The following is a 55,333-nucleotide window of genomic DNA, read 5'->3' on the forward strand; positions in this document are numbered from 1 at the left end:
CGGGAAAAATGATGCCTGCCTGAGCCAGCCGTTCCTGCAGCGCCGGCGAAGGTATGAACGCGTCCGGCAGGTTCGTCACCCCGGTGCCCAGCCAGCTGAGAAAGTCCGGGATCTTTGCGCCCGAGGCGATGACAGTGCGCTGGTAGACCTGCAGGAAGCCGGTGCCGATCAGGCTGGTGCCGAGCGTCATGATCAGCGGGTGGACGCGGAAGACGCCGACGCCGATGCCGTTGACGAGGCCGATCAGCACCGCCGGCAGCATGGCGAGGACAAAAGCCACCGCCGGATCCTGGTTGACGATCTGGGTGGCCATGATGAAGGCGCTCATCGTCGCCACCGTGCCGACGGAAAGGTCGATGCCGCCGGTCAGCATCGTCATGGTCTGGCAGCCGGCGAGGATCGCCAGCGGAATGGCAAATTTCGCCGTGTTGGCGATCCAGCGCTCGTTGACGATGCCGGGGCGCAGGATCTGCAGGATCACCACCAGGATGACCAGCAGGATGATCAGCGGAATGAGCGGCCTGTCGGCCATGAAGCGTTTTGTGCGGCGGCCGAAGGAGACCGGCTGGGGCATGGTCGCGCTGCTACTCATGGTGTTGCTCCCACCGGGCGGCCGCGGATGGTGATGAAGGCGCCGAACATGACCACGGCGACCATGATCGCGCCCTCGATGATGGCGGTGACATTGGGGTCGATGGCGAGCAGCGTCAGGTCGGTGCGCACCAGCCGCAGCACGAAGACGGCGACGATCGGTCCAAGCAGGCCGCCCTTGCCGCCGCCAAGCGCAACGCCGCCGAGCACCACCGCGGCGACGCTGGCGAGCAGATAAGGCCCGGGGATCGGCGCGCCGATACCGGTGCTCATGGTCAGCGCCAGCCCGCCCATGGCGGCGAACAGGCCGGACAGCGCGTAGGCGATGACGCGGGTACGCCCCACCGGCACGCCGCTGCGGAATGCCGCCAGCTCGCTCGAGCCGATAGCGTAGATGGAGAGGCCGAGGCGCGAGCGCCTGAGCGGCAGCCAGATGACGCAGAGGCAGACGATCAGCACCAGCAGCGCCTTGGGCAGCCAGGCGTCGATATTTTCAGGCAGGCCCGGTATCGGCACCGTGCCCGAAATCATGGCTTTCAGCCATTCGGCGGCAGCACCCCCCGGCGCGCCGAGCACCAGAAGGGCGGCGCCCTGCAGCACGAACAGCATGGCAAGCGTCACCACGATGTCGGGCACGCGGGTGATGACGATCAGCAGGCCGTTGACCGCACCCAGCACCAACCCCATGGTCAGCACGAACGGCACCACGAACAGCGCATAGTCCTCCGAGGCGCCATTCATCATCGAGGCCGCGGTGACGCTGGTCAGCGCCATCATGGCGGCGACAGAGAGGTCGATGCCGCCGGCGATGACGACGACCGTCTGGGCGGCCACCGCGAAGGCATAGGGCAAAACGGCCCGCGCCAGCGAACCGAAATCGCCGCTGCCGTAGCCCGGCTGGATCAGCTTGGTGAGGATGAACAAAAGGATGAGCAGGGCGAAAAGCCCAGCGACCCAGCCCTGGCGGCGGAAGAAGCGGCTCACGACGCGGCCTCCACGTCGGAAGCCGGCCTGACATCGGCGAGGATGCCAATATCCGCCTTGATGCCGCGCGGCAGGCCGTAGGCGGCGCGCATCAGCGTCGGCTCGTCGGCAAGCTCGACCGGGAAGGTGTCGACGACGCGGCCGCCGAAGATGACGATGACGCGGTCGCAGACACGCTGCACCTCCTCCAGCTCGGATGTGTAGAACAGCACCGACTTGCCAAGGCCGGCGAGCTCGCGCAGCAATTTGTAGATCTCCTGCTTGGTGCCGACATCGATGCCGCGCGTCGGGTCGAAGCACAGGATGGTGCGGGCATCCGCGGCGATCCAGCGGGCGATCGTCACCTTCTGCTGGTTGCCGCCGGACAGGCGCTGCACCTCGCCCTGCGCGCGGGTGTCGATCTGCAGCCGGGCGATGGCGCTGGAAACCACCATGCTTTCCCGCTGCACCCGGATCGGTCCCCATTTGCGCGGTGCCGCGCTGAAGGGCAGCGCGATGTTCTCGCGCACCGAGCGCTGCATGGCGAGCGCCTCGGTACGGTCGCCCGGCACATAGGCGATGCCAGCCTGAATCGCGTCGCCAGGGTGCGAGAACTTCACCGGCGCGCCGTCGACTTCGATCGTGCCGCCAGCCGGCCGGATCGAGCCGGCAAGCGCGGCGAAGAGCTCGTCCTGGCCCTGTCCCTCGAGCGCCACGACGCCGGCCACCTCGCCATTGGCGAGATCGAACGAGACATCGTTGAGCTTGGTGCCGAGCTGCAGGTTGCGCACGACAAGCCGCGGGCGGCCATCCTCGACGGCTGACGCCTCGCTTGCCGAGCGTGCCGCGACGACGCTGCTCTTCTCGACGCGGGCGCCAAGCATCATCTCGACGATCTTTTCCTCGACGCCGGGCTCGATGTCGACGACGCCGACGGTGGAGCCGTCGCGCAGCACCGTGGCGCGGTCGCAAAGCGCCGAGATCTCAACGAAACGATGCGAGATGAAGATCACCGAGCGGCCGCTGTCGCCTTGCCGGCGCACGACTTCCAGCACCTTTTCGGCAAGGTTGGCGGGCAGCGCCGCCGTTATTTCGTCGAGCAACAGCACGTCGGGCTCGACGGCGAGCGCACGCGCCAGATCGAGCACGCGCAGCACGGCGAGCGGAATGTCGCGCGCGGTCTCGCGGATGTCGAGATCGGGAATGCCGAGCTCGCGCACCCAGGCGCGGAACGGCTCGACCGGGGTGCCGGTCAGCCGCAAATTGGACAGCACGTCGAGATCGGGGATCAGCGCCGGCTCCTGGTAGACCGGCAGCAGGCCGGCGCGGCGCGCGGCGGCGGGCGTGCGCACGTCGCGCGGCTCGCCGCGGATCAGGATGCGGCCGGCGTCCGCCCGGATGGCGCCGGTCAGGATCTTCACCAATGTCGACTTGCCGGCGCCGTTGGCGCCCATCAGCGCATGCACCTCGCCCGGCAGCACCGACAACGACGCATTGCGCAGCGCCGCCACCGCGCCGTAATTTTTCGCCACGCCGGTGGCGTCGAGGAGAGGGTTGGTCTTCAAAGCGTTCTCGGTCCAACGGCTCAAATTATGCAGCCCAAATCAAATGGCAAGGACGCCGGACTTTAGTCCGGCGTCCTCTTCTTCCGTTTCGGATCAGGGGCTTATTCGCCCGGGCCCTTGCAGGCGACGATCTGGTCCTTGCTGTAGGTGGTCCAGTTCGGGATCGAGATCGAGACCGGCCATTCGGGGCTGAGCGACGGGTCGGCCGCAGCCTTGAGCTTGGCCTTGCCTTCGTCGGTGGCGTTCTCCCAGAGCTGCGGCTCTACGAGAACGGTCTGCTGCGCCGGCTTCTTGCCGTCAAGGATCTGCAGGGCGAGCGTCACACCGGCGCCGCCGATCGAGCCGGGGTTGGTGACGGCAGCGCCGACCAGTCCCTTGACCGAGTTCAGCTGGCCGACGAAGCCGGCGTTGTCGGCGCCGACGACCGGCACCATCGGGGCCTGCTGCTCGACCAGCGCGTCGACGATGACGTTGTCGATGCCGGAGGTCCAGATGCCGTTGATCGGCGTGCCGGTGGCCAGGAAGGACAGGATCTGCTGCTTGGCCTGGTCCTGCTGCCAGCCGGTGAAGACTTCCTGCGCGACTTTCACGTTGGGGAATTCCGCAAGCGCCTTCTTGAAGCCCTTGTCGCGATCGGAGTCGGCCGAAGCGCCGGCGGCGCCGCGCATATAAAGCACCTCGCCCTTGCCGCCGATCTGCTGGAACAGCCACTTGGCGCCGAGATAGGCGTATTGCTCCTGGTTGTTGGAGATGATGTAGGCCGACGGCTCGGTTACCGCCTGGTCGACGGCGACGACGACGATGCCGGCCTTGGTGGCTTCCTCGAGGCCGGCCTTGATGCCGGCCGGATCGGCGGGGTTGACGACGATGGCGTTGACCTTGGCGCTGATCAGGTTGCGGATGTCCTCGAGCTGGCCGGCGGCGTCGGTGTTGCGGTGGGCGATGTTGAGCTTGGCCACCTCGCCGGAAGCGAGCGCCTGCGCCTTCATGGCGCAGATCATTTCCTCGCGCCAGCCATTGCCCTGCACGGTGTTGGAAATGCCGATCGTGTACTTGCCCTCGGCGGACGCGAAGCCCACCGAGGCGAGCAGGGCGGCACCGGCAAGTAGCGGCGCCATGGTCAGGTATTTTTTCATTTCAGTACTCCTCCACATTGATTCTCAGTTTCAATTCCGGGCCCCCGACGAGATCGGAGCCGCTTTCGTTATTTGATGAAGGGGCGCAGCACGTCGCGGGCCAGCAGGAAACCGCGCTTGACCTTTTCGTCGCTCCCCTCGAACTGCCGGTCCTCATGCTCGATGATGACCGGCCCGTCATATCCGGCCCGATAAAGGCCCGAAAAGATACTGCCCCAGTTGATGTCGCCCAGCCCCGGCATGCGCGGCACCTGCCAGCCTATTCCGGCCGAAAGGATTCCGCGCTCGTAGAGTCCATCATGATCAATCATCAGGTCCTTGGCATGGACATGCAGCATGTAGGGGCCGAACTCGCGGATGAAGCGGGCCTTGTCGATCATTTGCCAGACAAGATGCGAGGGGTCGAAATTCATGCCGACGTCGCCGCCCCAGGCCTCGAGGATGCGGCGCCAGATCTGCGGCGAGTAGGCGATGTTGTGCCCGCCCGGCCATTCGTCATAGCTGAAGATCATCGGGCAGTTCTCGAAGGCGAGCTTGACGCCGTGGTCGCGCGCATGCGCGATGATGGCGGGCCAGACCTTGAGCGCCTCCTGCCAGTTGACGTCGACGGTTTTCGAGGCATCGCCGCCGCAGAAGGTGTTGACCACGGAAATACCCATGCGGCTCGCCAGCACGACCACCTTCTTCAGGTGATCGATGACCGCCTCGCGATGCGCCTGATCGGGATGCAACGGGTTGGGATAGAAGCCGAGGCCGGAGACGGTCAGGCCCTTGCCGGCAAGCCCGGCGGCGATGTCCCTGGCTTCGGCGGCCGAGGTGCCGGTCGCATCGATATGGCTGGTGCCGGCATAGCGGCGCGTGGCGCCGGACGCCTTCGGCCAGCAGGCGATCTCCAGGGCTTCGAAACCGGCCGAGCGCGCCCAGTCGGCGACCTCGCCGAGCGGCGTCTCCGGAAATGGTGCGGTGAGCAGTCCAAGCCTCATGATCCCTCCCAATTTCTAACTATGCAGATCGCGCCGGCTGCTTCAACCGCGCATCGATTGGCTCAGCGCAGACATGCCTGACAAAGGCCATCGGATCGCGCGACAGGAGCCCATCGAGAGCGGCGATGACATGCGCGCGAAACATGGCGTTGGCGGCGAGCTCCGGGTCGAAGATCGCCTCTGTCGCAAGGATTGCCTCAGCGAGCGCCTTGCTGTCGGCGCCGGTCGCATCGGCAATGGCCGCAATCCTTGCGGCAAAAGGATCGGACACCTGCCAGCAATTGCCGAAGCGCGATGAGGCCTTGACCAGATAGGCCATCCAGCCGGCCACCGGGACCGACAGCAGCGCGATGCTCCCGCCTTTCGCCAAGCGGTCGCGGATCGGATTGAGCAGGCGCTGCACGATCTTCTGCGAGCCGTCGGTGGCGATCTGGTGGTTGCGGTGATGGATCGCGGTGTTGGTGAGACGGGCAAGACTTTGCTCGACATAGGCGGATGGCGAGATGCCGGGCACGGGCATCAGCGTCGGCAGCGTTTCTTCCATCAGCATGCGGCGGACGAAAGTGGCGAGCAGCGGGTCGGCGATCGCCTCGAATGTGTGCTCGAAGCCGCCGAGCACGCCGAGATAGCAGAGCGTCGTCTGGGCGGCGTTCAGCACCCGCATCTTCAAATGCTCGAATGGCGTCACGTCCTCGACGAAGCTGGCGCCGACAAGATCCCAGCGCGGTACGCGGCCGGCAAATTTCTTCTCGATCACCCATTGCCGGAACTGCTCGCCGACAACGACGGCGCTGTCGCGGTAGCCGAAGCGTTTTTCGACCGTTTCGAGGTCGGCCGCGGTCGTCGCCGGCGCGATGCGGTCGACCATGCCTGAGGGAAAAGCGACATTGGCGGCGATCCAGTCCGCTAGGCCGCTGCCGCGCCGTTCGGCGATCGCGCGCACGACATTGGCGAGGATCACGCCATTGGCCGGGATGTTGTCGCAGGACAGCAGCGTCATCGGCCGGCCATGCGAGGCCATGCGCAGTTCTAGCGCCCGCGCCAGGATGCCGGGCACACTGCGTGGAGCTTCGGGGTTGGCGAGGTCGTGGACGATGTCAGAGTGGTCGAGATCGAGCGCGCCGCTTGCGGGGATGTGGCAATAGCCCTTCTCGGTTACGGTCAGGGTGACCATCTCGATCTCGGGCGAGGCGAGCACATCGAGCGCCGGCTCGGCGCTGTCCTGGCTGTCGACGACGCGGACGATGCTGCCGATGATTCGCGCCTCGACCTCGTCGTTCTGGCGGATCAGCCGCGTGTAGAGACAGCGCTGGCTGTCGAGAGTCTCAGTTAGGCGAGGCGGGCGGATGTTGATGCCGACCACGCCCCAGCGATCGAAATTTTTCGCCAGAAGGTCGTCGGTGTATTCGGCCTGATGGCAGCGGTGAAAAGCGCCGACGCCGATGTGAGCGATGCCGGGCTGAAGGGCGGCCCGGTCGTAGGTCGGCTTGCGCAACTCGGCCGGAAGCCGATCAAGCAGGGCAGGGCCCAGGTTTTCGCGGGACCCCGCCGCGCTCACCGGTTTGCTCCGATCACCCATTGCTCCTGGTCGATCAGCGCGCCGGTCATCGGCCCGGCGGCGTCGGAGAGCAGGAAGACGGCAAGGTTCGCGATATCGCTTGCCGAGAACAACCGGCCGAAGGGCTGCGTGGCTTTGGCGGCGTCGAGCCAGCCCGGACCATGGCCGAGAATCTCGGCCTGCATGACGCGTTCGGCCGGCGTGTCGGTCCAGCCGACATTGATGCCGTTGACGCGGATGCGGTCGAAGCGATGCGCGTTGGCAGCATTCCTGGTCAGCGTCGCCAGCGCGCCCTTGGTGGCGGAATAGACGGCAAGCTCCGGCGAGCCGCAATGCGCGTTGATCGACAGGATGTTGACGATGGCGCCGCCCTGGCCGCGCTTTTTCATATCGGCAATGGCCGCCTGCATCAGGAAGAAGGGGGCGCGGGCATTGACGGCGAAGAGCGATGCCCAGTCGTCGAGAGTGGCGTCGACGAAGGAGGCGCGATCGGTGAGGCCGGCGGCGTTGACCAGCCCATCGATGCGGCCGAAGTGGGAAACGCAGGATGGCGCCAGCAGCGCCGGCGCCTCCGGGTCGCCGAGATCGCTAGGGACGAACACGGCTGGAGCGCCAAGGGCCGACAGTTCGGCAGCAACGGCATCGCCGCGCTGCTTGTCGCGGCCGGTGACCAGCAGGCCGGCGGCACCCGAACGCGCAAGTGTCTCCGCGATCGCGCGGCCGATGCCTTGCGTCGCGCCGGTGACCAGCACCACCTTGCCGTCGAGCCGAACCTCCATCCCTCCTCCCGGAATAAAGTTTCTATTTTTTCAAATATGGAACGGCAATTCCCTCGCGTCAATCGCCGATCATTCTGTCCGGCGTGCGACGACGCCGTGGACCAAAGCCATGCCGACGGCCAGCGAGGCGGCGAGGGAGCGGAAGCCGGCAAAATCCTGCTCGACCACTTCCAGCCAGGTGTCGGAAAGCTGGACCAGCGGCGAGAAGGTGCTGTCGGTGATGCTGACGATGCGCGCCTTGCGCTCATGCGCAACGGCAACAAGGTCGGGCGTGATCGAATTGTAGGGGCTGAAGGAGACGGCCAACACCGCGTCGCGGGGGCCGATGCAGCCGACCTGGTCGAGCGCGCTGGAGCCGACATTGTCGACCAGCACATTGCGCACGCCCTGTTGCGACAACGTCAGCGAGAGGTAGGTGGTGACGGGAAAGGCGCGTTTGCTGCCGATGACATAGATCAGCTCGGCCGCCGCCAGATGATCGACCATCTTCTCGAAACTGTCGATGTCGAAGCTGTTGCCGATGCGGCCAAGCGAAGCCTGCGAGGCGCCGATCATGCCGTTGAGAAAGTGCAGATGGGCGTTGGGCTCGGCGGCCTGTTCGTGGCCCGCGCGCTCCGGCCACGAGCCTTTCACATGGTCCTTGAACAGGCCCTGGAAATCGGAAAAGCCGGCATAGCCGAAGATCTGCGCAAAACGCACCAGCGTCGAAGGCTGCACGCCTGCCTGGTCCGCCACCTGGGCGATGGTGCCAAGCGCAACGTCGCTCGGATGCTGCCACAGGAAGATGGCGACCTGGCGCAGGCGTTTGGGAAAATGCACGGTGCCGGAAGAAAGCACCGCGCGCAGCTCCTCATAGGTCTGCGGCTTGGTGTAGCCGAGCGCCGCCAGTGAACGGCTGCGCTTTCTCGCCGCCGTCTCCAGGCTGTGTGGAAATTGCTCGTCGGCCGCTTTGCGGCGGCCGCTCATAGGATATGCCTCATGATGACCCCAAACATCGGATGCGCCATCCGATCCCACCTCCGGACGCGGCCCGTTACCGGACTGGGAGAAAAGGCTAACGCGGTACAATCGTTTTACAAAACAAAAAATAGAAATATCATTCGAAAAATGAGCATGGCCGGCTGTGACAACGCCGGACGCTGTCGAGGGAGGATAATCGCAATCATGGTCTATGCAACCGCTGACGGAATCTCGCACAAACGCCTGGTGGTCGGCATGGTCGGCGGCGGCCGTAACGCCTTTATCGGCGCCGTGCATAGACTGGCGATGCGGCTCGACGACCAGATTTTGCTGGTGGCCGGTGCGCTGTCCTCGGACCCCGAAAACGCAGCCGCCTCAGCCGCCGAGATCGGCATCGCGCCCGACCGCAGCTATGCCGACTATCATGCCATGGCAAAGGCGGAAGCGGCGCGGCCGGACGGCATCGAGGCCGTGGTCATCGTCACGCCGAACCATCTGCACGCGCCGATCGCCACCGCCTTCCTCGAAGCCGGCATCGACGTCATCTGCGACAAGCCGCTAGCGACCACGCTGGCGGACGCCGAAGCGCTGGTGGCGCTGACGCGGGCGAAAAAACGCCGCTTCGTCGTCACGCTCAACAACACCGGCTACGCCATGGTGCGTCAGGCGCGCGAAATGGTGGCGGCGGGCGAGCTCGGCCGCATCGTTTCGGTGCATGGCGCCTATATCCAGGACTGGCTGACCAGGCCGATCGATGCCGAGGGCCAGAAGCAGGCCGAATGGCGCACCGACCCGGCGCGCGCCGGGCAATCGGCGGTGCTGGCCGACATCGGCGTGCATGCCTTCAACCTGGCGAGCTTTATCTCCGGCTTCGAGGCCGAGGCGGTCTCGGCCGACCTGTTCACCGCCGTGCCCGGCCGGCGGCTCGACGACAATGCGCATGTCATGGTGCGCTGGACCGGCGGTGCGCGCGGCACCATCCTCGCCAGCCAGACCTCGCCCGGCCACTACAACGACCTCTCGGTGCGCATCTACGGCGACAAGGCCGGGCTGGAATGGTCCGGCGCGCGGCCTGAGGAGCTGCGCTTCTCGCCCTATGGCGAGGAAACGCGCACGCTGGCGCGCGGCGGCCATGGCTCGACGTCGGAAGCGCGGCGCGTCTCGCGCATGCCGGCCGCGCATCCTGAAGGCTACATCGAGGCCTTCGCCAATTTCTACCGCGACGCCGCTGACATCATTCGCGCGCATCGCTCGGGCAGCGCGGTCGACACGGCCCGAACGGCGCAGGTGCCAGACGTCGTCGATGGCGCGCGCGGCGTGAAGTTCGTCGCAGCGGCGGTGGCGTCGAATGCGGCAGGAGGGGCGTGGACGCCGGCGCGGTTCGGATAAGCGCTGTGTCCTCTTGCGTGTTTGAGATAAGTCAGTCTGCACCGCGATCGACGACGGATAGGTCCGTCTGCCGGTGCTCGCCATCGATCAGGGGTGAAAGCCCGTCGAGCACCAGGCTTCTGAACATGGCGTCGACGCGGGACGGCAGGAGTTTCGGCTTTCGCCCGAACCACCAGTTCAGAGTCGTAAGGAAAGCGCCGACGATGAATTGCACGAGGAAGTCGCGCGGGATTGTGTCGCCATTGAGGGTCGACGACAGCTCCCGTCGTACCACCTCTGACAGGATCAGGCGTATCTCGTTCTCCGTCACGGCGCCGCCTCGCCCGCCGATCAGCGTGCGGTAGTGGTCGGCGTACCGGGCTGCGTGCTCGAACATGGCCGTGCTGAAGCCGAGCGGGTCGTCGTGTGAGGACCCGGCTGTCGCGCTCGGCACGGATCGCGCCTCCTTGAGCTCTTCCCGAAGCATCTGGAACCCGCTGCGCAGCAGATCCTCCTTGCCGGTATAGTGCGCGTAGAATGTCGATCGGCCGACATCGGCTTCATCGATGATTTCCTGCACGGTCAGAACCTCGTAGCCCTTGCGCAGCATCAGCGTGAGAAGCGCCTGGTGAAGGGCTTTGCGGGTACGGGCGGCTCGGCGATCAATTGACTGCGACATGATCACTCCTTTGCTGCCCCACACTGGTGCGGCGCGCCTCTCCCGGCGTCTTTTCCAGGACGGCAGGCCCGGATTGTCCGTTAACGGACGTTCCACCCGCATCGTTCGTCGAAATCCCGGACTGAGTGTCCATTATCATACTCATTGTTTCGAAGCTTCATCAACTCGGCAGCCACTGTGCCGGTGTTGCCGGGTTTCGAACTGCTGTTGAAAGAAGGACGTGGTGAACATGCACCATATGCGAAGCGAAGCGCGTGCCGCCGGGGCCGCAATCGGCCCGGAAGCCAAGGGCATCGGCTTTCCACGCCTCTATGACCTGCTGGTCTTCATGCTGACCCGCGGGCGTGACCGGGCCTATCGCGAGGCACTGCTCGATCTGGCCGGTCTGGCGCCCGGTTTCCGGCTGCTGGACGTCGGATGCGGCACCGGCACCCAGGCGATTTCGGCCTGGCGCCGCGTGCAGCCCGGCGGATCGGTGATTGGTGTCGACGTCTCCGAAAAGATGCTTGCCACCGCTCGCCGCAAGGCGAGCCGGGCCGGCCTCGATATCCCATTCCATCATGCCGATGCGGCCGAGCTGCCGTTCGAAGATGGGCGCTTCGATGCGGTCACTTTCACGACAGTGCTGCACATGGTGCCGGAGGCGCGTCGCGGCCTTTGCCTGCGCGAGGCCGCGCGTGTTCTGCCCCCTGGCGGACGGCTGTTGCTGATCGACTATGCCGGCCCGTTGAGCGAGCGCAGACATATGTCGGCAAAGCATGGCCTGCATGGACAATTCGACCTGCATCGCCTCCGCGAACCGCTGGCGGCGGCAGGGTTCGAGCGCATCGAAGATGGCCCACTCAACTGGCTTGGCCTGCACTTCCTGCGCGCCGTGAGGGTATGACGATTGCGATCACGCCGACGGCGGCGCAGATGCCCGACGTAATCATGGCGCCGAGCCCCACGACGGTATCGACGAAGAAGCGCTGCGAAAGGACGAACAGCACTAGAGCGTTTCACCGTTTCATGGAAACGGCGAAACACTCTATTTCTTTGTTTTTACGCAATTCCGGACGGAAAACCGTGTCACACTTTTCCTGGAATTGCTCTAGCTTGCGACGCGCAACCGACGAGTTCGAATAAAGCTTCTCAGCGCATCGGCATCCATCGCATGCCCGAATGCGTAGCCTTGCAGTATGTCGCAGCCAAGGCCTTTGAGCAGACGTGCGTGCTTCATCGTCTCGACGCCTTCAGCAATGATCTCGATGCCCAGGGATTTGCCGATTTCGATAATCGAGGAGACAACTTGCCTTTGCCGGGGTGAGTTCACGATAGGATCGACAAGCTGGCGATCTATCTTCAGGCGGCGAGGCTGCAATTTGAGCAAACTGACAATGGAAGCATAGCCGGTGCCGAAATCGTCGATTTCGATGTCGATGCCGAGTTGCTTGATCTGCTCAACGTTCCACGTGACCAGATCGTCGTTGTCGTCGAGGAAGATCGACTCGACGAGCTCGAAGGAAAAAGTCCCTTTTCTGATGTTGAGCTCCCGCAGACTCTTCAGGAGTTCCCCGTCTTGAAGGCGGCGCGCCGAAACGTTGACCGACATGCGCGGGATACCAATCTTCTCGGCAGACCATGCCTCGAAATCTAAAAGTGACTGGTGGAGGATTTTCTGGTCTATTGTCGAGACGACGTTCAGTTCCTCGGCAGTCTTCAGGAAAGCGTCAGGCGCCAGAATGCCTTTCTCTGGATGTCTCCACCGCGCCAGTGCTTCAACGCCGACAATATCCAGCGTCTTGGCGTCGAATTGAGGCTGGTAGAATGCGATGAACTCGTTTCGCTCGAGACCGGCCAGAATCTCGTCGGCAACTCTCTTCGTGTTGACGATTTCGCTTTGCAGCTCTCCACTGAAGAATTCGTGCCGGTTGCGGCCCCGCCTTTTTGCCCGGTAGAGGGCAATATCGGCGTTCACCAGCAACTGCCTGGCATCGGCGTCCCTGCCATTGTCGATTGCAATTCCGACGCTGACGCCAAAGCGACATTCATGGCCGTGATAATAAACAGGTCTGCGCATCTGCTCGATAATGCGGTCGGCGAGCACGGCCGGCTGGGCGACATCGTTATGCACCGTGCAGAGCACGATGAATTCGTCTCCGCCAATCCGGGCGACGAAGCCGCGGTCGCCGACGTTGGACTTAAGAACGGATGACGCATGCACCAGCATCGCATCGCCCGCCGCGTGGCCGAGCGTGTCGTTGATGTGCTTGAAGCGGTCCAGATCGACATGAAGCAGCGCTGCACAGCCGCCGCCCAGCCTGGCCTTTGCCGCATAATCTTCCAGCACCTGGTCCAGGTACCGCCGATTGGGCAAATCCGTCAGCGAATCGTGCAGGGCGACGTGTTCTATGCGTGCCTTGGCGGACTCGAGTTCGGTATTTTTCGACTCGGTCAGCTGTTTTGCGCGAACGAGATCGGTGTTCAGCAACACGTCTGCCGTCACGTCCCATTCGGCGCCGACCATTCGCGGCGAATTGTTTGCGGTCTGGTAAAAGATCGCCCTGGAGCGGACGTGACGAATTTCGCCATCCGGACGAACAACCCGGTATTCCGATGAATATGTGCTCCGCCCGGCCACGGCATTGTCGAAGTCTGCAAGCGCGCGAGGCAGATCCTCGGGATGAATGGCCCCGGCCCAGTCCGAATATCCGCGCGGCCCGCCATCTGCCTCCCTGCCGTATATTTCGTTGACGCGATCGTCCCAAGTGAGATGGTTGGTTTCGAGATCGTGCTCCCAAACGCCGATGGCCGACGCCTCCAGGGCAAGTTCCAGCCGTCGCGAAAGCCGATGCAGTTCCCAGTAGTTTCGCTGTCTTTCGTCAATCAGGCGGCCTGCCGCCAGGAAGGGGGTCAAGATCAATGCCGCCGCCGCCGCCATGATCGCCCGGAACTCCCAGGCGTTGGCGGGCGTGGTGGGCCAGCCGCTCCTGGGAATCGCGGCGATCTGCCACGAACCGGATGGGACAAAAACGTCGGCCGTCACCGGATCGCTTTGGACGACCCGCTCGTCACCGAAGAACCGGACTCCGCCGGCGCCAAGAGCGTCATTGCCGATGAGCGCGATGTCGATCCCGAGATCCTTGTCGAGAAGGCCGCTCGCCTGGTAAAGGCGCTGCACGTCGACGACCGCGGAAACGATGCCCCAGAACCGGTCGGTATTGCCCGCGCTTTTGACGAATACCGGAAATCGGCCAACGAAGCCCTGTCCTCCCTGCGCCAGATCGACCGGGCCGGCGAGAATGGGCCTGCGCTCGTCGCGCGCGCGCAAGGCAGCCGCACGCTGCTGGTCGTTCTTGCGGTAGTCGAGGCCGATGGCTTTCTCGTTGCCGGCCATCGGATACATCAGGGAAATGACCAGGTCCGGCGCGCCGGCAATGTTGCGAAGTTGGGACTCTTCGTTGAACAGGCGGCTGGCAAGCTCAGCGAAACGTTGCTGTCCCATGTAGGGTTCGGTCGTGACTGCCGCGACCAGGCCTCGCGCCAGTTGAAAATTGCCGTTGATGTTGCCTTCGAGCTTGGCGCGAATGACGTTGACCTTGGCCAGCACATCCGCGCGGGAGGCCTGGTCCGAGACGATCTTGTTCTGATGGTCCGCGAACACGGCGCAAACGGCAATAACGACGATCGCGATCGCCGCCGGAATTCTTGCCGGTGAAAAAACGGCCGCCTTCACACGGCCTAACCTGTTGGCGAAAAGAGCCAATAGGGCAACTTTCCCTTTGCTTCGCAGGTTCTCCGATGAGCCTGACCAATGGAAGTATTAGTGCGAAATAAATTAATTTTAGCCTTCACGATCTCTAAAAATTTGGCCTTTGGGCGCCGTTGCGCCCGGACATCGCATCCGAATTTTTCGCGAAATAATAAACAGGTTGCGTGAAAAACGATTCACGCGACCTGTTTCAAGTCTTTGATTGTAAGATGTCTTTGTCCCGAAACCGCTGCGCACTTTCGGGCGAAATGCTAATGAGCATCGACCTTTTTTGGGATGATCCGGTAGGTCCCCAGACCACGCTTGGTCGCCCCAATTGAATAGGCCATCGGAATCTTGGGGGTATTTTCCGGCAGGCGGTACATATCCTTGCCGGCCCTGACCGCGAATGAAAAGTGCTGCCAGGAAACCGTGTCGTGCTCGTTCAGAAAATCGAGCGACATCCCCGCCTTTATCAGCGCGTTCACCACGTCGCTGATCGGATGGATCCACTCATAGTAGCGAGGATGCTTCAAGGTGCGCTCATCGCCGGTATAGGTCAGCTCCTCGTTCCAGACGAGCGGCCGCGCTATCGGCGTTCGCCAGTCGTCCTTCAATTCGAGAGCGGCAGCCTTGCGATCGCACTGAAACATCAAGGGATGGCCCTCGGCCAAATAGAGCCGGCCGCCGGGCCGCAGAAGATCGGCGACCACCCGCGCCCAACGGAAGACATCGTCAAGCCAGTTCACCGAGCCCCAGGTGACGTAGACGATGTCATAGGTTTGATCGAGCGCCTCGACAGCCTCGTATAGCGACGCCTCCACGAAACGAACATCGCTGCCCGCCTTGGATGCGAAATCCCGCGCGGCGGCGATTGCCCTTGGTGAAAAGTCCAGGCCGGTGACGCTGCCCGCGCCGAGATTCCTCAGGCTGATCGTGTCGAGCCCGATGTGACATTGCAGATGGACGATATCCTTCCCCGAAATGTCGCCGACCTCGCGCGTTTCCAGCTCGTAGAGATTGGACCCGCCAGACAGCACATTCTCGATGCGGTAGCTGCCCGTTCTGTCGGTCGCATGCAGTTCGGCCCGATCGTCCCAATTCAGGAGATTCGCGTCCAAAAACGGTTCCAAACTACCCCCCCATCTCAGCTGTCGCAGGGTTAACAGCTGGTTAATGCACATTGCAGTGCGCGGACATGGACGTCAATCCCGGTGCGCCTGCGATGTGGCAGTTGGCTGCAGGCCGCCGCGGCCTGGAAGCGCAGGGCAAGAACGTGCCGAGTTTCCGAGCGATCATAGGGAGAATGAATTCTGCGCTGGGAGGCGCGCTCGGCGCCTCGCGGCGGCGGCGTCCGACATCAGCTGCCAGCTACCGAGTGTTTCGGCGGCACGTCGTTCTCATCGGGATTGGGGACCGGTTCTTCGTCCGGAAGCCGCTCCGGATCGGGCTCGCGCATCGGCTTGGGGTCCGGAAACGGCGGCGGCGTCGGTACCGGCGTGGGCGTCGGGTCGGGGTTGGGGAGAATGGCCATAAGGGGATTTCCTTTCGCTCGGGGCGCGCGCGTGGCAAGCCGTGGGCCTATGCGGATAATCTCCGAGACATCTGCCTCGCCAGAACATGATGGAGCGCTCGCCGAACTCTGCCCTTCGTCGAGAGCCCGAGTGACGGCTGAGGCTGGCAGAACGGTCACGCCTGCGGATGGTTCCAACGCGATCTCACCGCGCTCCGGCAATGCCGGACCTGAATGACGATCAAATGATTCGTTATCGCGCATTTTGGCCTTGCCGGCCCCAAGCCGCGCCATAGTTCCCTTGCGGGTGGGTGGTCCTCTGCCGATGATTAGGAGGCGGCCTTGAAGCACCAAACCGTTGACCAACTCAATGCCGTTGCCGACGTTCATGCCGAAGCAACGGTTCTCTTCGCCAGTCGGGGGCAACGCCTCGAACGCTGGGCGCAACTTCTCGATCAAGATCCCGGCCGGCGCCTCACGGCGCTCGCAGGCACCGAATACGCAACGCCTGAAGTGCGCGAAAAAATGCGTGCTGCCGGATCGCCGATCACGGTCGCTTTCGACGATCCGATCTTTCGCGCCCAGGGCTTGCGGGATGACACCTATGGCGAGGCCAAGCGCTTCTTCGAAATGAGCGACTGGCAGTTGCACGAAGTCGTCTGCCATTGCCATGTCGGCGCCAACCTGCCGGCACGCTGGGCGGCGTCACGCGTGCGCGCGGCGATCTCGCCGGGAGCCGGCATCTTCGCCTGGCTGAGAGGCGTGTTCATGCACTGACCTGACCGCCGCGGTTCGCGAACCGGTTGGTGGTCCAGGCAAGGGTGTGTCAGAGCAATTGGCGGGGAGAGCCGATCTCCCCGCCAAGCGGACAGCTGCGTTCGGCAGCCGATGCCGGGGACATCATCAGCGATCGATTTCGCCGAAGACGATGTCAAGCGAACCGATGATCGCCGCGACGTCGGCGACCATGTGTCCGCGCGACAGGAAGTCCATTGCCTGCAGATGGGCGAAAGACGGCGCACGTATCTTGCAGCGATAGGGTACATTGCCGCCGTCCGAGACCAGATAGACGCCGAATTCGCCTTTCGGCGCTTCCACCGCGGCATAGACTTCTCCAGGCGGGACGCGATGCCCTTCGGTGTATAGCTTGAAATGATGGATCGTCGCTTCCATCGAGCGCTTCATGGTGGCGCGCGGCGGCGGCGTGATCTTCTGGTTCGGGACGGCGACCGGGCCGTGCCCGTCGGGCGAGCGCAGCTTCTCCAGGCATTGCCTCATGATCCGCACCGACTGCCGCATCTCCTCCATGCGCACGAGATAGCGGTCGTAGCAATCGCCGTTCTTGCCGACGGGAATGTCGAAATCCATCTCAGGGTAGCATTCGTAAGGCTGCGCCTTGCGCAGATCCCATGCCGCGCCCGAGCCACGCACCATGGGGCCGGAGAACCCAAAAGCCCAGGCATCATCCTGTCCGATCACGCCGACGTCGACATTGCGCTGCTTGAAGATGCGGTTTTCGGTCAAGAGTTCATCGAGATTGCTCAATGCTTTGAGGAACGGATCGCAGAAATCCCAGATGTCGTCGAGCAACTGCCCCGGCAGATCCTGGTGCACGCCGCCGACCCTGAAATAGTTCGCGTGCATGCGGGCGCCGGACGCACGCTCGTAGAAGACCATCAGCTTCTCGCGTTCGGCGAAGCCCCAGAGCGGCGGCGTCAGCGCGCCGATATCCATGGCCTGCGTGGTGATGTTGAGCAGGTGCGACAGCAGCCGTCCGATCTCGCAAAACAGCACGCGGATCAGCTGTCCGCGCCGCGGGACCGATAGTTCGAGCAGCTTCTCGGCGGCAAGGCAAAAGGCATGCTCCTGGTTCATCGGCGCCACATAGTCGAGGCGGTCGAAATAGGGCAGCGCCTGCAGGTAGTTCTTGTATTCGATCAGCTTCTCGGTGCCGCGATGCAGCAGGCCGATATGCGGATCGGCACGGTCGACGATCTCGCCGTCCAGTTCCAGCACCAGCCTGAGCACGCCGTGCGCCGAGGGGTGCTGCGGTCCGAAGTTGAGGGTGAAGCTGCGGACTGCCGCTTCGGCCATGAGGCCCTCCGCGAGATTGGTTCGTTATGGCCTAAGCCGGTCGGCTGCGCTTGATGGCCGCGGTCATGTCGTCGTCTGGATGATCAGCGTCAGCGTGCCGTCGCCGTCGACATTGGCGGCGACCACTTGCGAGGAATTCAGTCCATTCGCTCTCAGGACCGACATCGCCTCGGGCGAGGCATCGACCGAGTTCTGCAGCTTCAGCATGTCCTCGGCGCTGGTCTGGGTAATCACGGCCTCCGCCTGGGCCTTGATCTCAGCCGGCAGCTCCTCGATGGGCACCAGGACAATGGTGGTGAAGGTCTGACCGGAACCACCTCCGGGCTGCGCCTGGCCAAGCGACGGATCCTGCGCCGGCGGCAAGGGTTGCTGCGCCGGCGGCTGGGCCTGGGGCGGCTGCGGGTCGGCACGCTGGGCCGATACAGGCTGCGCCAGTGCCAATGCTGAAAGCGTGAGGACCATCGTCAACGTCCGCATCGTCTTTCCTTCCATGCCTTGAAGTCTGACGACACAACCCCTCTGCCGGACTATGGTTCCCGGCTTGCGAGGCAGGGCCAAGATCATTCCCTCCCGGCGTCATGAGACGGACCGGGCGGGCATCCTAAAATTCTGGCGGGCGCGCCGAAATAGGCTTAGCGTGGCCTTTGGCGTTGCAGCCTTTATTTGCACTGAGGCCAGTCGGCGAGAAAGGCGGCGTTCGTGTCCACAAAACCAAGACATCCGATCGTCGGCATCGGCGCGTCCGCAGGGGGCGTCCCGGCGATGGAAAGCCTGTTCAGGGGCCTGCCGGAGGCTCCCGGCATGGCCTTCGTCATCGTCACCCATCTCAGTCCGGAGCGGGAAAGCCTGCTGCATGAAGTGCTGGGGCGGTACACGACGATGCCTGTGGCGGTCGCCAAGGATGGCATCGAGGCGCGGCCGGACCATGTCTATGTGATGCCGCAAAATGCCGTGCTGACGATCAGAAGCGGCAATCTGCAGCTCCAGCGGCCTAACATAGCCAACCGCGAACGCAAGCCGATCGATGTCTTCTTCAGTTCCTTGGCCGAGGACCAGGGCGAATATGCCGTGGGTGTCATCCTGTCGGGCGGTGACGGTGACGGGACGCTTGGAGCGAAAATGATCAAGGAGCATGGCGGCTTCGTCCTGGCACAGGCTGGCGACGGCTCCGGTCCGCGCAACCCCGACATGCCGCAGAGCGCGATCGCCAGCGGCGTCGTCGACATCGCCGCCCCCGCGCAGGAGATGGGTGAAAAGCTCACGCAGTTCACGCGCGGCATCGGCATGCTCGATCTTTGGACGGAGAGCGACGGCAAGGCCCCGGGCGACGATATCGACCGCACCAGCGAGGAGATCTACGGCATTCTTCGTGCCCGCTCCGGCCACGATTTTTCCGGCTACAAGACCAAGACCTTCATTCGCCGTGTCAAGCGGCGCATGCAGCTCAACCAGATGAAGTCGATGGCGGGTTACATCGACCTGTTGCGCAAAGACCCGCGCGAGGTCACAGCGCTGTTTCGCGATCTGCTCATCAACGTGACCAATTTCTTCCGTGACCCCGAAGCTTTCGAGTTGCTGGAGAAGAAGATCGTCCCGAAATTGTTCGAGGGCAAAACCGCATCGGATATGGTCAGGCTATGGGTTCCCGGCTGCGCCACCGGCGAGGAAGTGTTTTCGCTGGGCATCCTACTGCGCGAACACGTGGACACTTTGTCGGCGATCCCCAAGATACAGATCTTCGCCACCGACATCGACGAGCCGGCGCTCACCGTCGCGCGCGCCGCGCGCTATCCGGCCAACCTGCTCGAAGGCGTCTCGGCAGAGAGGCGGCAGCGCTTCTTCGTCAATGAAGGTGGCAGCTTCGTGCTGACCGGCGAAGTGCGCGAACTCTGCATCTTCTCGCCGCACAGCGTCATCAAGGATCCGCCGTTCTCGCGCATGGACATGGTGTCGTGCCGCAACCTGCTCATCTATTTCGGGCCTGACATCCAGAACCGGGTCATCCCCATTTTCCATTACGCCCTGAAGCCCGGCGGCTATCTTTTCCTCGGCACGTCGGAAAGCATCGGCCAGCATGGCGACCTTTTCTCGGTCGTCGACAAGAAGCAGCGCATCTTCAGGGCGCGCAAGGATGTTGCCCCGAAATCGCGCCTGCCGCTGCTGGTCGGCGAAGGCGGTCGGGCCGCTTCCTTCGGATCGGGCGCACGACAGGGAAAACGCGGTGAGATCGGCGGTGGTGCTCTTCGCCAGTCGGTGGAATCGCAGGTACTGGACCGCTATGCGCCGCCGCATGTCGTCGTCAGCGCGGACGGCGATGTGGTCTATTATTCCACGCGCACCGGACGATATCTCGAACCGCCTCAGGGCGTGCCCAGCCGCCAATTGCTCAGCATGGCGCGGCGCGGGCTGCGGCTCGATTTGCGCGCGGCGCTGCGCGATGCCGCGACCACCCGTCAGATCGTTACGCGCGAAAACGTCGTCGTGGACGGCGAGGATGACCGTGTGCAACTGGTAAACATCGTAGTGGAGCCGCTGCCGGAGCACGGCAACGGCGAGGCGTTCTACCTCGTCCTGTTCCAGCCGGCCGGCCCCTTCCGCGACAAATCGGAGACCGAGCGCGGACACCCGGGTCCCGACGATATCGCGCATTTCGAGCGCGAACTTCGCGACACGCGCGAAAGGCTGCAGTCGACGATCGAGGAGTACGAAACGGCGTTGGAGGAGGTGAAATCCTCCAACGAGGAGCTGGTTTCCGTCAACGAAGAGGCGCAGTCGACCAATGAGGAGCTGGAAGCCTCCAAGGAGGAGATGCAGTCGCTCAACGAGGAGCTGAACACGATCAATGCGGAGCTGACCAACAAGATCGATGAGCTCGACCGGGCTAACAGCGATTTGAAGAACCTGTTCGAAAGCACGGAGATCGCGACGGTGTTTCTCGATCACGAACTGGTCATCCGCACTTTCACCCCCGCCGCGTCCGCCTTCTTCAACCTACGCGCATCCGATGTCGGACGGCCGCTTACCGATCTGTCGAGCCAGCTCGACTATCCGGAGATGCACAGCCAGATCCAGCGGGTGTTCGAGACCGGCCTACCGGTCGCGCATCATCTCGCCCGCGATGCGCAAGGCAGCTTCTATCTGGTGCGGCTCGTGCCCTACCGTGACAAGGGCGCCCGCATCCAGGGGGTCGTGGTGACGCTGGTCGACGTCACGCCGCTCGCCGAGGCGGAGGAGCACCAGAAGGTGCTGATCTCGGAGCTCAACCATCGCGTCAAGAACATGCTGGCGGTGGTGACCAGCATCGCTAACCGCACGGTCGAGAACTCCTCGACCAAGGAGGAATTCGCAACCGCGCTGCTCGGCCGGCTCAACGCCATGGCGCGCGCCTACGGCGTGCTGTCGCGGGAAAACTGGACGGACGTGTCGATCGAGGAACTGGTCGCCCAGGAAGCCGCGCCCTTCGATCCCAAACGCTTCTCGCTCGACGGTCCCCCGATCAAGCTGGGGCCTCAACAGGCTCTCTCGCTCGGCATGGTCGTCCACGAACTTGCGACCAACGCGGCGAAATATGGCGCGCTGAGCAAGGACGGCGGCCGGGTTGCAGTCGAATGGTCACACGACGGCAATAATCTGCAGCTGGCGTGGAAGGAGATCGGCGGGCCGCTCGTGGCGGAGCCGGAGCATGGCGGCTTCGGACTTTCGCTCGTCAAGGGCGAGATCGAATATCGATTGAGCGGCACGGCTGAAACATTTTTCCACCCAGCGGGTTTAGAAGTAAGGATTTCGTTTCAACTCGACAAACAGGCCTGAAGCTGGTGGCCGCATTGCGTATCCTGATCGTGGAAGACGAGTGGCTGATCGCGGAGGACCACGCAGCGCAGCTCAGGGACGTCGGCCACCGGATCGTCGGCCCGGTGCCGTCGGTCAAGGCGGCCATCGATCGCATCAAGGGCCAAAAGCTCGATGTCGCGCTTCTGGACATCCAGCTGAACAACGAGACCAGTTACCAGCTGGCGGACATGCTTGTGGAGAAAGTCATCCCGTTCGCCTTCGTCACCGGCTACGGCCGCGCCGAGATACCGCCCCGGTTTGCCGGCATAAAGGTCCTGCAAAAACCGGTGGAGCGCGCGGAGCTGATCGCGATGGTGATCGCGCTTGCCGGCAATCATGTCGCGCCGAACGTTGGGTGAACGGCAGCCGCAGGTGAGGGGATCGATGAGCTCCCGAACGAGAAGCGCAGAGAGGCTGAGCTGCCCAAGTGGGCGGGCGGAAAACCGCTGCGCAATTTCCTGGAATTGCTCAGGCCACGGCAATCGCGAATCGCCCGGGGCCGTCACATCCAGCCGTTCAGGCGGCGCGGAGCGTTCGGAATGTGATCGAGTAGCGGTGCTGCTCGAGCGGCGGGATGCTGTGTTCCCATTCGTTTCGCGCCGAGCCGGCCATGAGATAGACGGATCTCGGCTCGACCTCGATCGTCTGGCGGTCCCATGTCGTTCCGTTCCTGCGGCGCAGCCGGAAGCTGCACGGCGCCAGAAGCGAGACGCCGGCGACAAGCTCGAAATGCGGCTTGTCGCGATGCCAGCCGATACCTGCGCCGGGGCGATACTCGTTGATCAGCACCTGCGCGAATTCGGCGGCTGAGCAGCCGGCGAAGTCGCCGACCTTCTGGCGAAGCGGCAGCAGAAAATCCGGCATTGGCGGAGCCTCCACGACCTGGCGTCGCTCATAGTCGTAGCGAAGGCCGAACCCGACAACCTGCCGGTTGGCGAGATGGCCATGGAAATCGAACGGCTTGAACGGCAGGTCTTCGATGTGACGGACCAGGTCTCGTTCTTCGTCCTGCGTGATCAGCTCCGGCCGGTAGCGGAACCCTTCCGGCATGCCGTCGGGCGCGCCGAAAAGGTCGCCTTGGCGCAGCGGCGCCGCGGTTCTGGCATTTGATGATGGCATGGGATTTTAGATAGGAGCCGTCGCCTCACTCACAAGGCCATTTTGCGGGGTTAGCGTGTTTCGCATTCTGAGGAATGCGGCCTAGCCTCGACCGCCCTCTGAAGCTAAATCAGTTTCGCTTTTAAACTCTCCGTCCCGGATCTTGATATCCAGAAGGTTCACGCCGGCGGCATGGATCTCGACCAGGACATCATCGTCCAGCAGATCCGGCTCGGGCATTTCGGCAAGCCGCAATGCGCCCTTCTTTCCATATTTATCGACAACAAAGGCTTTCATCATGTTCACTTTCTAAAGCGGCTTTCGATCTCCGGTATGAGACGAGCCGGAGTTCGTGAGCTGGGGGACCTCGCTGGGCCGTTCAGACAGGCAAGCGGAACTGTTTGCGCAAGGTCTTGTCGAACATTCCGGCAGGCGCGAAGCGACGCAGCAGGCTGACCTGGCGCGCTGCCTTGCCGGCGGTATAGCGCCGTCGCGGACGGGCATCGGTCGCTGCCTTGACGACCACATCCGCCACCACTTCGGGCCGATCGGCTTTGGGCATCACATCGGCAAGCAGCGCCTTGAGCCCGGCTCGCGCCCGATCGTATTCCTTCAAGACGGAATCCGGCTCGATCCCATTCTGGTCGAAGACGGTGCGCACGAATGCCGGCTCGATGACCGAGACGCGAACGTTGAAGGCGCGAACCTCATGATCGAGCGATTCCGAGTAACCTTCGAGCGCGTGCTTGACCGCGGAGTAATGCGCAGAATATGGCGCGGGTACCAATCCCAGGATCGAGCCGATATTGATGATGCGCCCCTCGCCACGCCGCCGCATCGACGGCAACACTGCATTGGTCACGCGCATGACGCCGAACAGATTGACGTCGAACAGGGCCTGCACCTGGGCGACGGAGGATTCCTCGGCCCCTCCAAGCAGGCCAACGCCGGCATTGTTGACCAGAAGATCGATGCGGCCGGTCCGCGCGTGTATCGTCGAAACGAGCGCGGCAACGGCCTCATCGTCGGTCACGTCGCAAACCAGCATGGTTACTCCGTTCGGGCTGTCGCCGAGCTCGCGGCGGCTTGTTCCGAACACGGTAAATCCTGCTCGCGCCAACGCTTCCGCACTGGCGCGTCCGATGCCCGAGGAGGCTCCGGTTACGAGCGCGGTCTTTCCCGAATTCCTGTTCATTTGGTGCTCCAAAATCATGAGGGCTGGCTTTTTCGCCCGAGTTGAATTATGATCGTAATATCACATTACAATCATAATGCAATAGAGGAAACGCAGCCATGCGCTACGAAAAGGGCCGGAAGGACGCATCGCGCAGCCGGATCATGGAGGTCGCCGCCGAACGTTTCCGGTGTGACGGCATCGCTGCATCCGGACTGGCAAGCGTCATGAAGGACGCCGGGATGACCAACGGGGCTTTCTATCCGCACTTTCAGTCCAAGGCGGCGCTCGTCCGTGAAAGCGTGGCGGCGGCTCTGGAGGATCAATCAGACCAAATCCGCCAAGCTTTGGCCGCCGGTGGCCTGGACATGGCCATAGACGCCTATCTGTCGGCGGCGCACCGGGACAATCCGGGACAGGGTTGCGCGTCTGCCGCGTTGTTGCCGGAAATTGCACGCGAGCCTTCCGAAACCCGTCAACTGTATACCGAGCGCTTGCTGACCCTGGTGCGTCAGGTATCGGCGGAACTGTCGCCCCAGGCCCAGGATCCGGAGGGCGTTGCGCTGGGCATCTTTGCGACCCTTATCGGCGCCCTTCAGATGGCCCGGGCCGTTGAAGGGACGGAACTGTCGGATCGCATCCTGGCGGCAGGTGCCGTCGCGGCGCGGACGCTGATCCAGCCATGTCGGGATGACGAGGCTTCGTGACGCGTCGGCGGTCACTCTGTTTTGGGTTAACTCACGACGATGCTCGAACCGACCTGAAGGTCCGATATTGAATATCGGACGCCCGAAACTGCGAGTCCGTTAACGGCCTAAACGAGAAGCTGACTGGCTCAATGTCGAGCGTCAACGTCTGGCGGTTGCTCGCGCCACCGCGGCCGCCCGGGAAGGCCACCTTGCCCGACGGCTTGGCGGACTAAGTGGATTCGTTGCCGGTTTGTTACACAGATCACGGATGTTTCAGCTTGGAGGTGCTCGTCTGGTCCTACAAACTGTTGATAATATTGAATTATTAGGAAAATTATTGGCGGAGAGAGCGGGATTCGAACCCGCGTTACGGTTTCCCGTAAACACACTTTCCAGGCGTGCGCCTTCAACCACTCGGCCACCTCTCCGTCTTTTGCATGGCGCGCCGGCCGGTTTCGCCGCGCGGGTTGGGGAGATGCAGCTCCCGCGGGAATGCCTCGGCGGACCATATGGGGTGCCCTCAACCGGCGGGCAACCCTTCCCCTGCACCTCTAGCCGTCTAAGGTGTGTTGATATTCAGGTGATGCCGGCCTGCAAATGCCGGTTTCCTGCGCTTCCGGTGCTCACGTACTTCAAGTACGCTCCGCTCCGGTTCTCGGAAACCGCCAATTTCGACTCGGCCTGACCTGAATCTCAACACACCTCAGCCAACAGGCGCGGGGCTCATCTAGTCGATCCGCCGGCGAATGCCAAGCCATATTGCGTTTGTAAAGGCTTTTGCCACAAAAGGCCGCGAGCACGCCTTTGCGATGCGTGCGACGCCCTCGAATGATGTGTACAGGCCAGTCCGCGCCGTTTGGCGCGCTTGACTTCGACGCCGGTCGTCTGTCGAGTGGGCCGGGATTTTGTTTTCACGCAATTCCGGACGGAAAATGCTGCGCATTTTTCCGGGGATTGCTTCGGGCTTTGCGGGTCCTGGCATGGCGTCGATCGACCAGCAACCTGCGGGACGGCCGGACAGCGGGCTCGCTTACGTGCCGGTGGCGTGGCTCGTCATCGTCATGGCGTTGTCGGCTTACGGCCTGTTCTCCAGCTGGCGGCTGATCGGCGACTTCAGCTTGCCGGACAGCGTGTTCTTCCTGATTTACGGCGGGCTCACCGGCGGCATCGTCACCATTTTGTGGGGACTTTATCTGCTTGGCCTTGCCTTCAACCGGTCGGCGCGCTTCCCGCGCCATTACACGATTTGGCAGGTCGTCATCATCGTGTGGCTTGTCGTTCGCCAGGCCTACCTATTGCTGGCGCCCGATTTCGTCTTCTCGGCCGAGGCGCTGGCGTACACCATCGCCGAGATCGCCATCGGCCTGCTCTGCATCTATCTGCTGCGGCGCGGCACCGGCGCCGAGGCGGTCTACGCCAATCCCGAGACCGAACGGCCGCCGGTGCTGGTCTCGATCCTTGCCGCCTTGCTCGGCATCATCCTTGGCGGCGCAATCGGCGCCTGCGCCGGGTTCTTCGCCGGATCGCTGATTGCCGACGCCACTGATATGAGCTGCTTCGAGGGCGCCTGCGGATTTTTCGCCGCCTTCATCGGCCTGGCGGGCCTGGTGATCGGAGCGATCGCCGGCGGCATCTCCGCCGTCTGGCGGGTCAATCGGCGCAAAAAGGTGCCGGTCGCCTAAAGCAATTCCAGGAAAAGTGTGAAGCAGTTTCGCCCGGAATTGCATCACGATGCTCAAATTCACGTGTCGCGATTGCGCGCCTATTGCGCACGCTCTATGTCGGTGGCGGGTAAGGTGAGCTTTTCGGGGAAAGCGTTCGATGCTGCGTTTCATCTTTCGGCTGGCGGCGATGGTTGCGTTGTCGATTTCCGTCATCATGGCGGTGATCGACACCACGCGCTCGGTCGCGGCTTCGGCGCTGGTCATGACGCCGCTCAATGCGAGTTGGCTGGCGGTCTCGCCGGACACGCGCGCGGCCTTCGAGACCTTCGTGCGCGCCAAGGCCGGGCCGCTGGTCTGGGACGGCGCCGTCGCCTTGGTGCTGAGCCAACCCGGCTTTGCCGTGTTCGCAGTGCTGGCGTTCCTGCTTTACGCCGTCGGCTACCGGCGCCGGCGCCGCGCGGAATTCGCTCCGACCAACTGAGTCGCCCGCCCGAAAGGCTTTGGCCGAACCTGGCTGCCGGATGCTCGCTTTCCAAGAGGGCAAAATTCCACGTGAATTTTGTTTCGGGCCGTGCCAGATTGCCGCGAGCGGGAGGGGCAAACACTTCCTGCCTGACGCCGCAACCCCGCCGGAGAACCGGGTGGGCAAGCGACGCATAACGGAAAATAACCGACAGGGTGTGGATCACATGAAACGTATCGTTCTCGGCCTCCTGGCCGCAACCGCAATGGTTCTTCCGGCTTTCGCCGCGGATGTCCAGCCGGCCATTCTTTACGATCTCGGCGGCAAGTTCGACAAATCCTTCAACGAGGCCGCCTATCACGGCGCCGAGAAGTTCAAGGCCGAAACCGGCGTCGCCTATGTCGAATTCGAAGTCTCCAACGCCTCGCAGCGCGAGCAGGCGCTGCGCCGCTTCGCCGAGGATGGCCGGAACCCGATCGTCATGGCGGGCTTTGCCTGGGAGGATGCACTGAAGAAGGTCGCGGCCGAATATACCGACCTCAACTTCGCCATCATCGACGATGCCGTCGACCTGCCCAATGTCCGCTCGCTGGTGTTCAAGGAGAACGAAGGCTCTTACCTCGTCGGCATCATGGCGGCGATGGCGTCGAAGTCGAAGAAGGTCGGCTTCGTCGGCGGCATGGACATCCCGCTGATCCGCAAGTTCGAATGCGGCTATGTCGGCGGCGCCAAGTCGGCCGGGGCGACCGAGGTCATCCAGAACATGACCGGCGACACGCCGGCCGCCTGGAACGACCCGGCCAAAGGCGGCGAAATCGCCAAGACCCAGATCGACCAAGGCGCCGACGTCGTCTACGCGGCGGCCGGCGGCACCGGCGTCGGCGTGCTGCAGGCGGCGGCTGATGCCGGCAAGCTCGGCATCGGTGTCGATTCCAACCAGAACGGCCTGCAGCCCGGCAAGGTGCTGACCTCGATGCTGAAGCGCGTCGACGTCGCCGTCTACACGGCCTTCATGGACGGCAAGAACGGCACCTTCAAGGGCGGCGTCGAGAATCTCGGCCTCAAGGAAGGCGGTGTCGACTATGCCATGGACGACAACAACAAGGCGCTTGTCGACGACGCCATGAAGGCGGCGGTCGAAAAGGCCAAGGCAGACATCATTTCCGGCAAGACCAAGGTCCACGACTATACCGCGGACAACGCCTGCCCGTACTGATCGGCGGCGAAATACGATCTCAGGACCGCCGGGTGAAAGCCCGGCGGTTTCATTTCCAGGTGGAGCATGACGCAACCGACGATCGAGGGCCTGGGGGAGAGCGACGTGGAGGCTGTCGCAAGGCTTCGCCTCGCCGCCTTCTTCGACGGCACGGGGCGGACGCTGGAACAGGACATGGCCGGGCTTCGCGGACTGCTCGCCGGCGACGGGTTCGAGGCGGCGTTCGTCGCGCGCGACAACAGCTTGCCGGTCGGGAGCTGCCTCCTGGTCCGCGACGAGATCGATGCGGCGCATGAGCTGACGCCGTGGCTTGCCGGGCTCATCGTCGGCGAAGCGCATCGCGGCCGCGGTGTCGGCACGGCATTGGTCAGGACCGTCGAAGCCCATGCGGCATCGGCCGGCGTCCGCCGGCTTTATCTCTACACCTGGGATGCGCGCCGTTTTTACGAAGCGCTCGGCTGGTCGGCGGTCGAGACGTTCGAACAGGACGGCGAGCCGATGCTTTTGATGTCGCGAGATTTGTCTTGACGCAATTTGGCGGGAGGCGCGGCCGCACTTTCCTGGAATTGCGCTATAGCGTGCCGACCAGATAACCCAGCGCAAAGGCCGCCAGCAGCGCCATCGCGATGACAAATCCGAGCCGGCCGCCAAGCGAATGCAGGCCGACGCCATAAGGCTTGCGCTCAAGCCTGTGGATCACGACGGGCGGCGATTTCGCCTCGCTTTCCTTCAGTCCGGCAGGCCGCATCTGCGGCAGTTCGCCAATGCGTTGCGCGATCAGCTTCCAGCGATTGTCCGGCACGCCGTTGGAGGCGGGCTCGAAGACACGCATACGCTCGGCAAGCCTCAGCACCGCGTCGCGAAAGGCGGGATCGATCTCAAGATCGCGCTCGGCCCGCGCGCGCTCCCGCTCGTCCATCAGGCCGAACACATAGTCGCCGGCCCTTGCGATGCGGTCGCTTTCACTGGCCATGACCGTTGCTCTCCTATTCGCTCACCAGTGCGGCGGCTTCGTCACCGGCACGTCGGCGGCCGACTGCTCCTCCAAAGCCAGGAAACGATCGGCAAGGGCTGCGAGTTTGCGTTCCATGCGCTCGATCACCTTCCACTGCTCGGCAATCTGACCGGACAGTTCCTCGATGGTCTTTTCCTGCTCGGCGGCGCTGATTTCCAGTGTCGTCAGCCGATCGTCGGGCGTGGTCATTCAAAACCTCGGGTTTCGTGAATGTTAAGCTGTCGGCACGTTCGAAATTGACAAGCGCGCGGGGATTTGTCGAGAGTGAACGGCGCTCCGGCCAATTGGCACGAGCGGGGCATCATGCTAGGCATTTTGACCAAGCGATAAAAAAATAAGAGTGGGACAGGCTGCATGGCGCAAGCCGCGATCGAGCTTATAGGCATCAACAAGAGTTTTGGCGCCGTGCGCGCCAACCGCGACATCAACCTGGAAATCGCGCGCGGCACCATCCACGGCATCGTCGGCGAGAACGGCGCCGGCAAGTCGACGCTGATGTCGATCCTCTACGGCTTCTACCAGGCTGACAGCGGCGAGATCCACGTCGGCGGCAAGCCGGTCTCGATCACCAGTTCGAACGCCGCTATCGCGCTCGGCATCGGCATGGTGCACCAGCATTTTATGCTGGTCGACAATTTCTCGGTGCTGGAGAACATCATCCTCGGCGCGGAGAACGATCCGCTGCTGAAAAGCAGCATCGCCAAGGCGCGCTCGGAACTCGAGCGGCTGGAGCGCGAATACGGCCTCGAGGTCGATCCCGACGCCGTCATCGAGGAATTGCCGGTCGGCCTGCAGCAGCGCGTCGAGATCCTCAAGGCGCTCTACCGAGGCGCCGAGATCCTGATCCTCGACGAGCCGACCGGCGTTTTGACGCCGGCCGAGGCCGACCACCTCTTCCGCATCCTCAAGCAATTGAAGGAGCAGGGAAAAACGATCGTGCTGATCACCCACAAGCTGCGCGAGATCATGGCCATCACCGATACGGTCTCGGTCATGCGCCAGGGCACGATGGTTGCAACCAGGGTGACGAAGGAGACCACGGTCGGCGAGCTGGCCGAACTGATGGTCGGGCGGCGCGTGCTGTTGCGGGTCGAGAAAGGCGAGGCGGAAGCCGGCGCCGTCAAGCTCGCGGTCAAGAACCTGACGGTGAAGGATTCTCGCGGCGTCACCATGGTCGACGACGTCTCCTTCGACGTGCGCGGCGGCGAGATCGTCGGCATCGCCGGCGTCGCCGGCAATGGCCAGTCGGAATTGCTCGAGGCGATTTCAGGCATCAGGCACGCCGTCTCAGGCGAGGTCATGCTCGAGGGTAAGCCGATCGACCTGACCGGCAAGGCCGATCCCGGCGAGTTGCGCGACCGGGGGCTGGCCCACGTGCCGGAGGATCGCCATCACGTCGGGCTGGTGCTCGCCTTCGAGGAGAATGAGAATTCGATCCTCGGCTATCACGATGACGAGCGTTATTTGAAAGGCCCATTCCTCAAAGTTGACGCGATCATGGCCGACGCGAAGGACAAGATCGCGAAATACGACATCCGGCCCGGCAATCCGCGGCTGAAGACGGCCAATTTCTCCGGCGGTAACCAGCAGAAGATCGTGCTGGCGCGGGAAATGGAGCAGGACCCCGGCGTGCTGATCGTCGGCCAGCCGACGCGCGGCGTCGATGTCGGCGCCATCGAATTCATCCACAAGCGGCTGATCGCCATGCGCGACCAGGGCAAGGCGGTGCTGGTGGTATCGGTCGAGCTCGACGAGATCCGTTCGCTTTCCGACCGCATCCTGGTGATGTTTGCCGGCCGCATCGTCGGCGAGCGCGGCCCGGAGGCGACCGAAGGCGAGCTCGGCCTTTTGATGGCGGGCGTCGAGCAGCAGGAGGCCGCCGAGTGAGCACGCCTTACGCCAAGCTGCCGGCCTGGGCCGACTACGGCCTGATTCCGCTGATCAACCTGTCGGTGGCTTTCATCGTCGCCGGCTTCGTCGTCATGCTGGTCGGCGAAAATCCGTTCCGCGCCGCCGTTATCCTGGTCGAAGGCGCGTTCGGCAGGGGCACCGGCATTGCGTTCACCCTGTTCTACGCCACGACCTTTACCTTCACCGGCCTTTCGGTGGCGGTGGCCGCGCATTGCAGCCTGTTCAATATCGGCACCGAGGGCCAGGCCTATATCGGCGGCCTCGGCATCGCGCTCGTCTGCCTGACGTTCGACAGCGTGCTGCCTTGGTGGGTGATCTTTCCAATGGCCATTGTCGCCTCGGCAGTGTTCGGGGCGTTGTGGGGCTTCATCCCGGCCTATCTGCAGGCCAAGCGCGGCTCGCACATCGTCATCACCACCATCATGTTCAACTTCATCGCTGCTTCGGTGATGGTCTACCTGCTGGTCGGCCCGTTGAAGCCGGCTGGATCGCAGGCGCCGCAGACGCGCAATTTCCTGGTCGGCGCCGAATTGCCGAAGCTCAACTGGATCATCGAATTGTTCGGCGCCAGGATCCATTCCGCACCGCTCAACATCTGCTTCCTGCTGGCGCTGGTCATGGCTTTCCTGGTCTGGCTGCTGATCTGGCGCACCAGGCTCGGCTATGAGATGCGCACCTATGGCCACAGCCCCAAGGCGGCGCGCTATGCCGGCATTTCGGAAACCCGCATCATCCTCACCGCGATGATGATCTCGGGGGCGCTGGCCGGCATGATGGCGCTCAATCCGGTGATGGGCGACCAGCACAATGTCGCGATCGATTTCGTCTCCGGCGCCGGTTACGTCGGCATCGCCGTGGCGCTGATGGGCCGGCTGCATCCGGTCGGCATCGTGCTGGCGGCGATCCTGTTCGGCATGCTCTACCAGGGCGGCGCCGAACTCGCCTTCGAGATGCCGGCGATCAGCCGCGACATGATCGTCATCATCCAGGGCCTGGTGATCCTGTTCGCCGGCGCGCTGGAGCACATGTTCAGGCCCTACGTCCAGGCGCTGTTCGCCTCGTTCAGCCCGAGATCGGTCGGCATGGAAGCGGCCAAGGGAAGGGGCGCCTGAGATGGACACTTTCAATGCCGTTGTCCAGGTTCTGGACTCGACCATCCGCCTCTCGGTGCCGCTGCTGCTTGCCTGCCTGGCCGGCCTCTATTCGGAGCGGGCCGGCATCTTCGACATCGGTCTGGAAGGCAAGATGCTGGTCGGCGCCTTTGCGGGCGCTGCCGCCGCTTCGGTTTTCCATTCCGCCTTGCTCGGCCTCGGCATGGCCGTCCTGATCTCGGTCGCCTTCGCAATGGTGCACGGCTTTGCCTCGATCACTCACCGCGGCAACCAGATCGTCTCCGGCGTCGCTATCAATTTCGTCGCGGCCGGATCGACCATCATTCTCGGCCAGGCCTGGTTCCAGCAGGGTGGCCGCACGCCGGCGCTGCAGCCTGGCGAGCGGTTCGAGGCGATCGCCTGGCCCGGCGCCGATGCGCTCAGAGATGTACCGATCCTGGGGCCGATCTATGCCGAACTGATCTCCGGCCATTCCATCCTGGTCTATTTTGCCTTCGCCATGGTGCCGTTCACCTGGTGGGTGCTGTTCCGCACCCGCTTCGGGCTCCGGTTGCGCGCCGTCGGCGAAAACCCCGCCGCCGTCGATACCGCCGGCATCTCGGTCGCCTGGTTGCGCTACCGGGCGCTTATCTGCACCGGCATTCTCACCGGCGTTGCCGGCGCCTATCTGTCGATGGTGCAGAATGGCGGTTTCGTGAAGGACATGACCGCCGGCAAGGGCTATATCGCGCTGGCCGCGCTGATCTTCGCCAAATGGAAGCCGGTCAACGCCATGTTCGCCTGCCTTTTGTTCGGCTTCCTCGACGCGGCGGCGATCCGCCTGCAAGGCTCGCCGCTGCCCATCATCGGCAAGGTGCCGGTGCAGTTCATGCAGGCATTGCCCTATGTGCTGACCGTCATCCTGCTTGCCGGCTTCATCGGCAAGGCGATCCCGCCCCGCGCCGGCGGCGTGCCTTACGTCAAGGAGCGCTGAAATCGCGGCGGCGGATATCGGCATTCCCGAAAGCCGGTCCGGCTTTTGAACACGATCATGGGAGAGAACAAGAAAATGTCGCATGATCTGTTCGAGGCGGCGAAGGCGGCGATGGCCAAGTCCTATTCGCCCTATTCGAAGTTTCCGGTCGGTGCAGCACTGCGCACCGAGGACGGACGCGTCTTTACGGGCGCCAACGTCGAGATGGCGTCCTACCCGGAAGGCTGGTGCGCCGAGACGACGGCGCTCGGTCATTATGTCATGGGCGGCGGTGGCAGGATCACCGAGATCGCCGTGCTCGCCGAGCGGATGCCGAGATGCTCGCCCTGTGGCGGCTGCCGGCAGCGGCTGGCGGAGTTCTGCCGGCCGGACACCAAGGTTTATCTGTGCGACAATGGCGGCGTGGTCGAAACGGTGACCATGGGCGAGATGCTGCCTTACGGCTTCAGGGGCGACACACTGAAATGATGGAAGCGCTGGATCATCTGGTCGAAAAGCTGGACGGGCTGGCGCCGACCGCCGCCCTGGTGCTGGGCTCCGGCCTTGGCGGGTTGGTCGACCAGGTCGAGAACGCCAGGCGCATTTCCTATGCGGCGCTGCCGGGTTTCCCCAGAAGCGGGGTCAGCGGCCATGCCGGCGAGGTGGTGGCCGGGCATTTCGCCGGCATGCCGGTGCTGATGCTGTCCGGCCGGGCCCATTATTACGAGCACGGCAATGCGGCGGCGATGCGCCCGGCGCTGGAGGTGCTTGCCGGGATCGGCATCTCCCATCTGATCCTCACCAACGCCGCCGGATCGGTCGACCCCGACATGGGACCGGGCTCGGTGATGCTGATCACCGACCACATCAATTTTTCCGGCTCCAACCCGCTGATCGGCGAGCCGAGCGACCGCCGCTTCGTCGGCCTCACCGAAGCCTATGATGCCGGCCTGCGCGGCGCGATCGAGAAGGCGGCCAAGGCCACCGGCACGGCGCTGCACCAGGGTGTCTATATGTGGTTTTCGGGACCGTGCTTCGAGACGCCGGCCGAGATCCGCATGGCGCGCATCATGGGTGCAAATGCGGTCGGCATGTCGACGGTGCCGGAGGTCATCCTCGCCCGCTTCCTCGGCCTCAAGGTGGCCGCCTGCTCGGTCATAACCAACCTGGCAGCCGGCATGACCGGGGCTGAGCTGTCGCACCAGGAAACCAAGGACATGGCGCCGGTCGGCGGCGCGCGGCTGGCGACGATCCTGCGGCGGGTCTTCGAGGAAGGTCTGCCGGAAAGCTGATGCTCCCCCAGGAAACCATCCGCCGCAAGCGCGACGGCCACAAGCTCTCGACGTCCGAGATCGCCGCCTTCATCGAGGGGCTGACCGCCGGCAGCATTTCGGAAGGGCAGGTCGGCGCCTTCGCCATGGCTGTGTTCCTGAACGGAATGAGCCGCGAGGAAGCGGTGGCGCTGACGGTCTCGATGCGCGATTCCGGCGACGTGCTCGACTGGTCCGATCTGCCGGGGCCGGTCACCGACAAGCATTCGACGGGCGGCGTCGGCGACAACGTCTCGCTGATGCTGGCGCCGATCGTCGCCGCCTGCGGCGCCTATGTGCCGATGATCTCGGGGCGCGGCCTCGGCCACACCGGCGGTACGCTGGACAAGATGGATGCCATTCCCGGCTACGCCAGCCAGCCGGACCTGGCGCGCTTCCGCAAGACGGTGCTCGAAACCGGCTGCGCCATCATCGGCCAGACTGCGGATCTCGCGCCCGCCGACCGCCGGCTCTACGCAATCCGCGACGTGACGGGGACCGTCGAGTCGGTACCGCTGATCACCGCCTCGATCCTGTCGAAGAAGCTCGCCGCGGGGCTCGGCTCGCTGGTGCTCGACGTCAAGGTCGGCAACGGCGCCTTCATGGAAAAATCACGCGATGCGGCGGCGCTGGCGAACAGCCTGGTCGAGGTCGCCAACGGCGCCGGCCTGAAAGCCTCGGCGCTGGTCACCGGCATGAACGAGCCGCTGGCGTCCGCTGCCGGCAACGCGGTCGAGGTGAAGAATGCGGTCGATTTCCTCACCGGCAAGGTCCGCGACCGCCGGCTGGAGGATGTGACGCTGGCGCTGGCCGCTGAAATGCTGCAATCGGCGGGGATCGTCTCGTCCAATCAGGATGGCATGCGACGCGCCGCCGAGACGCTGGCCGGCGGGCGCGCGGCGGCCATTTTCGCGCGCATGGTGACGGCGCTCGGCGGTCCCGCCGATTTTGTCGAGAACCCGGAAAAATACCTGCCGAAGGCGCCGGTTGAATTGGCGGTGAAGGCTGCGGAGGATGGCTTCGTCACCGGTATCGCGACGCGCGAAATCGGCCTTGCGGTCGTCGCCCTTGGCGGCGGGCGCACCCGTGCGGACGACAAGATCGATCACGCCGTGGGCATCACCAGGCTGCTGCCGGTCGGGGCGGAAGTGCCGGCCGGCGAAGCGCTGGCGCTGGTCCATGCGCGCAGCGAGGCGGATGCGGAAGCGGCGGTGTCGGCGATACTTGCCGCCTATACGATCGGCGCGTCGAAACCGGCCGCGGAGAAAACCGTGCTCAGGCGGATATTGCCGCGTTAAGGGAAGGCTTACTGCACTAGCAGCAGCGCGCTGTTCTGGACCTCGTATTTGTGCAACCGCTGCAGAAAACTCATGCCGATCAGGTTGGTCTGCAGCGCCCTGTCGTCGAGCACGACGGCCTGGACGTTGTCGACGGAGATTTTGCCGATCTGCAGGCGGTCGATGGTCACCACAGCGGCCTTGATGGCGCCGTTGGCGGTGTTCACCTGATGGGTGAAATCGGACTGGTTGAGCGAAATGCCGATCCGGCGCGCCGTCGAGATGTTGATGGCGACCAGCGTCGCGCCGGTGTCGATCATGCCGTCGATCTGGCGGCCATTGAGCTTGAATTGCGAGGTGAAATGACCGCGCGCATCGGCGTTGACCAGCACCTTGCGGCCAAGCGGCATCGGCGTGGCCGGCTTCTCCGGCACCGAGGCGAGTTTGACGTCCGGCTGCGCATCGGATGCAACAGGCTTTGCAGCGACAGCCGATTTCAGCAGGCTGTCCACCAGTCGTGGATTCGATTGGTAGATGACCGGGATCGATGCCGAGGTTCCGGCACAGACGCCAAGGATGAGAAGCTTGCGCAGCATGAATGGCGGACCTTGCTGAAGGCCCCATTCCTACACCGACATGGTGTTTTCAGCTTTAACGCGCGGCGAAACCCCGCCTTTTCGTAAACGACGGGTAAACGAGATCGCTCACTTCGTCCCGTACATGCGATCGCCGGCGTCGCCGAGGCCCGGCATGATATAGCCCTTGTCGTTCAGCTGGCGGTCGATCGAGGCGGTGAAGATGGGAACATCCGGATGCGCCCTGGTGAAGCGCTCGATGCCTTCGGGCGCCGCCAGCAGGCAGAGGAAGCGGATGTTGGTGGCGCCGCGGCCCTTCAGCTTGTCGATCGCCGCGATCGCCGAATTGGCGGTCGCCAGCATCGGATCGACGACGATCACCAGCCGGTCGGCGAGGTCGCTCGGCGCCTTGAAGAAATATTCGATCGCTTCCAGCGTCTCATGGTCGCGATAAAGACCGATATGGGCGACACGCGCTGCCGGCACCAGGTCGAGCAGGCCTTCGAGCAGGCCATTGCCGGCGCGCAGCACGGAGGCGAAGACCAGCTTCTTGCCTTCCAGGGTCGGGGCCTCCATCTCCTCGATCGGGGTTTCGATGGTGGTCGTCGTCAATTCGAGGTTGCGGGTGACCTCATAGCCCAGAAGCAGCGAGATCTCGCGCAGCAGCCGCCGGAAGCCGGCCGTCGAGGTCTCCTTCTTGCGCATGATGGTCAGCTTGTGCTGGACAAGGGGGTGGTCGACGACGGTGACGCCCTGCATGATCTGCTCCGATGGTTCTAGTGAGTAGTGAGTAGTGAATAGTGAGCCGATTTGCGAGTCCCCTGACTCGGTTAAGCGACGGCTTGAACCGATCGATGCGCCGGCGGCCAGCCGTTCACTACTCACTACTCACTACTCACTAGCCACTGCTCACCGAACCCTCGCGTCGAGCCGGCCTAGCAGCATCGCCTTCGTCTTCCTGTCGACGAAGGCGGCTTCAATGGCCGTCCTGGTGACGGCGGTCAGCGCCTTGTCGTTCATCGCAAAATGCTCAGCGGCGATATCGTATTCGCGCTTCAGCGAGGTCCAGAAATAGGGCGGGTCGTCGGAGTTGAGCGTCACCTTGCAGCCGGCCGCACGCAGCGCCGGAAAGGGATGGTCGGCGAAGCTGTCGAACACCTTGAGCGCAATGTTGGAGCCGGGGCAGCACTCCAGCACCACGCCCTCATCGGCGATGCGGCGGACAAGGTCGGGGTTCTCGATGGCGCGCACGCCGTGGCCGACGCGCGACGGGCGGATGTGGTCGAGCGCAGCCTTGACACTCTCCCAGCCCATCAGCTCTCCGGCATGGATGGTGATGCCGAGGCCCGCCTCGCGCGCGATCTCGAAGGCGCGCACATAATCCTCGAAATCGCCGATACGCTCGTCGCCGGCGACGCCGAAACCGGTGACCAGCGGATGGCCGCAGCGGGCCGCGAAACGCGCCGCCTGCTCGATCGCTTCGACGCCGACATGGCGCACGCCGGTGACGATCATGCGCCCCTCGATGCCGGTCTTGGCTTTGGCGCGGGCCATACCCTCGCCGAGAGCATCCGTATATGCCTTGGGCGACAGGCCCGCCTTCTTCGCATGGTCCGGCGAAGTGAAGACCTCGGAATAGATGGCGCCGTCGCGGGCGAGGCTGGTCAGGTAATGGTCGGCAAGGCGGGCGTAATCCTCCTCGGTACGGAACAGGTCGGAGGCGAAGTCATAGGCGGCGAGGAAGGAGGTGAAATCGTGCCAGACGAAGGAGCCGTTCTGGATGTAGGGCGAGGCATCCTTGCCGTATTTGCGGGCCTGGCTGATAACAAGCTCGGGCGCCGCCGCCCCTTCGATGTGGCAGTGCAACTCGGCTTTCAAGATCATGCAGTCATCCCGTCAGGTCGGTCCAGGTCGCATAAATCCGCCACCCTGGAGCGCGGCCGAAAACCGCGCCTGAAACAATAGCGTCCGCACCATCGATCGGCTATGGTCCCGCCGGTTTTATGGCGGATCAAAATAATGTCAGTTGAGAGAACCACGGCCACGGGCGGCATGGAAACCTCCTACGGGTTCAAGAGCGTGGGGGCGGGCGACAAGCAGCTTCTCGTCAACGATGTCTTCCATAAGGTTGCCAATCGCTACGACCTGATGAACGACCTGATGTCGGGCGGGTTGCACCGCCTATGGAAGGACGCAATGGTCGCCTGGCTCAATCCGCCGAAGCGGTCGGGCTGGAAGGTGCTCGACGTCGCCGGCGGCACGGGCGACATCGCCTTCCGCATCGTCGAGGCCAGCCAGCGCAATGCACACGCCACCGTGCTCGACATCAACGGCTCGATGCTTGCCGTCGGCCGTGACCGCGCCGAGAAGAAGGGGCTCTCGGAAAAGACCGATTTCGTCGAGGCCAACGCCGAGGCGCTGCCTTTCGAGGACGATACCTTCGACGCCTACACGATCGCCTTCGGCATCCGCAATGTGCCGCGCATCGACATCGCGCTCAGCGAGGCCTATCGGGTGCTGAAGCGCGGCGGACGGTTTCTCTGCCTCGAATTCTCCGAGGTCGAAATGCCGCTGCTCGACAAGGCCTATGAGGCTTGGTCATTCAACGCCATCCCCAGGATCGGCAAGGCGGTGACCGGCGAAAGCGAGCCCTATTCCTATCTGGTGGAGTCGATCCGCAAATTCCCCAACCAGGTGAATTTTGCTTCCATGATCGCCCGCGCGGGCTTCGATCGGGTCACCTTCCGCAACTATTCGGGCGGCATCGCGGCACTGCATTCGGGCTGGAAGCTTTGAGGCAGGAAGCTTTGAAGCAGGCCGGGCGATGACCAGCGTCGGCGCCGCCTTCAGGCTCGCCAGGGCCGGCTGGGTGCTGGTGCGCGAAGGCGTCGTCGCGGCGCTGCCGGGCGACGAGCTCTCCGGCATGCCGAAGTTCGGCTGGCAGCTGGCGCGCCTGCTCACCCGCCGCCGCGCCAGGACCTACCAGCGCGGCGATCGGCTGGCGCGGGCGGTGGTGCGGCTGGGGCCGTCCTACGTCAAGCTCGGCCAGTTCCTGGCGACACGGCCCGACGTTGTCGGCAACGACATGGCGCTCGACCTCGCGCTGCTGCAGGACAAGATGCACACCTTCCCGAAGGCGGAGGCGGTTCACGCGATCGAAGCCTCGCTCGGGCGCAGGATCGACGATCTCTATGCGAGCTTCGGCGAGCCTGTGGCTGCCGCTTCGATCGCCCAGGTGCACGGCGCTGAAATCGTTCGTGACGGAAAGGCCTCGCGTGTGGCCGTGAAGGTCATCCGCCCCGGCGTGCGCCATCGCTTCTTCCAGGATCTCGAGAGCTACTTCCTCGCCGCCCGCCTGCAGGAAAAATATATTCCCTCCTCCCGCCGGCTGCGGCCGATCGAGGTAACCCAGACGCTGGCGCAGACCACCAAGGTCGAAATGGACATGCGGCTCGAGGCGGCCGCGTTTTCCGAGCTCGCTGAAAACACGAAGGACGATCCGGGCTTTCGCGTGCCGGCGGTCGACTGGGAGCGGACCGGCCGCGACGTGATCACCATGGAGTGGATCGACGGCGTCAAGATGAACGATATCGCCGGCCTTGCCGCCGCCGGCCACGATCTCAGGGTGATCGCCGCCAACCTCATCCAGTCGTTCCTCAGGCACACATTGCGCGACGGCTTCTTCCATGCCGACATGCATCCGGGCAATCTGTTCGTCGAGGCCGACGGCACGATCGTCGCCGTTGATCTCGGCATTGCCGGCCGGCTCGGCAAGAAGGAACGGCGCTTCCTGGCCGAGATCCTCTATGGCTTTATCGTGCGCGACTATCAGCGCGTCGCCGAGGTGCATTTCGAGGCTGGCTACGTGCCGCGCCAGCACAATGTCTCTGCCTTCGCCCAGGCGATCCGGGCCATCGGCGAGCCGATCCACGGCCAGTCGGCCGAGACCATCTCGATGGCCAAGCTTCTGACGCTGCTGTTCGAAGTCACCGAACTCTTCGACATGGCGACCCGGCCTGAGCTGATCCTGCTGCAAAAAACCATGGTGGTGGTCGAAGGCGTCGCCCGCACGCTCGATCCGGCCTTCAACATGTGGAAGACCTCGGAGCCGGTGGTGAGCGAGTGGATCGCCGGCAATCTCGGACCGCGCGGCCTGCTCACCGACGCCCGCGACGGCGCCAGGGCGATGCTGGCCCTGGCGCGCCAGGCGCCGGACCTCGCCGCCCGCACTGAGCGGCTGTCGCGCGAGATCGACCTGATGGCCGAGCACGGCCTGCGCTTCGACGAGGCGACGGCGCGCTCGATCGGCAAGGCCGAGGCGCGCCATACCCGCTCCGGCCGCGTGGCTCTGTGGGTGATCGCGCTGACGCTGATTTATGTCGTATGGAAATTGTTTTGATTGCTCTTAATGACAGCAGTGCAAGCGTTGCTTTCATTGAAAGCAGCTCTTTCATAGACTACGTTGAGGCAAGGAGCAAAGATATGGGCACACTTACGATCCGAAATCTCGACGACACCGTGAAGCAAAAACTGCGTGAGCGCGCTGCAGTGAGAGGAGTTTCGATGGAAGAGGAAGCACGTAGCGTTCTCGCCAGGAGTGTTCTGTCTGAAGCGGCGGACTATGAGCCTCGGGGTGAGTCACTTTACGCGGCGATTCGCCGGTTGGTTGCGCCTTATGGCGGTTTCGATATCGAACTGCCGGAGCGCGGCCCTACGCGCGATCCGCTGAAATTCGATTGACCATGTTCGTGCTGGATACGAACGTTATTTCGGAAACCTTCAAGCCACGGCCAGACGCGGGGGTGGCCACTTGGATGGAGAGTTCATTTGGGAATCGCTTTTACGTCACGGCGATGACCAAGGCAGAGCTGCTCGTGGGTCTTGCCAACATGCCGGATGGGAAGCGTAAAGCTGAATTGGGTAGCGCAATCGGGGCGTTTTTCACCACAGAGCTCAAGACTCCCGTACTTGCCTTTGGAGACCGTGAGGCCGAGGCATATGCAGAGATTGTCTCGAAGAGACGGTTTCTAGGACGTCCTATCCGTGAATTTGACGCGCAAATTGCCTCGGTTGCTCGCTCGCGGGGCTTTGCTGTGGTGACCAGGAATGTTGCCGACTTTGCAGACTGCGGCATCAACATAGTCAACCCCTGGGAGGGAGCATGACCCTCTCCGGCAAGCGCATCCTGCTTATCATCGGCGGCGGCATAGCGGCCTACAAGGCGCTCGACCTGATCCGGCGACTGCGCGAGCGGGGCGCTACGGTCAGGGTCGTCATGACCGCGGCCGCGCAGGAATTCGTCACCACGCTGTCTGCAGGCGCGCTGTCCGCCGACCATGTCTTCACCGAACTGTTCGACCGCAAGGACGAACACGATATCGGCCATATAAAGCTGTCGCGTGAGGCCGATCTGCTGGTGGTGGCGCCGGCCACCGCCGACCTGATGGCAAAGCTCGCCAGCGGCCATGCCAACGACCTTGCCTCGACGGTGCTTCTGGCTACCGACAAGAAAGTGCTGATGGCACCGGCGATGAACCCGAAAATGTGGGCGCACGCCGCCACGCGCCGCAACCGGGCGACGCTGCAGAAGGACGGCATCGCCTTCGTCGGCCCCGGCAGGGGCGAGATGGCGGAAAGCAATGAGGCTGGCGAGGGCCGCATGGCCGAACCGCTGGAGATCGTCGCGGCGATCGAATCCATGCTCGACGAGCGGCCGAAGCCGCTTGCCGGCCGCAGGATCATCGTCACCTCCGGGCCGACGCATGAGCCGATCGACCCGGTGCGCTACATCGCCAACCGCTCGTCAGGCAAGCAGGGCCATGCGATCGCATCGGCGCTGGCGAAGCTCGGCGCCGACGTCCGGCTGGTTTCCGGTCCGGTGGCCATCGCCGATCCAGCCGGCGTCACGACCACGCATGTCGAGACGGCGGCCGAGATGAAGGACGCCGTCGAGCGGCTATTGCCGGCTGATGCGGCGGTGTTCGTCGCCGCGGTCGCCGACTGGCGCACGGCGAACACTGCCGGCGAGAAGATCAAGAAGGTGACGGGCAAGGGGCCGCCGGCGCTGCAGATGGTCGAAAATCCCGACATCCTGGCCGATATCGGCCATCACAGCCGGCGCCCGGGTCTCGTTGTCGGCTTCGCCGCCGAGACGCAGGATCTGATCGGCAACGCAGAAGCCAAGCTCAAGAAGAAGGGCGCCGATTTCATCGTCGCCAACGACGTCTCGCATGAAAGCGGCATCGGTCCGTCCGGCGTCATGGGTGGCGACCGCAACAAGGTGCGCATCGTCTCCAGAACCGGCGTCGAGGAATGGCCGGAAATGGACAAGGATGAAGTGGCGGCACGACTTGCCAAGTTGATCGCCGAACGGCTGCAGACGATCGTGGCCTAACCGACTGCTTCCTGTGATCGCACTGAGGGCAGCGCGATCCTCAGCGCGGCGATGCATCCGACAATCCCGAGCGGCACGAAGGCGAGGAACAGCCAGCCGGCGACGCCGGCCGCGGCCTCGCGGTTCAGGCCGCCGGAGAAGCCGCTGGCATTGGCGACGATGCCTGCAAGCGCGGCGCCTACAGCATAGCCGATCCGCTGCATGGTCGGCACCGCGGCCGACGCAATTGTCTGCTCGTCGCCCCGGGCCGAGGCGACGATGACACGGGTCAGGAACGGCCAGGCAACGCCAAAGCCGCCGCCTTGCAGAAGAGCGCAAAGCAGGATGAGCGGGATCGAGCCGGCAGGGATCGTGTAGGCGAAGCCGGCGAGGCCGGTGGCGATCATCAAGGCGCCGATGACGATGATTACCCGCTCGCGTTCCAGCGGCGCGTTGGCGACGAGGATCGACAGGATCGACCAGGCGATCGATTCAGCGGCTATGATGTAGCCGGTGGTCAGGATCGGGACGCCGTGCAGCGTGGTGAGCAGCAGCGGTCCGTAAATGGCGAAGGTGCAGGTCGCCACCGAAAATGCGGCGACCATGGTCATGCCGTTGCCGAGCGGCGACCGCCAGGAGAAGAGCTGTGAGGGGAACAGGCGTGAGCCCGGCCTGAGCGCATCGACACGGAAGAATAGCGCCAGACCGACCAGGCCGAGGCCAAGCAGCAGCGACGAGCGCAGCAGGGCGATGTCGACGCCGGCGGTGGCGATCAGCACCACGCTGATGGCGAGACAGCCGAGTGCCAGATAAGGGAAGGGCGGCGCCGTGCCGGTGGCTGCCTGCGGCCTCTTCGCCCCGAGTGTGTCGAGCACGATGAAGCTTGCCAGCGCCATCGCCGCGCCGCCCAGCGTGAAGGCGCCGAAGGCCCAGCGCCACGACAACAGATCGACCATGATCGCGCCGAGCAGCGGGCCGCTGAAGGCGGCGACGCCCCAGATCGCCGACATGATGCCGAAGAGCTGCGGCCAGATGTTGCGTGGAAACAGCCGCTCGACCGAGACGAAGGCCAGCGACACAAGCGCGCCGCCGCCCAGGCCCTCGATCAGCCGGCCGGCAAGGAACGCGGGCATCGATGGCGCCGTGGCGCAGACCAACGCCCCGACCGCGTAGAGCAGGGCGGCGACCATCATGTTGGAGCGCAGCGCGACATAGCTGACCAGCCTGCCGGCGGCCGCACCGGCAACAATGGCGCCAAGTTCATAGACCGCCAGCGACCAGCCGACGAATTCGACACCGGCAAGGTCGCCGACCATTGCCGGCATGATCGTGGCGATCATCGTCTCATTGGTGGCATGCAGCAGAATGCCGAGGCTGATGAAACAGAAGCGCGCCAGGTCGCCGCTTGCCCACAGCGCCCGCCAATCCACCTTGTTGCCGCCCATTTTGTCGCCGCCTGCTGCCGTCACGTCGATCTCCTGCTGCCGTTCGCAGCCTGACCGCGTTGCGGTCGAGGTGCCAGGTCCAGTTCGGCGGGGCTTGTAGAACCTCAACCGCGGTTGAGCTCAAGCGACTTTTTTCAGCAATGTCGCGGCCGCTGAGAGAGCCGCGAATTCATGCGCAAGCGATCAGCGCGCCAAAAAAAGCGGCCCGGAACGAGTGTCCCGGGCCGCATCCGTTCTGATCGAATGGCCGATCGAAAGCTTCACTTGTAGGAATGGACGAGGTCAAGCGAGGCCACGGTGACGGCCAGATTGACGCCGGTCTGCGCCTGGACGCTGAGCGGCTCGAGCATGAAGGCGCTGTTCCATCCGCCGACCAGGACGTTGGCACCTCCGCCGGTCACCACGCTCGCCTCGGCATTGACACCGTAATAGCTGCCGGCGAGATCCCCCGCGTCATGACTGGGGGTAGCTGCCAGGACTGCCCAGACAAGCTGGCCCTGATGCGTCTTGCCGACATCGACGCCGAGCTTGGAGATCATCCCGGTGTAAATCTCGGCAGGCCCGTGATGAGAAGGCCGGAAGACGCAGGACACGCCCTTGTTTGACGAGATGATATAGCCGATGCCCCCGTCAATGGAGCAATCGAGTGTGCCGAGCCGGAGCGTGCCGGCGCTTACGGGAAAGGCGAGCACGGTGCTGGCAAGCGCGGCGGCATAGGCAAGTTTCCTGATCATGGCAAAGGTCCTTTTGCAAATTGGCCCCGGTAAACGATCGAGGTGCACGGAGCGTTCCGCCGAAAACCTGGCGCCAGCAAGGGAAGAGTTAACGCATTGCTATCGGCGTTTTTTGACCACAGCACGGGCCGGCCGGACCGTCGCCGGCGGCGGAGCCAGGCAGATCGGCTTGTGTTGAACGCGGATCAGCTGGCGCTGGAGGTGCGCGACAGGCCGTCCTTGGCCGGCTGATAGTTCGGGTCGAGGTGAACGGCTTCGCGGTAGGATTTGGCCGCCCTGACCTTGTCGCCGCGCCGCTCGTAGATCAGCGCCTGGTTGGCCCAGGCCTCGGCATTCTTGCCGTCGAGCTTGATGGCCATGTTGAAGTCGGAGAAGGCGTTGTCCTCGTCATTCATGGCGAGGTAGGAGAGGCCGCGGCCGTTATAGGGCTCGGCGGCGTCAGGCGCCAGCGAGATGGCGGTCGAGAAATCCTCGATGGCGAATTTGTGCTGGCCCTGGCTCTGATAGATCAGGCCGCGATTGTGATAGGCGCGCGCATCGGTGGTGTCGAGCTGGATCGCCTTCTGGAAGTCGTTGAAGGCATCCTGGGTGCGGCCCGCCTTGCGATAGAGATTGCCGCGGCCGATGTAAGCGGCGTCATAGTTGGCGTTGATCTGGATCGAGCGGTTGTAGTCGGCGAGCGCTGCTTGCTGGTTGCCGAGGAAGCGCTGGATGAGGGCGCGGTTGGAATAGGCCTGGTAGAAATTCGGATTGAGCTGGATGGCGGAGTCGAAATCCTTGAGCGCCGCCTGGTACTGGCCGCCGCGGCCATAGGCCGAGCCGCGCACGTTGTAGCCCTCGGGGTCCTGCGGATTGCGCTGGATGACCGCCGACAGCGAGGAGATGTTCTCGGTCGACCCTTGCGCCTTGTCGATATTGTTGAACTCGCCGGTCGGGGTCGTCTGGCACGCTGCTAGGGCCAGGCCCGAAAGCAGGGCCGCAGTCAGGGCGAAGCCGCGAAAAGCGGTCCCGCGCTCCACGGAAATTGCATTCATCTTTGTCCTCACTGCCGCCGCGCCGTCAGGTCCGTTCCCTCTCCGAACCGGGGTCGAATATAAACAAAAAGGTGGCGGCGATTCCGCATCGCGCCACCCTCGGTATCCTTCGAAAAGGACGAAAAATTGGCGTTATGAGCGCGGCGAGCGCGGCGCGCCGGCGGCACCGGCCGGAGCCGGGCGCGGGGTCATCGGCAGCAGGCCTTCGCGCTGCGCGCGCTTGCGGGCCAGCTTGCGGGCGCGACGAACGGCTTCCGCCTTTTCGCGAGCACGCTTCTCCGACGGCTTCTCGTAGTGACCGCGCATCTTCATCTCGCGGAAAATACCTTCGCGCTGCATCTTCTTCTTCAGCGCGCGAAGCGCCTGATCAACGTTGTTGTCGCGGACGAGTACCTGCACGGGCAATCCTGTCTTCGGGTTTGAAATCCATAGGCACGCGGCCATAGCCACCATGCCTCCGCGGCGGGTTGCACCGCGAATTGTGGCGGCTGATAGCAGAATCAGCCTGGGATGTCCACTGCCGATTGCAACAGGCGCGATCAAAAACTGGAGCGCCGTGCCTTGCCCTTGTCTCTGCCTACGCTGTCGCCAAATGGAGGCGCGCGAAATCCTCGAAGAACTCGCCGTAGTCGCAGGTGATTTCCTCGCCGGCGGCGATGTCGCGGGTAGCGGTGGCGCCGCCATATCGCGAGAAATCCGTGTTCGGCCGCTCGGCATGGTTCATGAAACGGCCATTGTCGACTTCATAGACCATGAAGCCCGGCCGGTCCGGACTGGGATAGGCGTAACGGTCGAGCAATTCCTTCAGATGCGGCGGCGCCGTCTCGTATTTTTCCATCGGGATCAGCCGGTCGAAATCGGGATCCAGGCGCCAGATCGAGGCGCCCTTGCGGATCGGCTCGGCGGCGAAAACACCGACGCCTTCGATTGCGCTCTGGGCGACGTAGGTTCTGATCAGCAGCATCTTTCCCGTCCGTTTTCGACGGGAAACGAAAATCGTCAAAACGGACGGGAATGCAAGGCCGTAGTCGCAACATTTTAGCGGATGGGCATATCGGCCGTCTGCAAATGGATCACGTCCGGTTGATCGAGACGCCGCCATCGGCAAACAGCGCCGTGCCGGTGGTGAAGCTCGAGGCGTCGGAGGCAAGGTAAAGCGCCGAACGGGCGATCTCTTGCGGCTGTGCGACGCGTTTCAAGGCATGCAGGTTTTCGACGAAGGCTCGCGATTCGGGCGTCTTGAAGGTCGCGGCAGGCGTATCGGTGCCGCCAGGCAGCAGCGCGTTGACCCGCAGCCCTTTCGGCCCGTATTCGGCGGCCAGCACCTGCGTCAGCCCGATCAGGCCGGCCTTGGCCGCGGCATAGGCCGCCATGCCCGGCATGCCGGCGGTGTAGCCGACGAAGCTGGAGGTGAAGATCAGCGAGCCGCCGCCGCGCTCCAGCATCGCCGGTATCTGGTGCTTCGCGCCGAGGAAGGCGCTGGTCAGGTTGGTATCGAGCGTTCCATGCCATGTCTGTGCCGACATGTCGGGAACCGGACCCATGATACCGACCGAACCGGCATTGTTCAGTGCGATATCGAGCCCGCCGAAGGCGGCGGCCGCCAGTTCGACGAGAGCTTTCGCATAGGCTTCGTCGGTGACGTCGCCGGCAAGCGCGACGGCCGTGCCCTCGGCTGCCTCGATTTCGGCGACGAGTGCGTCAAGTTCTGCTTGGCGACGGGCGGCAACGACCACCTTGGCGCCTTGCTCGGCGAACAGTTTTGCGGTGGCGCGGCCGATGCCGGAACTGGCGCCGGTGACGATGGCGACCTTGTCTGTCAGTGCGAACATCTTTTTGCATCCTTGCTTTGAGCCGGGCTTGCCGACGGTCGGATGCTTCGTCGCAAATCGGCATGGCCGCAGCCACCCGAAACCCGCTAAAGCCCTGCGGGACTACTGCCGCAGCAGCCACGCCAGGCGATCGAGCGAAAAGACGTAGCTGATGGCAATGAGCACAGCGATGACGATGCCTGTGGTGGTATAGCCGGCCAGATGGTATCCGGCCGCACCGCCGAAAAGGATGATAAGTTCCAGCGCCAGCCTGACGGCCCCTGGCACCGGAACCGGCGCGCGACCCGACCGGCTTGGGTCATCGCGCACTGCAAAAGTCCCCCAAAGAGCTGCCGCAACGAGCGGCAATCCTGGAGCGAGTATCCAACGCAACCATCCGTCCGACAAACTCCAGCCGGCCATGCCGAGCCCGAGCAGAGCGGCAAGCTCGAGCAGGAAGCGCAATGTCAGGTTCCACCAGGCGTTGCCCACCATCGTCCTCCGAATCCCCAGGCCACAGGAGTGTGATCGAAGGCGGCGGCCTCAGCCAGTCTTGATCTGTCTTTCCGTCACGGCGCAAAACGGCAAGTGCCGTCGCAAACAGCGCAAGGGTGACAGCGCGGTTTCGCTAGTGATACACCTCGCGCGCCGGGGAAACCCGCGCGAACTCCGCGAGATTTTGGGCGAGGCTGGAACGTGAAGAAATACTCGGTATTCGCCATTGCCCGCGAGGCCATGCGCGGCCACAAGGGCTGGGAGGAGCAGTGGTCCTCGCCCGAACCGAAAAAGGAATATGACGTCGTCATCGTCGGCGCCGGCGGCCATGGCCTGGCGACCGCCTATTATCTGGCGTCCCAGCATGGCATCACCAATGTCGCGGTGCTGGAGAAGGGCTGGCTCGGCGGCGGCAACACCGGCCGCAACACCACCATCATCCGCTCCAACTATCTCTATGACGAAAGCGCCGGCATCTACGACCATGCGCTGAAGCTGTGGGATGGGCTGAGCCAGGAGCTCAACTACAACGTCATGTATTCGGCTCGCGGCGTCATGATGCTTTCGCACAATGTCCATGACGTCCAGGTGGCGAAGCGCCACGTCCATGCCAATCGCCTCAACGGCATCGACAATGAATGGCTGACACCGGAGCAGGCGAAGGCCTTCTGTCCGCCGCTCAACATTTCCAAAGACGCGCGCTATCCGGTGATGGGCGCGGCCCTGCAGCGGCGCGGCGGCACGGCGCGCCATGACGCGGTCGCCTGGGGCTATGCGCGTGGCGCCTCGGCACGCGGCGTGCACATCATCCAGAATTGCGAGGTCACCGGCATCAAGCGCGCCGCCAATGGCGCGGTCAGCGGCGTCGAGACGACGCGCGGCTTCATCGGCGCCAAGAAAGTCGGCGTCGTCGCCGCCGGTCATTCCTCGGTAATCATGGACATGGCCGGCGTGCGCATGCCGCTGGAAAGCTATCCGCTGCAGGCGCTGGTGTCGGAACCGGTCAAGCCCGTGGTGCCCTGCGTGGTGATGTCGAACACCGTGCACGCCTATATCTCGCAGTCCGATAAGGGCGAGTTGGTCATCGGCGCCGGCACCGACCAGTATGTTTCCTATTCGCAGACCGGCGGGTTGCATATTCTCCAGCACACGCTCGATGCAATCTGCGAGATGTTTCCGATCTTCACGCGCATGAAGATGCTGCGCTCGTGGGGCGGCATCGTCGACGTCACGCCCGACCGCTCGCCGATCCTGGCCAAGACGCCGGTCAAGGGGCTCTACGTCAATTGCGGCTGGGGCACGGGCGGCTTCAAGGCGACGCCCGGTTCCGGCCACGCCTTTGCCCACACCATCGCCCGAGACGATCCGCATCCGATCAACGCGCCCTTCACCATCGAGCGCTTCCGCACCGGCCGTCTCATCGACGAGGCGGCTGCGGCGGCGGTGGCGCACTGATGCCGACATTGAGGCTTTGCGATCAACCGGCCGGCGCTCGCGTCGGCCATGGCGAATTGTAGGATCGACCGAAAATGCTTCTCATCCGCTGCCCCTATTGCGAGGAAGAGCGTCCGGAGCTCGAATTCCGCAACGCCGGCGAGGCGCATATTGCGCGCTCGGCCAACATCGCCGGAGAGAGCGACGACGACTTCGAGAAGTTCTTCTTCATCCGCTCGAACCCGAAGGGCGTCATCTATGAACGCTGGCGGCACATCCATGGCTGCGCGCGCTTCTTCAATGCCGTGCGCGACACCGTCACCGACAAGTTCGTCATGACCTACAAGGCCGGTGAGCCGAGGCCCGCGAAGCTGCCTGGAGCCTCGAAATGAACGCCGCGTTCCGCATCCCCGGCGCCGGCCGCCTGAAGCAGGCAAAGACCGCCTCCTTCAGCTTCGACGGCAAGTCCTATGTCGGTATCGAGGGCGATACGCTCGCTTCGGCGCTGCTTGCCAACGGCGTGCATCTGGTCGGCCGGTCGTTCAAATATCACCGGCCGCGCGGCTTCCTGTCGGCCGGCGCGGAGGAGCCCAATGCGCTGGTGCAGATCGTGCGCGACGATGCACGCAAGACGCCCAACGTGCGAGCGACCGTACAGGAGCTCTATGACGGTCTCACCGCCAATTCGCAGAACCGCTGGCCGTCGCTTGCCTTCGACGTCGGCGCAGTCAACGACGTCGCCTCGCCGCTATTTTCGGCCGGCTTCTACTACAAGACCTTCATGTGGCCGAAGTCGGCCTGGAAAAACCTCTACGAGCCGAAGATCCGTGCTGCTGCCGGCCTCGGCGTTTCGCCGGACAGGCCCGATCCGGACCATTATGCGGCACGCTACGCGCATTGCGAGGTGCTGGTGCTGGGCGGCGGCGCCGCCGGCATTGCCGCGGCCCTTGCGGCGGCCGAAGCAGGCGTGCGGGTGATCATCTGCGACGAGCAGGCCGAATTCGGCGGCAGCCTGCGCTTCGAGAGCGGCGCCAGGATCGACGGCGAGCGCGGTTATGCCTGGGCGCAAGCCGCGATCGCCAGGCTGAAGGCGATGGAGAATGTGCGCGTGCTGTCGCGCACCACTGCTTTTGGGTATTATGCGCAGAATTTCGTCGGCCTGGTCGAGCGCGTCAGCGACCATCTGCAGAGCCCCGGCGGCGGGTTGGCGCGCGAGCGCTTGTGGCAGGTCCGCGCCAAACGCGTCGTGCTGGCGACCGGCGCCATCGAGCGGCACATGGTGTTCGCCGACAACGACCGGCCGGGCATCATGCTGGCGTCGGCGGCGCGCACCTATCTCAACCACTACGGCGTGGCAGTTGGCAAAAATGTCGGCGTCTACACCGCCAATGATTCGGCTTACGCAGCGGCGATCGACCTCAAGAGAGCCGGCGTCAATATCGCGGCCATCGTCGACCTGCGCGACAACCCGACCGGACCGATGATCGACGAGGCGCGGTCGCTCGGCATCGAGATGAATTTCGGCCGCGCCGTGATCCGCGCCGGCGGCAAGCTGCGGGTGTCGTCGATGACGGTGCAGCCGAAGAGCGGCAGCGGCGAGCGCACCATCCCCGTCGACGCGATCCTGATGTCGGCCGGCTGGACGCCGTCGGTGCATCTGTTCTCGCAGTCGCGCGGCAAGGTCGCGTTCGACGACGAGACGCGGCGCTTCGTGCCGGGGACATACGCGCAGGACTGCGTCTCGGTCGGCGCCTGCAACGGCACCGATGGCTTGTCGGCGACAATCGAGGAAGCCTTTGCGGCCGGCGCCAAGGCGGCCAAGGATGCGGGCGGCAAGGATTCCAGCGTCAAGACGGGCAAGGGCGCAAAGCCGAAGGTTGACGCCTCGGAGAGCTGGTCGCGCGGCATGCTGGGCGCCGCTCCGGGTGCCGGACCGGACACGACGGTGAAAGCCTTCGTCGATTTCCAGAACGACGTCACTGCCAAGGACATCCGCCAGGCGGTGCATGAAGGCATGCACTCGATCGAGCACGTCAAGCGCTTCACCACCAACGGCATGGCCACCGACCAGGGCAAGACCTCCAACATGCACGGCCTGGCGATCGCCGCCGAGACGCTCGGCAAGCCGATCCCGCAGGTCGGCCTCACCACTTTCCGCGCCCCTTACACTCCGGTGACCTTCGGCGCGATCGTCGGACACGCGCGTGGGCCGCTGTTCGATCCAACCCGGCGCACGGCGACGCATGGCTGGGCGGCTGCCCATGGCGCGGTGTTCGAGGATGTCGGCCACTGGAAACGTGCCTGGTATTTCCCCAGGACGGGCGAGGACATGCACGCCGCGGTCGACCGCGAATGCGTCACCGTGCGAAAGGCGGCCGGCCTGTTCGACGCCTCGACGCTCGGCAAGATCGAGGTGGTCGGGCCGGATGCGGCAAGGTTCATGGAGCTGCTCTACACCAATCCGTGGGAGAAGCTGGAAACCGGCCGCTGCCGCTACGGCATCATGCTGCGCGAGGACGGCTTCATCTATGACGACGGCGTCGTCGGCAGGCTGGCGCCGGACCGCTTCCATGTGACGACGACGACGGGCGGCGCGCCGCGCGTCATGCACCACATGGAGGATTACCTTCAGACCGAATTCCCGCACCTCAATGTCTGGCTGACCTCGATCACCGAACAATGGGCGGTGATCGCGGTGCAGGGCCCCAGCGCGCGGAAAATTATCGAACCCTTGGTCGAACACATCGACATGTCGGACGCGGCGATGCCGCATATGTCGGTGCGCGAGGGCAAGATCTGCGGCGTGCCGACGAGGCTGTTCCGCATGTCGTTCACCGGCGAGCGCGGCTTCGAGGTCAACGTGCCGGCCGACTATGGCGAGGCGGTCTGGGAGGCGCTGTGGGCCGAGGGGCAGAAATATGGCGCCACTGCCTACGGCACCGAGGCCATGCACGTGCTGCGCGCCGAGAAGGGCTACATCATCGTCGGCCAGGATACTGACGGCACGGTGACACCGAACGATGCCGGGCTCGACTGGGCGGTCGGCAAAAAGAAGACCGATTTCGTCGGTATTCGCGGCCTGATGCGGCCGGACCTTGTGGCCAAGGGCCGCAAGCAGCTCGTCGGGCTCAAGACCAAGGACCCGAAGGTCGTGCTGGAGGAAGGCGCGCAGATCGTCGACGATCCGAAACAGCCGATCCCGATGAAGATGATCGGCCACGTCACCTCCAGCTACTGGTCGGAAAATTGCGGGCGCTCGATCGCGCTGGCGCTGGTCGCCGGCGGCCGCGACCGCATGGGCCAGACGCTCTATGTGCCGATGCCGGACGGCACCATCGAGGTGGAGGTCACCGGCATGGTGTTCGTCGACGAGAAGGGGGAGCGCCTCAATGGCTAAGGCTGCCGCCAAGACAAATGTCGCTGCGCCCTCGGTCGAGCGGCGCCCGGCGCTCGCCGGCCGCACACTATCGGCGCCGGGCGTCAAGGTCGAAATGCTGCCGCCGGCCGAACGCATCTCGTTGCGCGCGCCTGAGGATTCCGTGGCCGCGCTGTCCAAGGCGCTCGGCATGACCTTGCCGGCAAAGCCAAAGACATCGGCGGCAAAGGGCGGGCGCACGGCGCTTTGGCTCGGTCCGGACGAATGGCTCATCATCGACGAGGCCGGCAAGGATCCGCTCGCCGATTGCGCCATGGTTTCGGCACTGCATTCGGCGGTCGGCATCGCGCACCGCAACGTCGCCATCGCGGTCACCGGCCCGGCAGCCGCGGTGACAGTCAATTCGGGCTGCCCGCAGGATCTGTCGCTCGAGGCGTTTCCGGTCGGGGCCGCCTCGCGCACCATCCTCGGCAAGGCCGAGATCGTGCTGTTGCGGACCGAGGCGGAAACGTTCCGGATCGAGTGCTGGCGTTCCTTCGCGGACTATGTCTTTACTTTCCTGTCGGAAGCGGCCGGCGACGCGGCGCATTAGGAATATTGGCCGAGCACGTTCGCTTTCCGGCGGCGAACCGAGGGAGAGTGCCGATGCCGTCGAAACCTTCGCCCAAGTCGCCCAAGAAGACGCCGGCGGTCCGTTCGCTCGAGCGGGAAATACATCGCGAGATCGAAGAAGAAGAACTCGAGGAAGGCCTCGAAGATACGTTTCCGGCCAGCGATCCGGTGTCGATCACCGGCACCATCATCCCAGGCGCCCCCGCCAAGCCCGGCAAGGCCAAAACCGCGCCGGGGAGAAAACCGCGCAAGACATAGGCGCAGTCGCCGATCGTTTCAGCCGGCGCGACACAGACGGATGCGAAACGGGCGGCCAAAAGCCGCCCGTTTCGATTTGAAATCTTATCTGTCGTGTCGGCGCTCAGAGGCCGGGCACGAACCACGGGCTGACATCGATGCCGAGACGCGGGCTCTTGGTCGTCTTGTTGGCGTCTGCCTTTTCCACCGAACCGGTAGCTGTGCAGTCGAGCTTCACATTGGCGTTGGTCTGGGCGCAGGCTGCGGGGGCATGCTTGGCCGGCTGGTTTGCGCCAGCGAAAGCGGCACCCGAGAAAGCCAGCATGGTGGTGAGAGCGAGAAAGGTCTTCTTCATTTTCCGTCTCCAGTCAATCGTTTTCGTACATGTATAATGTAACGTACAGATACGGCTGATGGCGTCGGAATTCAACGGGAATCTGTACGCGTACGATAAAATTTTATTGAACGTGGGAAATCGCCGCCGCAAATCACCCGATCGGCGGTGGGGAACGACGGCGACAGCGGTCAGCAGTTGATGGTTTGTTCGGGGAGCGGGGGAATGTCCTGCGCCTGCAATCCTGCCAGCGTGAAGTCGCACATCCGCTTCACATAAGCCTGGGGATCGCCGAACGGATAGAAAGGAAAGGAAATTAGCAGCGAGATCGTGCCGTGGCCGACCGTCCACAGCATGGTGGCGATGGCGCGCGGGTCGCCCTTGAGCTTGCCGGCGGCGACGCAGGCCTCGACCCTTTTGATCAGCACCTTCATGGCCGGATTGCCTTCCTCCATGTCCTCGTAGCTGCGGCCTTCGGGCAGCCTGGTCTGCTCGGTCATGAAGACGGTGCGGTATTCGTTGGGATTGCCGAGACCGAAGGCGGCGTATTCGGTCATGACCGCCCGCAGTGCCTCGATCGGATCGTCGGCGGGGTGTTCCTCAATGCGCCTGGCAAGCGTCTCGAAGGCATCTTCGGCGAGCGCGAAAAGGATATCCTGCTTGTCGGCGAAGTAGGAATAGACCGACATCGGCGCGTAACCGACCCGCTTGGCGAGCTTGCGGATGGTCAGGCCCTCATAGCCCTCCTCCTGCACGAGCTTGTGAGCCGCATCGACCAGTTCGGAGCGAAGCTCGGCCTTCTGCTTCTCGCGGCGTTTCTGAACGCTCAGCGCCAATGTTGTCTGCCTTGGTGAGTTGGTTGCCTGACTAAACTATATACGCTGTACGGAAACGGACAAGAGAGCGGGCTGGTTCCGCAGCGTCCGCTTAAAGCGCATCGCGCCTCATCGGATTCGGGCGACGTGCTTAAGTTTTTGTTTCGATGCACGTCGTTCGGCGACGAAGGCTCTTACTGCGCCGCGATCGAGTCCGCCGGTCGCGCCGGTGATCAGCACCGTCGCGGCATTGAAACAGCCCATCGCTCAGCCCTCTCTATCGATTAGTTCCACAGCCAGCGCTGCGAGCAGTTTCACCATCTGACTATAGGTCTGGGCCTTTTCCGGATTGGAGGCGTTGCCGTCCAGCGCGCGGCGATAGACGCCCTGGCAGATCGCCGCCAGCCGAAAGAACGAGAAGGCCAGG

57 protein-coding genes, 1 tRNA gene and 1 pseudogene (2 of these 59 only partly in view) are annotated in these 55,333 nt (G+C 63.8%); 26 read left to right on the plus strand and 33 right to left on the minus strand.

The window, feature by feature from the left end:
• From FJ974_RS08335 to FJ974_RS08370, 8 genes are all read right to left on the minus strand, one after another.
• Positions 1 to 592, minus strand: the 5' portion of a protein-coding gene (locus FJ974_RS08335) for an ABC transporter permease (protein WP_140529651.1). Its footprint begins 461 nt before the window's first position; the window shows 592 of its 1,053 coding nt (coding positions 1-592); its start codon is at positions 590 to 592; its stop codon lies beyond the left edge, outside the window.
• Positions 589 to 1,575, minus strand: coding sequence for an ABC transporter permease (locus FJ974_RS08340; protein ID WP_140529653.1), 987 nt, complete (start codon positions 1,573 to 1,575; stop codon positions 589 to 591). Before FJ974_RS08340 ends, FJ974_RS08335 begins: the two co-directional genes overlap by 4 nt.
• The gene (locus FJ974_RS08345) at positions 1,572 to 3,119 is read right to left on the minus strand and encodes a sugar ABC transporter ATP-binding protein (RefSeq protein ID WP_140529655.1); all 1,548 of its coding nucleotides are present in this window, start codon (positions 3,117 to 3,119) and stop codon (positions 1,572 to 1,574) included. The genes FJ974_RS08340 and FJ974_RS08345 overlap by 4 nt, the downstream gene beginning before the upstream one ends.
• Positions 3,120 to 3,220: 101 nt before the next feature.
• Entirely contained in the window at positions 3,221 to 4,255 is a 1,035-nt protein-coding gene (locus FJ974_RS08350) for an ABC transporter substrate-binding protein (protein WP_140529657.1), read from the minus strand.
• Between the two features lie 68 nt (positions 4,256 to 4,323).
• The gene (locus tag FJ974_RS08355) at positions 4,324 to 5,238 is read right to left on the minus strand and encodes a sugar phosphate isomerase/epimerase family protein (RefSeq protein WP_140529658.1); all 915 of its coding nucleotides are present in this window, start codon (positions 5,236 to 5,238) and stop codon (positions 4,324 to 4,326) included.
• A 19-nt stretch (positions 5,239 to 5,257) separates the two neighbouring features.
• Positions 5,258 to 6,796 carry a mannitol dehydrogenase family protein gene (locus FJ974_RS08360; RefSeq protein ID WP_226891523.1) on the minus strand — a complete coding sequence of 513 codons (1,539 nt, stop codon included), beginning with the start codon at positions 6,794 to 6,796 and terminating at the stop codon, positions 5,258 to 5,260.
• Positions 6,793 to 7,575 carry an SDR family oxidoreductase gene (locus tag FJ974_RS08365; RefSeq protein WP_140529661.1) on the minus strand — a complete coding sequence of 261 codons (783 nt, stop codon included), beginning with the start codon at positions 7,573 to 7,575 and terminating at the stop codon, positions 6,793 to 6,795. Before FJ974_RS08365 ends, FJ974_RS08360 begins: the two co-directional genes overlap by 4 nt.
• 69 nt (positions 7,576 to 7,644) lie before the next feature.
• Positions 7,645 to 8,541, minus strand: coding sequence for a MurR/RpiR family transcriptional regulator (locus FJ974_RS08370; RefSeq protein ID WP_140529663.1), 897 nt, complete (start codon positions 8,539 to 8,541; stop codon positions 7,645 to 7,647).
• 198 nt (positions 8,542 to 8,739) lie between these two features.
• Here FJ974_RS08370 and FJ974_RS08375 point away from each other — a divergent pair, with 198 nt between their 5' ends.
• A complete protein-coding gene (locus FJ974_RS08375) occupies positions 8,740 to 9,924 on the plus strand; it encodes a Gfo/Idh/MocA family protein (RefSeq protein ID WP_140529665.1) in 1,185 nt (394 codons plus the stop codon).
• 31 nt (positions 9,925 to 9,955) lie between these two features.
• Here the strand turns inward: FJ974_RS08375 and FJ974_RS08380 are convergent, their stop codons facing one another.
• Positions 9,956 to 10,582, minus strand: coding sequence for a TetR/AcrR family transcriptional regulator (locus FJ974_RS08380; protein WP_140529666.1), 627 nt, complete (start codon positions 10,580 to 10,582; stop codon positions 9,956 to 9,958).
• A 229-nt stretch (positions 10,583 to 10,811) separates the two neighbouring features.
• Here FJ974_RS08380 and FJ974_RS08385 point away from each other — a divergent pair, with 229 nt between their 5' ends.
• Positions 10,812 to 11,468 (plus strand): methyltransferase domain-containing protein, encoded by a 657-nt coding sequence (locus FJ974_RS08385; RefSeq protein WP_226891610.1) that lies wholly within the window; start codon positions 10,812 to 10,814, stop codon positions 11,466 to 11,468.
• A 204-nt stretch (positions 11,469 to 11,672) separates the two neighbouring features.
• Here FJ974_RS08385 and FJ974_RS08390 read toward each other — a convergent pair whose 3' ends face one another.
• The 3 genes from FJ974_RS08390 to FJ974_RS08400 form a co-directional block, all read right to left on the minus strand.
• Positions 11,673 to 14,297 carry an EAL domain-containing protein gene (locus FJ974_RS08390; protein WP_226891611.1) on the minus strand — a complete coding sequence of 875 codons (2,625 nt, stop codon included), beginning with the start codon at positions 14,295 to 14,297 and terminating at the stop codon, positions 11,673 to 11,675.
• Between the two features lie 287 nt (positions 14,298 to 14,584).
• Positions 14,585 to 15,496, minus strand: coding sequence for a class I SAM-dependent methyltransferase (locus tag FJ974_RS08395; RefSeq protein ID WP_226891525.1), 912 nt, complete (start codon positions 15,494 to 15,496; stop codon positions 14,585 to 14,587).
• A 176-nt stretch (positions 15,497 to 15,672) separates the two neighbouring features.
• Entirely contained in the window at positions 15,673 to 15,846 is a 174-nt protein-coding gene (locus FJ974_RS08400) for a hypothetical protein (protein ID WP_181177004.1), read from the minus strand.
• Positions 15,847 to 16,167: 321 nt separating this feature from the next.
• Between FJ974_RS08400 and FJ974_RS08405 the strand changes: the two genes are divergently transcribed.
• On the plus strand, positions 16,168 to 16,602 hold the full coding sequence (locus FJ974_RS08405) for a hypothetical protein (RefSeq protein WP_140529670.1): 435 nt from the start codon (positions 16,168 to 16,170) through the stop codon (positions 16,600 to 16,602).
• A gap of 126 nt (positions 16,603 to 16,728) precedes the next feature.
• Here the strand turns inward: FJ974_RS08405 and FJ974_RS08410 are convergent, their stop codons facing one another.
• On the minus strand, positions 16,729 to 17,919 hold the full coding sequence (locus FJ974_RS08410; protein ID WP_140529671.1) for an NADH-quinone oxidoreductase subunit D: 1,191 nt from the start codon (positions 17,917 to 17,919) through the stop codon (positions 16,729 to 16,731).
• A gap of 63 nt (positions 17,920 to 17,982) precedes the next feature.
• Complete coding sequence (locus FJ974_RS08415; RefSeq protein WP_140529673.1) at positions 17,983 to 18,396, minus strand: hypothetical protein; 414 nt, start codon at positions 18,394 to 18,396, stop codon at positions 17,983 to 17,985.
• Positions 18,397 to 18,618: 222 nt separating this feature from the next.
• Between FJ974_RS08415 and FJ974_RS08420 the strand changes: the two genes are divergently transcribed.
• Together FJ974_RS08420 and FJ974_RS08425 are read left to right on the plus strand one after the other, a co-directional pair.
• Positions 18,619 to 21,729, plus strand: a complete 3,111-nt coding sequence (locus FJ974_RS08420) for a CheR family methyltransferase (protein WP_140529675.1) — start codon at positions 18,619 to 18,621, stop codon at positions 21,727 to 21,729.
• Between the two features lie 5 nt (positions 21,730 to 21,734).
• Positions 21,735 to 22,109 (plus strand): response regulator, encoded by a 375-nt coding sequence (locus tag FJ974_RS08425; RefSeq protein ID WP_226891526.1) that lies wholly within the window; start codon positions 21,735 to 21,737, stop codon positions 22,107 to 22,109.
• A gap of 157 nt (positions 22,110 to 22,266) precedes the next feature.
• Here FJ974_RS08425 and FJ974_RS08430 read toward each other — a convergent pair whose 3' ends face one another.
• The 3 genes and pseudogenes from FJ974_RS08430 to FJ974_RS08440 all read right to left on the minus strand — a co-directional run bounded on the left by FJ974_RS08430 (position 22,267) and on the right by FJ974_RS08440 (position 24,043).
• The gene (locus FJ974_RS08430; RefSeq protein WP_140529678.1) at positions 22,267 to 22,869 is read right to left on the minus strand and encodes an alpha-ketoglutarate-dependent dioxygenase AlkB; all 603 of its coding nucleotides are present in this window, start codon (positions 22,867 to 22,869) and stop codon (positions 22,267 to 22,269) included.
• Positions 22,870 to 22,989: 120 nt separating this feature from the next.
• Positions 22,990 to 23,145: pseudogene (locus FJ974_RS08435) on the minus strand (NADP-dependent oxidoreductase); the annotation flags it as partial.
• A gap of 82 nt (positions 23,146 to 23,227) precedes the next feature.
• Positions 23,228 to 24,043, minus strand: a complete 816-nt coding sequence (locus tag FJ974_RS08440) for an oxidoreductase (RefSeq protein ID WP_140529680.1) — start codon at positions 24,041 to 24,043, stop codon at positions 23,228 to 23,230.
• A gap of 98 nt (positions 24,044 to 24,141) precedes the next feature.
• Between FJ974_RS08440 and FJ974_RS08445 the strand changes: the two genes are divergently transcribed.
• A complete protein-coding gene (locus FJ974_RS08445; RefSeq protein ID WP_140529682.1) occupies positions 24,142 to 24,729 on the plus strand; it encodes a TetR/AcrR family transcriptional regulator in 588 nt (195 codons plus the stop codon).
• Between the two features lie 320 nt (positions 24,730 to 25,049).
• Here the strand turns inward: FJ974_RS08445 and FJ974_RS08450 are convergent.
• Positions 25,050 to 25,139 (minus strand) — tRNA-Ser (locus FJ974_RS08450).
• Positions 25,140 to 25,643: 504 nt separating this feature from the next.
• Between FJ974_RS08450 and FJ974_RS08455 the strand changes: the two genes are divergently transcribed.
• From FJ974_RS08455 to FJ974_RS08470, 4 genes are all read left to right on the plus strand, one after another.
• Positions 25,644 to 26,393: a hypothetical protein gene (locus FJ974_RS08455; protein ID WP_226891528.1), complete on the plus strand. Its 750-nt coding sequence runs from the start codon at positions 25,644 to 25,646 to the stop codon at positions 26,391 to 26,393.
• A gap of 139 nt (positions 26,394 to 26,532) precedes the next feature.
• On the plus strand, positions 26,533 to 26,856 hold the full coding sequence (locus tag FJ974_RS08460; protein WP_140529683.1) for a hypothetical protein: 324 nt from the start codon (positions 26,533 to 26,535) through the stop codon (positions 26,854 to 26,856).
• Between the two features lie 208 nt (positions 26,857 to 27,064).
• Positions 27,065 to 28,054, plus strand: a complete 990-nt coding sequence (locus tag FJ974_RS08465) for a BMP family lipoprotein (protein ID WP_140529685.1) — start codon at positions 27,065 to 27,067, stop codon at positions 28,052 to 28,054.
• 66 nt (positions 28,055 to 28,120) lie between these two features.
• Positions 28,121 to 28,582: a GNAT family N-acetyltransferase gene (locus FJ974_RS08470; protein WP_140529687.1), complete on the plus strand. Its 462-nt coding sequence runs from the start codon at positions 28,121 to 28,123 to the stop codon at positions 28,580 to 28,582.
• A gap of 43 nt (positions 28,583 to 28,625) precedes the next feature.
• On the opposite strand, the gene FJ974_RS08475 is transcribed toward FJ974_RS08470, so the two are convergent.
• Together FJ974_RS08475 and FJ974_RS08480 are read right to left on the minus strand one after the other, a co-directional pair.
• Positions 28,626 to 29,027 (minus strand): hypothetical protein, encoded by a 402-nt coding sequence (locus FJ974_RS08475; protein WP_140529689.1) that lies wholly within the window; start codon positions 29,025 to 29,027, stop codon positions 28,626 to 28,628.
• A 21-nt stretch (positions 29,028 to 29,048) separates the two neighbouring features.
• Positions 29,049 to 29,258, minus strand: coding sequence for a SlyX family protein (locus FJ974_RS08480; protein WP_140529691.1), 210 nt, complete (start codon positions 29,256 to 29,258; stop codon positions 29,049 to 29,051).
• A 165-nt stretch (positions 29,259 to 29,423) separates the two neighbouring features.
• Here FJ974_RS08480 and FJ974_RS08485 point away from each other — a divergent pair, with 165 nt between their 5' ends.
• From FJ974_RS08485 to deoA, 6 genes are all read left to right on the plus strand, one after another.
• Positions 29,424 to 30,956, plus strand: coding sequence for an ABC transporter ATP-binding protein (locus FJ974_RS08485; RefSeq protein ID WP_140529693.1), 1,533 nt, complete (start codon positions 29,424 to 29,426; stop codon positions 30,954 to 30,956).
• Positions 30,953 to 32,092, plus strand: a complete 1,140-nt coding sequence (locus FJ974_RS08490) for an ABC transporter permease (RefSeq protein ID WP_140529695.1) — start codon at positions 30,953 to 30,955, stop codon at positions 32,090 to 32,092. The genes FJ974_RS08485 and FJ974_RS08490 overlap by 4 nt, the downstream gene beginning before the upstream one ends.
• A gap of 1 nt (position 32,093) precedes the next feature.
• Positions 32,094 to 33,065: an ABC transporter permease gene (locus tag FJ974_RS08495; RefSeq protein ID WP_140529696.1), complete on the plus strand. Its 972-nt coding sequence runs from the start codon at positions 32,094 to 32,096 to the stop codon at positions 33,063 to 33,065.
• Between the two features lie 75 nt (positions 33,066 to 33,140).
• A complete protein-coding gene (cdd, locus tag FJ974_RS08500) occupies positions 33,141 to 33,533 on the plus strand; it encodes a cytidine deaminase (RefSeq protein WP_140529698.1) in 393 nt (130 codons plus the stop codon).
• Complete coding sequence (locus FJ974_RS08505; protein ID WP_140529699.1) at positions 33,530 to 34,336, plus strand: purine-nucleoside phosphorylase; 807 nt, start codon at positions 33,530 to 33,532, stop codon at positions 34,334 to 34,336. The genes cdd and FJ974_RS08505 overlap by 4 nt, the downstream gene beginning before the upstream one ends.
• Positions 34,336 to 35,652: a thymidine phosphorylase gene (deoA, locus tag FJ974_RS08510; protein WP_140529701.1), complete on the plus strand. Its 1,317-nt coding sequence runs from the start codon at positions 34,336 to 34,338 to the stop codon at positions 35,650 to 35,652. The genes FJ974_RS08505 and deoA overlap by 1 nt, the downstream gene beginning before the upstream one ends.
• Positions 35,653 to 35,660: 8 nt before the next feature.
• On the opposite strand, the gene FJ974_RS08515 is transcribed toward deoA, so the two are convergent.
• From FJ974_RS08515 to FJ974_RS08525, 3 genes are all read right to left on the minus strand, one after another.
• The gene (locus FJ974_RS08515) at positions 35,661 to 36,227 is read right to left on the minus strand and encodes a TIGR02281 family clan AA aspartic protease (RefSeq protein ID WP_140529703.1); all 567 of its coding nucleotides are present in this window, start codon (positions 36,225 to 36,227) and stop codon (positions 35,661 to 35,663) included.
• 108 nt (positions 36,228 to 36,335) lie between these two features.
• Positions 36,336 to 36,965, minus strand: coding sequence for a uracil phosphoribosyltransferase (gene upp, locus FJ974_RS08520; RefSeq protein ID WP_140529704.1), 630 nt, complete (start codon positions 36,963 to 36,965; stop codon positions 36,336 to 36,338).
• Positions 36,966 to 37,115: 150 nt separating this feature from the next.
• Positions 37,116 to 38,090, minus strand: a complete 975-nt coding sequence (locus FJ974_RS08525; RefSeq protein ID WP_140529706.1) for an adenosine deaminase — start codon at positions 38,088 to 38,090, stop codon at positions 37,116 to 37,118.
• Between the two features lie 135 nt (positions 38,091 to 38,225).
• Here FJ974_RS08525 and ubiE point away from each other — a divergent pair, with 135 nt between their 5' ends.
• Genes ubiE through coaBC form a run of 5 tightly spaced genes read left to right on the plus strand, consistent with a single transcriptional unit; the run spans position 38,226 to position 42,600 of the window.
• Positions 38,226 to 39,002, plus strand: coding sequence for a bifunctional demethylmenaquinone methyltransferase/2-methoxy-6-polyprenyl-1,4-benzoquinol methylase UbiE (gene ubiE / locus FJ974_RS08530; protein ID WP_140529707.1), 777 nt, complete (start codon positions 38,226 to 38,228; stop codon positions 39,000 to 39,002).
• A 28-nt stretch (positions 39,003 to 39,030) separates the two neighbouring features.
• Positions 39,031 to 40,605 carry a 2-polyprenylphenol 6-hydroxylase gene (ubiB, locus tag FJ974_RS08535; RefSeq protein ID WP_140529709.1) on the plus strand — a complete coding sequence of 525 codons (1,575 nt, stop codon included), beginning with the start codon at positions 39,031 to 39,033 and terminating at the stop codon, positions 40,603 to 40,605.
• The gene (locus FJ974_RS08540; protein ID WP_226891530.1) at positions 40,590 to 40,946 is read left to right on the plus strand and encodes a FitA-like ribbon-helix-helix domain-containing protein; all 357 of its coding nucleotides are present in this window, start codon (positions 40,590 to 40,592) and stop codon (positions 40,944 to 40,946) included. The genes ubiB and FJ974_RS08540 overlap by 16 nt, the downstream gene beginning before the upstream one ends.
• A gap of 2 nt (positions 40,947 to 40,948) precedes the next feature.
• A complete protein-coding gene (locus tag FJ974_RS08545; protein WP_140530145.1) occupies positions 40,949 to 41,371 on the plus strand; it encodes a type II toxin-antitoxin system VapC family toxin in 423 nt (140 codons plus the stop codon).
• Complete coding sequence (coaBC, locus tag FJ974_RS08550) at positions 41,368 to 42,600, plus strand: bifunctional phosphopantothenoylcysteine decarboxylase/phosphopantothenate--cysteine ligase CoaBC (protein ID WP_140529711.1); 1,233 nt, start codon at positions 41,368 to 41,370, stop codon at positions 42,598 to 42,600. The genes FJ974_RS08545 and coaBC overlap by 4 nt, the downstream gene beginning before the upstream one ends.
• On the opposite strand, the gene FJ974_RS08555 is transcribed toward coaBC, so the two are convergent.
• From FJ974_RS08555 to FJ974_RS08585, 7 genes are all read right to left on the minus strand, one after another.
• On the minus strand, positions 42,597 to 44,024 hold the full coding sequence (locus tag FJ974_RS08555) for an MFS transporter (RefSeq protein ID WP_140530147.1): 1,428 nt from the start codon (positions 44,022 to 44,024) through the stop codon (positions 42,597 to 42,599). The two genes, coaBC and FJ974_RS08555, sit on opposite strands and share 4 nt — an antisense overlap.
• 260 nt (positions 44,025 to 44,284) lie before the next feature.
• Positions 44,285 to 44,758 carry a DUF992 domain-containing protein gene (locus FJ974_RS08560; protein ID WP_140529713.1) on the minus strand — a complete coding sequence of 158 codons (474 nt, stop codon included), beginning with the start codon at positions 44,756 to 44,758 and terminating at the stop codon, positions 44,285 to 44,287.
• Positions 44,759 to 44,943: 185 nt separating this feature from the next.
• The gene (locus FJ974_RS08565) at positions 44,944 to 45,792 is read right to left on the minus strand and encodes a tetratricopeptide repeat protein (RefSeq protein WP_140529715.1); all 849 of its coding nucleotides are present in this window, start codon (positions 45,790 to 45,792) and stop codon (positions 44,944 to 44,946) included.
• 132 nt (positions 45,793 to 45,924) lie between these two features.
• A complete protein-coding gene (gene rpsU / locus FJ974_RS08570; protein WP_140529717.1) occupies positions 45,925 to 46,191 on the minus strand; it encodes a 30S ribosomal protein S21 in 267 nt (88 codons plus the stop codon).
• A gap of 178 nt (positions 46,192 to 46,369) precedes the next feature.
• The gene (locus FJ974_RS08575) at positions 46,370 to 46,756 is read right to left on the minus strand and encodes an SET domain-containing protein (protein ID WP_140529719.1); all 387 of its coding nucleotides are present in this window, start codon (positions 46,754 to 46,756) and stop codon (positions 46,370 to 46,372) included.
• Positions 46,757 to 46,865: 109 nt separating this feature from the next.
• Positions 46,866 to 47,624, minus strand: a complete 759-nt coding sequence (locus FJ974_RS08580) for an SDR family oxidoreductase (protein WP_140529721.1) — start codon at positions 47,622 to 47,624, stop codon at positions 46,866 to 46,868.
• Positions 47,625 to 47,726: 102 nt separating this feature from the next.
• Positions 47,727 to 48,098, minus strand: coding sequence for a YrdB family protein (locus tag FJ974_RS08585; RefSeq protein WP_226891531.1), 372 nt, complete (start codon positions 48,096 to 48,098; stop codon positions 47,727 to 47,729).
• Positions 48,099 to 48,299: 201 nt separating this feature from the next.
• Between FJ974_RS08585 and FJ974_RS08590 the strand changes: the two genes are divergently transcribed.
• The 5 genes from FJ974_RS08590 to FJ974_RS08610 all read left to right on the plus strand — a co-directional run bounded on the left by FJ974_RS08590 (position 48,300) and on the right by FJ974_RS08610 (position 53,778).
• Positions 48,300 to 49,553 (plus strand): sarcosine oxidase subunit beta, encoded by a 1,254-nt coding sequence (locus FJ974_RS08590; RefSeq protein WP_140529723.1) that lies wholly within the window; start codon positions 48,300 to 48,302, stop codon positions 49,551 to 49,553.
• A 74-nt stretch (positions 49,554 to 49,627) separates the two neighbouring features.
• A complete protein-coding gene (locus FJ974_RS08595; RefSeq protein WP_140529725.1) occupies positions 49,628 to 49,924 on the plus strand; it encodes a sarcosine oxidase subunit delta in 297 nt (98 codons plus the stop codon).
• Complete coding sequence (locus FJ974_RS08600) at positions 49,921 to 52,929, plus strand: sarcosine oxidase subunit alpha (protein WP_140529727.1); 3,009 nt, start codon at positions 49,921 to 49,923, stop codon at positions 52,927 to 52,929. Before FJ974_RS08595 ends, FJ974_RS08600 begins: the two co-directional genes overlap by 4 nt.
• Positions 52,922 to 53,500, plus strand: coding sequence for a sarcosine oxidase subunit gamma (locus FJ974_RS08605; protein ID WP_140529729.1), 579 nt, complete (start codon positions 52,922 to 52,924; stop codon positions 53,498 to 53,500). Before FJ974_RS08600 ends, FJ974_RS08605 begins: the two co-directional genes overlap by 8 nt.
• Positions 53,501 to 53,553: 53 nt before the next feature.
• Entirely contained in the window at positions 53,554 to 53,778 is a 225-nt protein-coding gene (locus tag FJ974_RS08610; RefSeq protein ID WP_140529731.1) for a hypothetical protein, read from the plus strand.
• Between the two features lie 103 nt (positions 53,779 to 53,881).
• Here FJ974_RS08610 and FJ974_RS08615 read toward each other — a convergent pair whose 3' ends face one another.
• From FJ974_RS08615 to FJ974_RS08625, 3 genes are all read right to left on the minus strand, one after another.
• Positions 53,882 to 54,112 (minus strand): DUF680 domain-containing protein, encoded by a 231-nt coding sequence (locus FJ974_RS08615; RefSeq protein ID WP_140529733.1) that lies wholly within the window; start codon positions 54,110 to 54,112, stop codon positions 53,882 to 53,884.
• A 170-nt stretch (positions 54,113 to 54,282) separates the two neighbouring features.
• Positions 54,283 to 54,927 carry a TetR/AcrR family transcriptional regulator gene (locus tag FJ974_RS08620; protein WP_140529735.1) on the minus strand — a complete coding sequence of 215 codons (645 nt, stop codon included), beginning with the start codon at positions 54,925 to 54,927 and terminating at the stop codon, positions 54,283 to 54,285.
• Between the two features lie 246 nt (positions 54,928 to 55,173).
• Positions 55,174 to 55,333, minus strand: partial view of a phosphotransferase gene (locus FJ974_RS08625; RefSeq protein WP_140529737.1) — the 3' portion only. 878 nt of this gene lie beyond the right edge of the window; 160 of the gene's 1,038 nt are visible here — the last part of the coding sequence; its start codon lies beyond the right edge, outside the window — the gene reads right to left on this strand; the stop codon is at positions 55,174 to 55,176.

The organism is Mesorhizobium sp. B1-1-8, assembly GCF_006442795.2.
Classification (GTDB): domain Bacteria; phylum Pseudomonadota; class Alphaproteobacteria; order Rhizobiales; family Rhizobiaceae; genus Mesorhizobium.

Bases quoted from the DNA above. Each gene is read 5' to 3' on its own strand.
- FJ974_RS08460 (WP_140529683.1), top strand. From the start codon at position 26,533: ATGCTGCGTTTCATCTTTCGGCTGGCGGCGATGGTTGCGTTGTCGATT.
- FJ974_RS08445 (WP_140529682.1), top strand. From the start codon at position 24,142: ATGCGCTACGAAAAGGGCCGGAAGGACGCATCGCGCAGCCGGATCATG.
- upp (WP_140529704.1), bottom strand. From the start codon at position 36,965: ATGCAGGGCGTCACCGTCGTCGACCACCCCCTTGTCCAGCACAAGCTG.
- ubiE (WP_140529707.1), top strand. From the start codon at position 38,226: ATGTCAGTTGAGAGAACCACGGCCACGGGCGGCATGGAAACCTCCTAC.
- FJ974_RS08615 (WP_140529733.1), bottom strand. From the start codon at position 54,112: ATGAAGAAGACCTTTCTCGCTCTCACCACCATGCTGGCTTTCTCGGGT.
- ubiB (WP_140529709.1), top strand. From the start codon at position 39,031: ATGACCAGCGTCGGCGCCGCCTTCAGGCTCGCCAGGGCCGGCTGGGTG.
- FJ974_RS08380 (WP_140529666.1), bottom strand. From the start codon at position 10,582: ATGTCGCAGTCAATTGATCGCCGAGCCGCCCGTACCCGCAAAGCCCTT.
- FJ974_RS08565 (WP_140529715.1), bottom strand. From the start codon at position 45,792: ATGAATGCAATTTCCGTGGAGCGCGGGACCGCTTTTCGCGGCTTCGCC.
- FJ974_RS08545 (WP_140530145.1), top strand. From the start codon at position 40,949: ATGTTCGTGCTGGATACGAACGTTATTTCGGAAACCTTCAAGCCACGG.
- FJ974_RS08375 (WP_140529665.1), top strand. From the start codon at position 8,740: ATGGTCTATGCAACCGCTGACGGAATCTCGCACAAACGCCTGGTGGTC.
- FJ974_RS08560 (WP_140529713.1), bottom strand. From the start codon at position 44,758: ATGATCAGGAAACTTGCCTATGCCGCCGCGCTTGCCAGCACCGTGCTC.
- deoA (WP_140529701.1), top strand. From the start codon at position 34,336: ATGCTCCCCCAGGAAACCATCCGCCGCAAGCGCGACGGCCACAAGCTC.
- FJ974_RS08395 (WP_226891525.1), bottom strand. From the start codon at position 15,496: ATGTGCATTAACCAGCTGTTAACCCTGCGACAGCTGAGATGGGGGGGT.
- FJ974_RS08555 (WP_140530147.1), bottom strand. From the start codon at position 44,024: ATGGGCGGCAACAAGGTGGATTGGCGGGCGCTGTGGGCAAGCGGCGAC.
- FJ974_RS08350 (WP_140529657.1), bottom strand. From the start codon at position 4,255: ATGAAAAAATACCTGACCATGGCGCCGCTACTTGCCGGTGCCGCCCTG.
- FJ974_RS08480 (WP_140529691.1), bottom strand. From the start codon at position 29,258: ATGACCACGCCCGACGATCGGCTGACGACACTGGAAATCAGCGCCGCC.
- FJ974_RS08365 (WP_140529661.1), bottom strand. From the start codon at position 7,575: ATGGAGGTTCGGCTCGACGGCAAGGTGGTGCTGGTCACCGGCGCGACG.
- cdd (WP_140529698.1), top strand. From the start codon at position 33,141: ATGTCGCATGATCTGTTCGAGGCGGCGAAGGCGGCGATGGCCAAGTCC.
- FJ974_RS08470 (WP_140529687.1), top strand. From the start codon at position 28,121: ATGACGCAACCGACGATCGAGGGCCTGGGGGAGAGCGACGTGGAGGCT.
- FJ974_RS08465 (WP_140529685.1), top strand. From the start codon at position 27,065: ATGAAACGTATCGTTCTCGGCCTCCTGGCCGCAACCGCAATGGTTCTT.
- FJ974_RS08525 (WP_140529706.1), bottom strand. From the start codon at position 38,090: ATGATCTTGAAAGCCGAGTTGCACTGCCACATCGAAGGGGCGGCGGCG.
- FJ974_RS08580 (WP_140529721.1), bottom strand. From the start codon at position 47,624: ATGTTCGCACTGACAGACAAGGTCGCCATCGTCACCGGCGCCAGTTCC.
- FJ974_RS08370 (WP_140529663.1), bottom strand. From the start codon at position 8,541: ATGAGCGGCCGCCGCAAAGCGGCCGACGAGCAATTTCCACACAGCCTG.
- FJ974_RS08540 (WP_226891530.1), top strand. From the start codon at position 40,590: ATGGAAATTGTTTTGATTGCTCTTAATGACAGCAGTGCAAGCGTTGCT.
- FJ974_RS08600 (WP_140529727.1), top strand. From the start codon at position 49,921: ATGAACGCCGCGTTCCGCATCCCCGGCGCCGGCCGCCTGAAGCAGGCA.
- FJ974_RS08610 (WP_140529731.1), top strand. From the start codon at position 53,554: ATGCCGTCGAAACCTTCGCCCAAGTCGCCCAAGAAGACGCCGGCGGTC.
- FJ974_RS08430 (WP_140529678.1), bottom strand. From the start codon at position 22,869: ATGCCATCATCAAATGCCAGAACCGCGGCGCCGCTGCGCCAAGGCGAC.
- FJ974_RS08595 (WP_140529725.1), top strand. From the start codon at position 49,628: ATGCTTCTCATCCGCTGCCCCTATTGCGAGGAAGAGCGTCCGGAGCTC.
- FJ974_RS08410 (WP_140529671.1), bottom strand. From the start codon at position 17,919: ATGGCCGAAGCGGCAGTCCGCAGCTTCACCCTCAACTTCGGACCGCAG.
- FJ974_RS08575 (WP_140529719.1), bottom strand. From the start codon at position 46,756: ATGCTGCTGATCAGAACCTACGTCGCCCAGAGCGCAATCGAAGGCGTC.
- FJ974_RS08455 (WP_226891528.1), top strand. From the start codon at position 25,644: ATGCTGCGCATTTTTCCGGGGATTGCTTCGGGCTTTGCGGGTCCTGGC.
- FJ974_RS08605 (WP_140529729.1), top strand. From the start codon at position 52,922: ATGGCTAAGGCTGCCGCCAAGACAAATGTCGCTGCGCCCTCGGTCGAG.
- FJ974_RS08385 (WP_226891610.1), top strand. From the start codon at position 10,812: ATGCACCATATGCGAAGCGAAGCGCGTGCCGCCGGGGCCGCAATCGGC.
- coaBC (WP_140529711.1), top strand. From the start codon at position 41,368: ATGACCCTCTCCGGCAAGCGCATCCTGCTTATCATCGGCGGCGGCATA.
- FJ974_RS08400 (WP_181177004.1), bottom strand. From the start codon at position 15,846: ATGGCCATTCTCCCCAACCCCGACCCGACGCCCACGCCGGTACCGACG.
- FJ974_RS08355 (WP_140529658.1), bottom strand. From the start codon at position 5,238: ATGAGGCTTGGACTGCTCACCGCACCATTTCCGGAGACGCCGCTCGGC.
- FJ974_RS08495 (WP_140529696.1), top strand. From the start codon at position 32,094: ATGGACACTTTCAATGCCGTTGTCCAGGTTCTGGACTCGACCATCCGC.
- FJ974_RS08475 (WP_140529689.1), bottom strand. From the start codon at position 29,027: ATGGCCAGTGAAAGCGACCGCATCGCAAGGGCCGGCGACTATGTGTTC.
- FJ974_RS08505 (WP_140529699.1), top strand. From the start codon at position 33,530: ATGATGGAAGCGCTGGATCATCTGGTCGAAAAGCTGGACGGGCTGGCG.
- FJ974_RS08585 (WP_226891531.1), bottom strand. From the start codon at position 48,098: ATGGTGGGCAACGCCTGGTGGAACCTGACATTGCGCTTCCTGCTCGAG.
- FJ974_RS08515 (WP_140529703.1), bottom strand. From the start codon at position 36,227: ATGCTGCGCAAGCTTCTCATCCTTGGCGTCTGTGCCGGAACCTCGGCA.
- FJ974_RS08440 (WP_140529680.1), bottom strand. From the start codon at position 24,043: ATGAACAGGAATTCGGGAAAGACCGCGCTCGTAACCGGAGCCTCCTCG.
- FJ974_RS08485 (WP_140529693.1), top strand. From the start codon at position 29,424: ATGGCGCAAGCCGCGATCGAGCTTATAGGCATCAACAAGAGTTTTGGC.
- FJ974_RS08415 (WP_140529673.1), bottom strand. From the start codon at position 18,396: ATGCGGACGTTGACGATGGTCCTCACGCTTTCAGCATTGGCACTGGCG.